This window comes from Streptosporangium sp. NPDC051022 (assembly GCF_040683035.1).
Classification (GTDB): domain Bacteria; phylum Actinomycetota; class Actinomycetes; order Streptosporangiales; family Streptosporangiaceae; genus Streptosporangium.
In genome coordinates, this window is record NZ_JBFBCF010000013.1 from 103,556 (window position 1) to 161,226 (window position 57,671).

40 protein-coding genes and 1 riboswitch (2 of these 41 running past the window's edge) are annotated in these 57,671 nt (G+C 71.3%); of the genes, 23 read left to right on the forward strand and 17 right to left on the reverse strand.

The window, feature by feature from the left end; all coding sequences use genetic code 11:
- The 6 genes from AB0N02_RS22030 to AB0N02_RS22055 all read right to left on the reverse strand — a co-directional run.
- Positions 1-6,075, reverse strand: the start of a protein-coding gene (locus tag AB0N02_RS22030) for an amino acid adenylation domain-containing protein (protein ID WP_363949444.1). It extends 7,290 nt beyond the left edge of the window; 6,075 of the gene's 13,365 nt are visible here — the first part of the coding sequence; the start codon lies at positions 6,073-6,075; its stop codon lies off the left edge, out of view.
- Between the two features lie 29 nt (positions 6,076-6,104).
- Positions 6,105-15,527: an amino acid adenylation domain-containing protein gene (locus AB0N02_RS22035; protein ID WP_363949447.1), complete on the reverse strand. Its 9,423-nt coding sequence runs from the start codon at positions 15,525-15,527 to the stop codon at positions 6,105-6,107.
- Between the two features lie 37 nt (positions 15,528-15,564).
- Positions 15,565-15,777, reverse strand: a complete 213-nt coding sequence (locus AB0N02_RS22040; protein ID WP_363949449.1) for an MbtH family protein — start codon at positions 15,775-15,777, stop codon at positions 15,565-15,567.
- A gap of 16 nt (positions 15,778-15,793) precedes the next feature.
- Positions 15,794-16,603 (reverse strand): alpha/beta fold hydrolase, encoded by an 810-nt coding sequence (locus tag AB0N02_RS22045; RefSeq protein WP_363949452.1) that lies wholly within the window; start codon positions 16,601-16,603, stop codon positions 15,794-15,796.
- A gap of 371 nt (positions 16,604-16,974) precedes the next feature.
- Positions 16,975-17,145, reverse strand: coding sequence for a hypothetical protein (locus AB0N02_RS22050; protein WP_363949455.1), 171 nt, complete (start codon positions 17,143-17,145; stop codon positions 16,975-16,977).
- Positions 17,146-17,316: 171 nt separating this feature from the next.
- Positions 17,317-17,661, reverse strand: coding sequence for a hypothetical protein (locus AB0N02_RS22055; RefSeq protein ID WP_363949458.1), 345 nt, complete (start codon positions 17,659-17,661; stop codon positions 17,317-17,319).
- 180 nt (positions 17,662-17,841) lie between these two features.
- Here AB0N02_RS22055 and AB0N02_RS22060 point away from each other — a divergent pair, with 180 nt between their 5' ends.
- A complete protein-coding gene (locus AB0N02_RS22060; RefSeq protein WP_363949461.1) occupies positions 17,842-18,816 on the forward strand; it encodes a LuxR C-terminal-related transcriptional regulator in 975 nt (324 codons plus the stop codon).
- On the opposite strand, the gene AB0N02_RS22065 is transcribed toward AB0N02_RS22060, so the two are convergent.
- Complete coding sequence (locus AB0N02_RS22065) at positions 18,813-20,084, reverse strand: MFS transporter (RefSeq protein WP_363949463.1); 1,272 nt, start codon at positions 20,082-20,084, stop codon at positions 18,813-18,815. The two genes, AB0N02_RS22060 and AB0N02_RS22065, sit on opposite strands and share 4 nt — an antisense overlap.
- A gap of 125 nt (positions 20,085-20,209) precedes the next feature.
- Between AB0N02_RS22065 and AB0N02_RS22070 the strand changes: the two genes are divergently transcribed.
- Positions 20,210-20,839, forward strand: coding sequence for a helix-turn-helix domain-containing protein (locus AB0N02_RS22070; RefSeq protein ID WP_363949466.1), 630 nt, complete (start codon positions 20,210-20,212; stop codon positions 20,837-20,839).
- 145 nt (positions 20,840-20,984) lie between these two features.
- Here AB0N02_RS22070 and AB0N02_RS22075 read toward each other — a convergent pair whose 3' ends face one another.
- Genes AB0N02_RS22075 through AB0N02_RS22085 form a run of 3 tightly spaced genes read right to left on the reverse strand, consistent with a single transcriptional unit; the run spans position 20,985 to position 24,353 of the window.
- Positions 20,985-21,830, reverse strand: a complete 846-nt coding sequence (locus tag AB0N02_RS22075) for an alpha/beta hydrolase (protein ID WP_363949468.1) — start codon at positions 21,828-21,830, stop codon at positions 20,985-20,987.
- Positions 21,830-22,762 (reverse strand): VOC family protein, encoded by a 933-nt coding sequence (locus AB0N02_RS22080; protein ID WP_363949470.1) that lies wholly within the window; start codon positions 22,760-22,762, stop codon positions 21,830-21,832. The genes AB0N02_RS22075 and AB0N02_RS22080 overlap by 1 nt, the downstream gene beginning before the upstream one ends.
- Before the next feature lie 46 nt (positions 22,763-22,808).
- A complete protein-coding gene (locus tag AB0N02_RS22085) occupies positions 22,809-24,353 on the reverse strand; it encodes a bifunctional 3-(3-hydroxy-phenyl)propionate/3-hydroxycinnamic acid hydroxylase (protein WP_363949472.1) in 1,545 nt (514 codons plus the stop codon).
- A 219-nt stretch (positions 24,354-24,572) separates the two neighbouring features.
- On the opposite strand from AB0N02_RS22085, the gene AB0N02_RS22090 reads away from it, so the two are divergent.
- Entirely contained in the window at positions 24,573-25,232 is a 660-nt protein-coding gene (locus tag AB0N02_RS22090; RefSeq protein ID WP_363949724.1) for a TetR/AcrR family transcriptional regulator, read from the forward strand.
- A 63-nt stretch (positions 25,233-25,295) separates the two neighbouring features.
- Here AB0N02_RS22090 and AB0N02_RS22095 read toward each other — a convergent pair whose 3' ends face one another.
- A complete protein-coding gene (locus tag AB0N02_RS22095) occupies positions 25,296-26,060 on the reverse strand; it encodes an IclR family transcriptional regulator (RefSeq protein WP_363949475.1) in 765 nt (254 codons plus the stop codon).
- A gap of 80 nt (positions 26,061-26,140) precedes the next feature.
- Between AB0N02_RS22095 and AB0N02_RS22100 the strand changes: the two genes are divergently transcribed.
- The 12 genes from AB0N02_RS22100 to AB0N02_RS22155 all read left to right on the forward strand — a co-directional run bounded on the left by AB0N02_RS22100 (position 26,141) and on the right by AB0N02_RS22155 (position 43,120).
- The gene (locus tag AB0N02_RS22100; protein WP_363949478.1) at positions 26,141-27,295 is read left to right on the forward strand and encodes a cupin domain-containing protein; all 1,155 of its coding nucleotides are present in this window, start codon (positions 26,141-26,143) and stop codon (positions 27,293-27,295) included.
- Positions 27,292-28,125, forward strand: a complete 834-nt coding sequence (locus AB0N02_RS22105; RefSeq protein ID WP_363949481.1) for a fumarylacetoacetate hydrolase family protein — start codon at positions 27,292-27,294, stop codon at positions 28,123-28,125. The genes AB0N02_RS22100 and AB0N02_RS22105 overlap by 4 nt, the downstream gene beginning before the upstream one ends.
- Complete coding sequence (locus AB0N02_RS22110; RefSeq protein WP_363949483.1) at positions 28,125-28,772, forward strand: maleylpyruvate isomerase family mycothiol-dependent enzyme; 648 nt, start codon at positions 28,125-28,127, stop codon at positions 28,770-28,772. The genes AB0N02_RS22105 and AB0N02_RS22110 overlap by 1 nt, the downstream gene beginning before the upstream one ends.
- Entirely contained in the window at positions 28,769-30,055 is a 1,287-nt protein-coding gene (locus tag AB0N02_RS22115) for an FAD-dependent monooxygenase (RefSeq protein WP_363949726.1), read from the forward strand. Before AB0N02_RS22110 ends, AB0N02_RS22115 begins: the two co-directional genes overlap by 4 nt.
- 225 nt (positions 30,056-30,280) lie before the next feature.
- On the forward strand, positions 30,281-31,939 hold the full coding sequence (locus AB0N02_RS22120; protein WP_363949486.1) for a M4 family metallopeptidase: 1,659 nt from the start codon (positions 30,281-30,283) through the stop codon (positions 31,937-31,939).
- Positions 31,940-32,178: 239 nt separating this feature from the next.
- Positions 32,179-33,564, forward strand: a complete 1,386-nt coding sequence (locus tag AB0N02_RS22125; protein WP_363949489.1) for a serine hydrolase domain-containing protein — start codon at positions 32,179-32,181, stop codon at positions 33,562-33,564.
- A 213-nt stretch (positions 33,565-33,777) separates the two neighbouring features.
- Positions 33,778-35,856: an ABC transporter ATP-binding protein gene (locus AB0N02_RS22130; RefSeq protein ID WP_363949492.1), complete on the forward strand. Its 2,079-nt coding sequence runs from the start codon at positions 33,778-33,780 to the stop codon at positions 35,854-35,856.
- A gap of 64 nt (positions 35,857-35,920) precedes the next feature.
- A complete protein-coding gene (locus tag AB0N02_RS22135) occupies positions 35,921-36,871 on the forward strand; it encodes an ABC transporter permease (protein WP_363949495.1) in 951 nt (316 codons plus the stop codon).
- Complete coding sequence (locus tag AB0N02_RS22140) at positions 36,868-37,791, forward strand: ABC transporter permease (RefSeq protein WP_363949497.1); 924 nt, start codon at positions 36,868-36,870, stop codon at positions 37,789-37,791. Before AB0N02_RS22135 ends, AB0N02_RS22140 begins: the two co-directional genes overlap by 4 nt.
- A gap of 57 nt (positions 37,792-37,848) precedes the next feature.
- Positions 37,849-39,711 carry an ABC transporter substrate-binding protein gene (locus AB0N02_RS22145; protein ID WP_363949499.1) on the forward strand — a complete coding sequence of 621 codons (1,863 nt, stop codon included), beginning with the start codon at positions 37,849-37,851 and terminating at the stop codon, positions 39,709-39,711.
- Between the two features lie 80 nt (positions 39,712-39,791).
- Entirely contained in the window at positions 39,792-41,042 is a 1,251-nt protein-coding gene (locus tag AB0N02_RS22150; protein ID WP_363949502.1) for an erythromycin esterase family protein, read from the forward strand.
- Entirely contained in the window at positions 41,039-43,120 is a 2,082-nt protein-coding gene (locus AB0N02_RS22155; RefSeq protein WP_363949505.1) for a prolyl oligopeptidase family serine peptidase, read from the forward strand. Before AB0N02_RS22150 ends, AB0N02_RS22155 begins: the two co-directional genes overlap by 4 nt.
- Here AB0N02_RS22155 and AB0N02_RS22160 read toward each other — a convergent pair.
- The 5 genes from AB0N02_RS22160 to AB0N02_RS22180 all read right to left on the reverse strand — a co-directional run bounded on the left by AB0N02_RS22160 (position 43,098) and on the right by AB0N02_RS22180 (position 49,098).
- A complete protein-coding gene (locus tag AB0N02_RS22160; protein ID WP_363949508.1) occupies positions 43,098-44,759 on the reverse strand; it encodes a helix-turn-helix domain-containing protein in 1,662 nt (553 codons plus the stop codon). The genes AB0N02_RS22155 and AB0N02_RS22160 overlap by 23 nt on opposite strands.
- A 93-nt stretch (positions 44,760-44,852) precedes the next feature.
- Positions 44,853-45,965, reverse strand: a complete 1,113-nt coding sequence (menC, locus tag AB0N02_RS22165; RefSeq protein WP_363949510.1) for an o-succinylbenzoate synthase — start codon at positions 45,963-45,965, stop codon at positions 44,853-44,855.
- Positions 45,962-46,849: a GNAT family N-acetyltransferase gene (locus tag AB0N02_RS22170; RefSeq protein ID WP_363949513.1), complete on the reverse strand. Its 888-nt coding sequence runs from the start codon at positions 46,847-46,849 to the stop codon at positions 45,962-45,964. The genes menC and AB0N02_RS22170 overlap by 4 nt, the downstream gene beginning before the upstream one ends.
- A 13-nt stretch (positions 46,850-46,862) precedes the next feature.
- Positions 46,863-48,110: a M20 family metallopeptidase gene (locus tag AB0N02_RS22175; RefSeq protein WP_363949516.1), complete on the reverse strand. Its 1,248-nt coding sequence runs from the start codon at positions 48,108-48,110 to the stop codon at positions 46,863-46,865.
- A 124-nt stretch (positions 48,111-48,234) separates the two neighbouring features.
- Entirely contained in the window at positions 48,235-49,098 is an 864-nt protein-coding gene (locus AB0N02_RS22180) for a TauD/TfdA family dioxygenase (RefSeq protein ID WP_363949519.1), read from the reverse strand.
- 343 nt (positions 49,099-49,441) lie between these two features.
- Here AB0N02_RS22180 and AB0N02_RS22185 point away from each other — a divergent pair, with 343 nt between their 5' ends.
- The 8 genes from AB0N02_RS22185 (at position 49,442) to AB0N02_RS22220 (ending at position 57,015) form a co-directional block, all read left to right on the forward strand.
- Entirely contained in the window at positions 49,442-50,071 is a 630-nt protein-coding gene (locus tag AB0N02_RS22185) for a GNAT family protein (RefSeq protein ID WP_363949521.1), read from the forward strand.
- Between the two features lie 102 nt (positions 50,072-50,173).
- Entirely contained in the window at positions 50,174-50,884 is a 711-nt protein-coding gene (locus AB0N02_RS22190; protein WP_363949523.1) for a sulfotransferase family protein, read from the forward strand.
- Complete coding sequence (locus AB0N02_RS22195) at positions 50,881-51,483, forward strand: DUF6875 domain-containing protein (RefSeq protein ID WP_363949525.1); 603 nt, start codon at positions 50,881-50,883, stop codon at positions 51,481-51,483. The genes AB0N02_RS22190 and AB0N02_RS22195 overlap by 4 nt, the downstream gene beginning before the upstream one ends.
- A 134-nt stretch (positions 51,484-51,617) precedes the next feature.
- Positions 51,618-51,799, forward strand: a riboswitch (cobalamin riboswitch).
- A 171-nt stretch (positions 51,800-51,970) separates the two neighbouring features.
- The gene (locus tag AB0N02_RS22200; RefSeq protein WP_363949528.1) at positions 51,971-53,188 is read left to right on the forward strand and encodes an ABC transporter substrate-binding protein; all 1,218 of its coding nucleotides are present in this window, start codon (positions 51,971-51,973) and stop codon (positions 53,186-53,188) included.
- On the forward strand, positions 53,185-54,279 hold the full coding sequence (locus tag AB0N02_RS22205; RefSeq protein WP_363949531.1) for an iron ABC transporter permease: 1,095 nt from the start codon (positions 53,185-53,187) through the stop codon (positions 54,277-54,279). The genes AB0N02_RS22200 and AB0N02_RS22205 overlap by 4 nt, the downstream gene beginning before the upstream one ends.
- 2 nt (positions 54,280-54,281) lie before the next feature.
- Positions 54,282-56,102 carry an ATP-binding cassette domain-containing protein gene (locus AB0N02_RS22210; protein WP_363949534.1) on the forward strand — a complete coding sequence of 607 codons (1,821 nt, stop codon included), beginning with the start codon at positions 54,282-54,284 and terminating at the stop codon, positions 56,100-56,102.
- On the forward strand, positions 56,102-56,650 hold the full coding sequence (locus AB0N02_RS22215) for a hypothetical protein (RefSeq protein WP_363949536.1): 549 nt from the start codon (positions 56,102-56,104) through the stop codon (positions 56,648-56,650). The genes AB0N02_RS22210 and AB0N02_RS22215 overlap by 1 nt, the downstream gene beginning before the upstream one ends.
- Positions 56,647-57,015 (forward strand): (2Fe-2S) ferredoxin domain-containing protein, encoded by a 369-nt coding sequence (locus AB0N02_RS22220; protein WP_363949538.1) that lies wholly within the window; start codon positions 56,647-56,649, stop codon positions 57,013-57,015. Before AB0N02_RS22215 ends, AB0N02_RS22220 begins: the two co-directional genes overlap by 4 nt.
- A gap of 199 nt (positions 57,016-57,214) precedes the next feature.
- Here AB0N02_RS22220 and AB0N02_RS22225 read toward each other — a convergent pair whose 3' ends face one another.
- Positions 57,215-57,671 carry the 3' portion of an enoyl-CoA hydratase gene (locus AB0N02_RS22225; protein WP_363949541.1) on the reverse strand. Its footprint extends 320 nt past the window's final position, so the window shows 457 of its 777 coding nt (coding positions 321-777); its start codon lies off the right edge, out of view; it ends in the stop codon at positions 57,215-57,217.

Genomic DNA, 57,671 nt, shown 5'->3' on the forward strand with positions numbered 1-57,671 from the left:
GATTTCGGCGAACAGGCCGCACAGAATCTCCTCGCGGGGGGTGCGCGGGCCGCGTCCGCTGGCGGTGCCGGTGGCCGTCTCGGGGGCGGGCAGTGCCCTGCGGTCGATCTTGCCGTTGACGGTGACCGGTAGCGCGTCGAGGACCATGACCGCGGCGGGCACCATGTAGGCCGGGAGCCGGTCGGCGACGTACTCGCGAATCTGGTCGGGGGTGGCCTCTCCGGTGACGTAGGCGACCAGGCGTTTGTCGCCGGGCCGGTCCTCACGGACCACCGCGACGACCTGCTGGACCGACGGGTGCCCGGCGACGACGGCTTCGATCTCGCCTGGTTCGATGCGGAAGCCGCGGATTTTGACCTGGTCGTCGGCGCGGCCGACGAACTCGATGTCGCCGGTGGTGTTCCAGCGGACCACGTCGCCGGTCCGGTACATCCGCTCGCCCGGCGCACCGAAGGGGCAGGCCACGAAGCGCTCAGCGGTCAGGCCCGGCCTGCCGACGTAGCCGCGGGCCAGACCCGCACCCGCGATGTAGAGCTCGCCCGCGGTGCCGGCGGGGACCGGCTGCAACCCCGCGTCCAGGACATAGGTCCGCATATTGTCCAGCGGGCGGCCGATGGGGATCGAGGCGGGGACGGCGTCGGCCGAGCGCATCGGGTGGTTGGTGGCGAAGGTCGTGGTCTCCGTGGGACCGTAGCCGTCCACGACCACCAGGCCGGGGCAGCTCCGGAGCACCTGGCGTGCGGCGGCGGGCGAGACCACGTCGCCGCCGGTCCACACCTCGCGGACGCTCGCGAAGGACTCCGGGGCCTCCTGCGCCACCAGGTTGAACAGACCGGCCGTCATCCACAGGGCACCGACCTGACCGCCGGAGAGCAGCCGGGCGAAGTCGGCGGTGCCCAGCCGTCCGGGGGGAGCGATGACGATCCGGCCGCCCGACAGCAGCGGCACCCACAGCTCGTAGGTCGAGGCGTCGAACGCGGTCGGCGAGTGCAGCAGCACGCTCCGGGCGATGATCCCGTCGAAGCAGCGGCTGTGGGCCAGGTCGATCACGTTCTGGTGGGTGATCGTGATGCCTTTGGGGGTGCCGGTGGAGCCGGAGGTGAACATGACGTAGGCGGTGTGGCCGGGCTGGGTGGTGTCGGGTGGGGGTGGGGTGAGCGGGTGGGTGGCGGGCAGGTCGGTGGCGGGGGGGATGGTCAGGGTGGGCAGAGGGGTGGTGCGGGTGAGTTGATGGTCGTGGTGGGTGGTGTCGGTGAGCAGGAGGGTGGCGTGGGCGTCGGTGAGGATGCGCTGGAGGTGCTCGGTGGGGTGCTGGTGGTCGAGGGGGAGGTAGGCTGCGCCGCTTTTGAGGATGGCGAGGATGGTGATGACGAGGGTGGGGGAGCGCTCCATGAGGAGGGCGATGGGGGTGTCGGGGGCGATGTGGGTGGTGGTGAGTTGCTGGGCCAGGCGGTTGGCGTGGGTGTCGAGGTCGGCGTAGCTGAGGTGGGTGTCGCCGCAGGTGATGGCGATGGCGTGGGGGGTGCGGATGGCCTGTGCGGTGAACAGGTGGTGGAGTGTTCCGGTGGTCGGTGGGGTGGTGGTGTCGTTCCAGCCGGTCAGCAACCGCTCCCGCTCCTGCGAGGCGAGAACGTCGATGTCGCCGATCGCGCACTCCGGATCGTCGGCCACCGCTCGTAGCACCCGGATCAGCCGCTCTGTCAGCGTGACCACGGTCTGGTGGTCGAACAGGTCGGTGGCGTATTCGAGGGTGCCGGTGAGGCCGGAGGTGGTTTCGGTGAAGGTGAAGGCTAGGTCGAACTTGGCGATGTCCAGGTCGAAGGGGTACTCGTGGCAGGGCAGGTCGGCGAAGTCGTCGGGGAGGGGGGTTTGGCTGTCGAGGGTGACGGCGGTCTGGAAGAGGGGGTGTCTGGCGGGGGTGCGGGTGGGGTTGAGGTGTTCGACGAGTCGTTCGAAGGGGATGTCCTGGTGGGTGTAGGCGTCGAGGTTGGTGGTGCGGATTCGGGTGAGGAGTTCGGTGAAGGTGGGGTTTCGTGATAAGTCGGTGCGTAGGACGAGGGTGTTGACGAAGAAGCCGATGAGGTTGTTGAGTGCTTCGTCGGTGCGTCCGGCGATGGGGGTGCCGAGGGGGATGTCGGTGCCGGCGCCGAGGCGGGTGTAGAGGGTGGCCACGGCGGCTTGGAGCAGCATGAAGAGGCTGACCTGGTGCTGGGTGGCGATCCGGGTGAGCTCGGCGTGCAGCTCGGTGTCCAGGGCGAAGCTCGCGATGCCGCCGCGGTGGCTGGGGGTGGCCGGTCGGGGCCGGTCGTAGGGCAGCGCCAGTTCCTCGGGCATTCCCTCCAGCGCGGTCTGCCAGTGGGCCAGCTGCCTGCTCAGCAGACTCTCCGGGTCCTCGGCGACACCGAGCAGATCGTGCTGCCAGAGTGCGTAGTCGGCGTATTGGATCGGCAGGGGCTGCCAGGTGGGTGCCTGTCCAGTCAGGCGTGTTTGGTATGCGGTGGCCAGGTCGTCGAAGAGGGGTTTGAGTGACCAGCCGTCTCCGGCGATGTGGTGCAGCAGCAGTACCAGTACGTGCTCGCCATCGGAACGGGACAGCAGCCAGGCCCGGAGCGGGACGTCCACCGCGATATCGAAGACGCCCAGCGCCAGCTCCTCCACGATCGCCCGCGCCTGCTCGTCGCTGTCGCAGGTCCGCACCTCCAGCGTCGGCAGGGCATCGTTCAGGACTTTCTGGTACGGCACGCCGTCCATGGAGGGGAAGATCGTCCGCAGTGATTCGTGTCTGGCCACCAGGTCGGCCAAGGCGGCTTCCAGTGCCCCGGTGTCGAGGGGGCCGTTCAGCCGGACGGCGAGGGGGGTGTTGTAGAGGGCGCTGGGGCCTTCCAGCTGTTCGATGAACCACAGGCGTTGCTGGGCGTGGGAGAGCGGTACCTGGCCGGGGCGGGTGGCCGGGAGCAGCGGGGGCCGTAGCGTGGTGGCTTGTTCGGTGGTCAGGTAGCGGTCCAGGCGGGCCACGTCGGGGTTTTGGAACAGTGCCCGGATGGGCAGTTCGACTCCCAGGACGGTGCGGATGCGGCTGACGAGTTTGGTGGCCAGCAGCGAGTGGCCGCCCAGCTCGAAGAAGCCGTCGTCGATGCCGACCCGCTCGACGCCGAGGATTTCGGCGAACAGGCCGCACAGGATCTCCTCGCGGGGGGTGCGCGGAGCGCGCCCATCGGTGGTCGTGCCGGACTCCGGTGCCGGTAGCGCGCGACGATCCACCTTTCCGTTGACGGTGATGGGCAGGGTGTCGAGCGTGATCACGGTGGGCACCATGTAGGCGGGCAGCCGGTCGGTGACGTGTGCGCGGATCTGGTCGGGGGTGGCGTCGCCGACGGTGTAGGCGACCAGGCGTTTGTCGCCGGGGCGGTCCTCGCGGACGATCACGATTGCCTGGCGGATGGCGGGGTGGTCGGTGACGGCGGCTTCGATCTCGCCTGGTTCGATGCGGAAGCCGCGGATTTTGACCTGGTCGTCGGCGCGGCCGACGAATTCGATGTCGCCGGTGGTGTTCCAGCGGACCACGTCGCCGGTCCGGTACATCCGCTCGCCCGGCTTGCCGAAGGGGCAGGCCACGAAGCGCTCGGCGGTCAGGGCGGGTCTGCCGACGTAGCCGCGGGCAAGTCCGGTGCCGGCGATGTAGAGCTCGCCCGCGGTGCCGGTGGGGACCGGCTGGAGTGAGGTGTCCAGGATGTAGACCTGGGTGTTGTTCATCGGGCGGCCGATGGGGGGGACGTTCTGGTAGTCGAAGGGGCGGCGGACGGGGTGGTCGGTGGCGAAGGTGGTGGTCTCGGTGGGGCCGTAGACGTGGACGAAGGTGAGGTCGGGGCAGTGGTCGACGGCTCGGCGCATGGCGGTGACCGATCCGGTTTCGCCGCCGCTCCATACTTCGTGCAGGCCGGCCAGGGGGCGGGAGTCGTGTTCGGCCAGCAGGTTGAACAGGGCGGTGGTGAAGAAGGCGGCGGTGGGGCGTTGCCGGATGAGCAGGGTGCTCATCGCGTCCAGGTCCAGTTCGCCGGGGGGTGCGATGAGTATCTGGCCGCCGGACAGCAGTGGTACCCATAGTTCGTAGGTGGAGGCGTCGAAGGCCAGGGGGGAGTGGACCAGTACCCGGCGGTGGGCCTGGGTGCGGAACTGTGTGTCGGCGGTCAGGGCCGTGATGTTGTGGTGGGTGACGGCCACGCCCTTGGGCACACCGGTGGAACCCGAAGTGAACATGACATACGCCAGCTGGTCATGATAAATGGGCATATTTCGCCCTGTAGGAGCAACATCCGGTTCACTCAGCAGGGCGGCGACCTCAAGCACGGTCATGTCATCCGGGAACGTCACCCGCTGGGCGGCCTTGTCACCCAGGACCAGCCGAGCCCCGCTCTGCCGCAGTATCACCTCGATGCGTGAGGCCGGATAGCGGGGATCCAGCGGCACGTACATGCCCCCCGCCTTCAGCACCCCCAGGACGGCGATCACCATGTCGAGGGAACGCTCCAGGAACAGCACCACCGGCGTCTCCCTGGTCACCCCCGCCACCGCCAGCCGTCGTGCCAGCCGGTCGGCGCGGGCGTCCAGCTCCGCGTAGGTCAGAACCTGCTCGCCCTGACGAAGCGCCGCCGCGTCCGGGGTGCGCGCCACCTGCTCGGCGAACAACTCGGGCAGACTCCCCCCGGGAACCGGCCCGGCGGTGTCGTTCCATTCGTCCAGGATCTCCGCCCGCTCCTCCGGAGCCAGGACGTCGATGGCGCCGATCGGCCGCCCTGGGTCATGGGCGACCGCCAGCAGCACTCGCAGGAGCCGTTCGGTCAGGGTGGTGGCGGTCTGGTGGTCGAACAGGTCGGTGGCGTATTCGAGGGTGCCGGTGAGGCCGGAGGTGGTTTCGGTGAAGGTGAAGGCCAGGTCGAACTTGGCGATGTCCAGGTCGAAGGGGTACTCGTGGCAGGGCAGGTCGGCGAAGTCGTCGGGGAGGGGGGTTTGGCTGTCGAGGGTGACGGCGGTCTGGAAGAGGGGGTGTCTGGCGGGGGTGCGGGTGGGGTTGAGGTGTTCGACGAGTCGTTCGAAGGGGATGTCCTGGTGGGTGTAGGCGTCGAGGTTGGTGGTGCGGACTCGGGTGAGGAGTTCGGTGAAGGTGGGGTTTTTCGATAGGTCGGTGCGTAGGACGAGGGTGTTGACGAAGAAGCCGATGAGGTTGTTGAGTGCTTCGTCGGTGCGTCCGGCGATGGGGGTGCCGAGGGGGATGTCGGTGCCGGCGCCGAGGCGGGTGTAGAGGGTGGCCACGGCGGCTTGGAGCAGCATGAAGAGGCTGACCTGGTGCCGGGTGGCGATCCGGGTGAGCTCGGCGTGCAGCTCGGTGTCCAGGGCGAAGCTCGCCACACCGCCGCGGTGGCTGGGGGTGGCCGGCCGGGGCCGGTCGTAGGGCAGCGCCAGTTCCTCGGGCATTCCCTCCAGCGCGACTTGCCAGTGGGCCAGCTGCCTGCTCAGCAGACTCTCCGGGTCCTCGGCGACACCGAGCAGATCGTGCTGCCACAGCACGTAGTCGGCGTACTGCACCGGCAGTGGCTCCTGGACGGGAGCCCGCCCGGCCAGCCGCGCCTCGTAGGCCGCCCGCAGGTCCTCGAAGAGCGGGCCGACCGACCAGCCGTCACTGACGATGTGGTGCAGCAGCAGTACCAGTACGTGCTCGTCATCGGACTGCGACAGCAGCCAGGCCCGCACCGGCAACTCGGCCGAGATGTCGAAGACGTACCCGACCGCCTGCTCCACCGCCGCCCGTGTCTCGGCGCCGTCCGCGCAGGAACGCACCTCCAGCACCGGACGAGCGTCCTCCGCCAGGATCTCCTGGTACGGCGCGCCGTTCGCGGAGGGGAAGGTCGTCCGCAGCGACTCGTGCCTGGCCACGACGTCGCCCAGGGCTGCCTCCAGTGCCCCGGCGTCGATCCGGCCGTCCAGCCGAAGCACGAGCGGCGTGTTGTACAGGGCGCTCGGGCCCTCCAACTGCTCGATGAACCACAGGCGCTGCTGCGCGTAGGAAAGAGGGATCATGGTCTTCCTCCGACTGGAATACGGGCTGCTCAGCGCCTGGGCCGCAGCGCGGGCCTGGCCGGGCCGGTCTGGGGCAGTTCGTTGACGACACCGACGACGGTGGGAGCGTTGAACAGGGAGCGGATCGGCAGCTCGGCGCCGAGGACGGTGCGGATGCGGCTGACGAGTTTGGTGGCCAGCAGGGAGTGGCCGCCCAGGTCGAAGAAGCTGTCGTCGATGCCGACCCGCTCGACGCCGAGGATTTCGGCGAACAGGCCGCACAGGACCTCTTCCTGGGGGGTGCGCGGGCCGCGTCCACCGGCCGTGCCGAAGTCCGGGGCGGGCAGCGCGCGGCGGTCCACCTTGCCGTTGACGGTGACCGGTAGCGCGTCGAGGACCATGACCGAGGCGGGCACCATGTAGGCCGGGAGCCGGTCGGCGACATGTGCGCGGACCTGGTCGGGGGTGGCCTCTCCGGTGACGTAGGCGACCAGGCGTTTGTCGCCGGGCCGGTCCTCGCGGACCACCACGATCGCCTGCCGTACCGAGGGGAGCTCACCGACCACGGCCTCGATCTCGGCGAGCTCCACCCGGAAACCGCGGATTTTGACCTGGTCGTCGGCGCGGCCGACGAACTCCAGCTCACCGGAGCTGTTCCAGCGGACCACGTCGCCGGTTCGGTACATTCGCTCGCCCGGTTCGCCGAAGGGGCAGGCCACGAAGCGTTCGGCGGTCAGGCCCGGCCTGCCGACGTAGCCGCGGGCCAGGCCCGTGCCCGCGATGTACAGCTCGCCCGCCACCCCGGCGGGGACCGGCTGCAACCCCGCGTCCAGAACGTAGGTGCGGGTGTTGTCCATCGGGCGGCCGATCGAGAGCCGTCCCGCCCCGGTTTCCAGCTGGGTCACGCAGAGAGTCGTCTCGGTCGGGCCGTACAGTATCCGGATCGTGATGCCGGGATTGGCCGCGCGCACCCGCTGCACCGCGTTCGGCGAGACCACGTCGCCGCCGGTCAGCACCTCCCGCACGCCCGCGAAGGCGTCGGGGTCCTCCTCGGCGACCACCCGGAACAGGCCGGCCGTGACGTGGACGTGGGTCAGCTCATGTCGTTTGACCAGGGAGCGGATCCCGGCCGCGTCCACGTTGCCGGGGGGCGCGATGACGATCCGGCCGCCCGACAGCAGCGGCACCCACAACTCGTAGGTCGAGGCGTCGAAGGCGTGCGGCGCGTGGAAGAGGATGCGCTGCGTGTACGGCTGGCGCCAGCATCGGTCCATCACCAGGTCGATCACGTTCTGGTGGGTGATCGTGATGCCTTTGGGGACGCCGGTGGAGCCGGAGGTGAACATGACGTAGGCGGTGTGGCCGGGCTGGGCCGTGTCCGGCGGAGGCGAAGTGGACGGGGCGTCGGCGGGCAGGGTGGTGACAGGGGGGATGGTCAGGGTGGGCAGGCCTGAGGTGCGGGTGAGTTGGTGGTCGTGGTGGGTGGTGTCGGTGAGCAGGAGGGTGGTGTGGGCGTCGGTGAGGATGCGCTGGAGGTGCTCGGTGGGGTGCTGGTGGTCGAGGGGGAGGTAGGCTGCGCCGCTTTTGAGGATGGCGAGGATGGTGATGACGAGGGTGGGGGAGCGCTCCATGAGGAGGGCGATGTGGGTGTCGGGGTCGATGTGGGTGGTGGTGAGTTGCTGGGCCAGGCGGTTGGCGTGGGTGTCGAGGTCGGCGTAGCTGAGGTGGGTGTCGCCGCAGGTGATGGCGATGGCGTGGGGGGTGCGGGCGGCCTGTGCGGTGAACAGGTGGTGGAGTGTGCCGGTGGTCGGTGGGGTGGTGGTGTCGTTCCAGCCGGTCAGCAACCGCTCCCGCTCCCAGGGAGCCAGGATCTCCAGGGCGGTGACGCGCCGGCCGGGATCCTCGGCCACCGCCCGCAGCACCCGGATCAGCCGCTCGGCCAGCGTGACCACGGTCTCGTGGTCGAACAGGTCGCGGGCATACTCGATCATGCCGGTGAGGCCCAGGGCCCCGCCGTCCTCCGCGTGCTCCTCGGCGAAGTTGAAGGCCAGGTCGAACTTGGCGACGTCCAGGTCGAAGGGGTACTCCCGGCAGTCCAGGCCGGCGAACCCGTCGGGGAGCGGTGTCTGGCTGTTCATCGCGATGAGGGTCTGGAAGAGGGGGTGCCTGGCCGGGACACGGGCGGGGTTGAGGTGTTCGACGAGTCGTTCGAAGGGGATGTCCTGGTGGGTGTAGGCGTCGAGGTTGGTGGTGCGGACTCGGGCGAGCAGCTCGGTGAAGGTGGGGTTTTGTGATAGGTCGGTGCGTAGGACGAGGGTGTTGACGAAGAAGCCGATGAGGTTGTTGAGTGCTTCGTCGGTGCGTCCGGCGATGGGGGTGCCGAGGGGGATGTCGGTGCCGGCGCCGAGGCGGGTGTAGAGGGTGGCCACGGCGGCTTGGAGCAGCATGAAAAGGCTGACCTGGTGCCGGGCGGCCAGCCGGGTGAGCTCGGCGTGCAGCCCGGCGTCCACCTCGAACGGGGCGTTCCCACCCCGATGACTCGCCCGGTCGGGCCGGGGCCGGTCGTAGGGCAGCGTCAGTTCCTCGGGCATCCCGTCGAGGGTGTGCTGCCAGTGGGTCAGTTGTTCGTCCATGAGGCCGCCGAGCAGGTCGCGTTGCCAGAGTGCGTAGTCGGCGTACTGGATCGGCAGGGGTTGCCAGGCGGGGGCTTGTCCGGTCAGGCGTGTTTGGTATGCGGTGGCCAGGTCGTCGAAGAGGGGTTTGAGTGACCAGCCGTCTCCGGCGATGTGGTGCAGCAGCAGTACCAGTACGTGCTCGCCATCGGAACGGGACAGCAGCCAGGCCCGGAGCGGGACGTCCACCGCGATGTCGAAGACGTGCTCCACGGAGATGCGCTCCACCGCCGCCCGAACTTCGGCGTCGTCGGCGCAGGCACGCACTTCCAACACAGGGCGGGCGCCCTCGACGATCCGCAGGTGCGGCAGCCCCCCGACCGAGGGGAAGATCGTCCGCAGTGATTCGTGTCTGGCCACCAGGTCGGCCAAGGCGGCTTCCAGTGCCCCGGTGTCGAGGGGGCCGTTCAGCCGGACGGCGAAGGGGGTGTTGTAGAGGGCGCTGGGACCTTCCAGCTGTTCGATGAACCACAGGCGTTGCTGGGCGTGGGAGAGCGGTACCTGATCGGGGCGGGTGGCCGGGAGCAGCGGGGGCCGTAGCGTGGTGGCTTGTTCGGTGGTCAGGTAGCGGTCCAGGCGGGCCACGTCGGGGTTTTGGAACAGTGCCCGGATGGGCAGTTCGACTCCCAGGACGGTGCGGATGCGGCTGACGAGTTTGGTGGCCAGCAGGGAGTGGCCGCCCAGCTCGAAGAAGCCGTCGTCGATGCCGACCCGCTCGACGTCGAGGATTTCGGCGAACAGGCCGCACAGAATCTCCTCGCGGGGGGTGCGCGGAGCGCGCCCATCGGTGGTCGTGCCGGACTCCGGTGCCGGTAGCGCGCGACGATCCACCTTCCCGTTGATGGTGATGGGCAGGGTGTCGAGTGCGATCACGGTGGGCACCATGTAGGCGGGCAGCCGGTCGGCGACGTGTGCGCGGATCTGGTCGGGGGTGGCCTCTCCGGTGACGTAGGCGACCAGGCGTTTGTCGCCGGGGCGGTCCTCGCGGACGATCACGATTGCCTGGCGGATGGCGGGGTGGTCGGTGACGGCGGCTTCGATCTCGCCTGGTTCGATGCGGAAGCCGCGGATTTTGACCTGGTCGTCGGCGCGGCCGACGAATTCGATGTCGCCGGTGGTGTTCCAGCGGACCACGTCGCCGGTGCGGTACATCCGCTCGCCCGGCTTGCCGAAGGGGCAGGCCACGAAGCGTTCGGCGGTCAGGGCGGCCCTGCCGACATAGCCGCGGGCCAGGCCCGCACCCGCGATGTAGAGCTCGCCCGCCACCCCGGTGGGGACCGGTTGCAACCCCGCGTCCAGAACGTAGGTGCGGGTGTTGTTCATCGGGCGGCCGATGGGGGGGACGTTCTGGTAGTCGAAGGGGCGGCGGACGGGGTGGTCGGTGGCGAAGGTGGTGGTCTCGGTGGGGCCGTAGACGTGGACGAAGGTGAGGTCGGGGCAGTGGTCGACGGCTCGGCGCATGGCGGTGACCGATCCGGTTTCGCCGCCGCTCCATACTTCGTGCAGGCCGGTCAGGGGGTGGGAGTCGTGTTCGGCCAGCAGGTTGAACAGGGCGGTGGTGAAGAAGGCGGCGGTGGGGCGTTGCTGGATGAGCAGGGTGCTCATCGCGTCCAGGTCCAGTTCGCCGGGGGGTGCGATGAGTATCTGGCCGCCGGACAGCAGTGGTACCCATAGTTCGTAGGTGGAGGCGTCGAAGGCCAGGGGGGAGTGGAGCAGTACCCGGCGGTGGGCTTGGGTACGGAACTGTGTGTCGGCGGTCAGGGCTGTGATGTTGTGGTGGGTGACGGCCACGCCCTTGGGCACACCGGTGGAACCCGAAGTGAACATCATGTAGGCGCGGTTGCCGGGCATGACGCGGACCGCGGGCCGCTCGGGGACCTGCTCGGTGTCGTGAACCCGTACGGTCCGCAGTCCGCCGGACCGGGTCAGCGGATGCTCCTGATGCGCCTCGTCCACCAGCAGCAGCCCGGTGCCGCTGTCGGCCAGCATCCGGCCGAGCCGCTCCAGCGGGTGCCGGTCGTCCAGCGGCACGTACAGGCCGCCGCCCTTGAGGATCGCGAGCAGCGCGGCCACCTGGTCGGCCGATCGGTCCATCAGCAGCGCTACCGGCGTCTCCAGGCCCATGCCCGCCGCGGCCAGCCGGTCGGCCAGCCGCTCGGCGCGGGCGTCCAGGTCCCGGTAGGTCAGGCTCTCCCCGCCGGAGAGCAGCGCCACCGCGTCCGGGGTGCGCGCCACCTGCTCGGCGAACAACTCGGGCAGACTCCCCCCGGGAACCGGCCCGGCGGTGTCGTTCCATTCGTCCAGGATCTCCGCCCGCTCCTCCGGAGCCAGGACGTCGGCGCGGCCGACCGGCGCGCCGGGATCGGCCAGCAGGTGGCCGAGCAGCCGCTCGAAGCGGCCGAGCAGGGTCCTGGCCGCCTCGTCGCTGAAGACCGCCGGCTGGTAGTCGAGCTGGAGGCCCAGCCGCTCGCCGGGGGCGACCGCCAGCAGCAGCGGGTAGTGGGCGCTGTCGGCATCCTCGATCAGCTCGACGTCCAGGACGTCCTCGACGCCCAGGGGGCCGCTGTCCGGATAGTTGCCGTAGACGACGACCGTGTCGAACAGGCTGCCCAGCCCCGCGCACCGCTGGATCTCGGCCAGGCCCAGGTGCTGGTGCTCCAGGAGCTCGGCCTGTTCGGCCCGCAGTCGCTCCAGCAGCGCCGCCCAGCTCTCGGCCGGGCGGATCCGGGCGCGGACGGGGACGGTGTTGATCAACAGGCCGACCATTCGCTCCACGCCGGGGATCTCGTGCGAGCGGCCGGAGACCGTCATGCCGAAGGCGACGTCGCTCTGGCCGGTCAGCCGGGTCAGCAGCACACCCCAGACCGCCTGGACCACGGTGTTGGCGGTCACGCTGTGCCGCCGGGCGAGCCGGGCGAGCCGCTCGGTGACCTCGGCGGGCAGCTCGGCCCGCAGCCGCCGGGGCAGCTCGGACGTGCTCTGGCCGGGGGCCACCAGGGTGGGCTCGTCGAAGCCGGCCAGCGCCCCGGTCCACGCCTGTTCGGCCGCCGCCCGGTCCTGCCCGTTCACCCAGGCCAGATAGTCCCGGTACGGCGCGCGGCGCGGCAGCGCGGAGTCGTCGCCGAAGCTCGCGTACAGGGCCCACAGCTCCTCCGCGAAGATCGGCATGGACCAGCCGTCGAGCAGGATGTGGTGGACGGAGACGACGAGCCGGTGGCGCTCCGGCGCGATGCGCAGCAGCAGCCAGCGCACCAGCGGCGGGCGGGACAGGTCGAACCGGCGTCGGCGCTCCTCCTCGACGATCCTCGTGGCGCGTGCCTCGAAGGCGACCACGTCGGACAGGTCCACCTCGGTGAAGGGCGCCCGCACGCCGTCCACGACGACCTGGAAGGTCGAGCCGTCCTCGCCCCGGTGGAAGCCTGCGCGCAGGTTGTGGTGGCGCTCCAGCAGCGCGGCGGCGGCGGCGCGCAGCCTGGGCACCTCCAGGGTCCCGGTCAGCTCGAAGCTGCAGACGGCGGTGTAGACGTCGGCGGCCTTCAGGTCGTACTCGGAGTGGAAGGCCATGCCCCGCTGCGTCGCGGAGGCGGGCCACACGTCGCTGACCCTGGCGGGCACGTGCGCGGCGACCAGGGCGTCGAGGCCGGCCTGGTCGATCTCGACCAGGGGGAAGTCGGAAGGCGTGTACACGTTCGCGGCGCCCTGCCGGACGTGGGCGACGATGCCGCGCAGCGCGGCGTACCAGGCTTCGGCCAGCTCGCCGACCTCCTGCTCGGTCAGCAGTTCGCCCGCCCACGTCCACTCGGCCAGCAACGCCGGGCCGTCCGGGGTGTCGAGGGTGAGGGCGTCCAGGCCGAGGGCGTGCGGCAGCGACATGCCGGGTTCGCCGCCCTCGCCCATCAGGTCGGTTCCGGCCAGCCAGTCCTCGCCGGTGACGTCGTTCATCGGGAAACGGCCCAGGTAGTTGAACTCGATCCTCGGCTCGGGGCGTTCGCCCAGGACTGCGGAGGTCTCGGGATTCAGGTACCTGAGCAGGCCGTAGCCGATGCCGTGGTCGGGGATGGCGCGCAGCTGCTCCTTGACCCGCTTGAGCGCGGAGCCGACTCCGGCGCGTCCCTGGACCACCTCCGGCCAGGTCACCGCGCCCGGGTCCAGGCGGACCGGGAAGACCGAGGTGAACCAGCCCGTGGTCCGCGACAGGTCGACCCCGTCAACGATCTCCTCGCGGCCGTGGCCCTCGACGGCCACGAGCACGGGCGTCCCCGAGCCGGGTACGCGGCGCGAGCGCCAGTGTCCCAGGGCGAGCGAGAAGGCGGTCAGCAGTACGTCGTTGACCTGCGCGTGGAAGGCGGCGGGAGCCTGGGTGAGCAGCGGCTCGGTGAACTCGGGCGGCAACGCCAGCCGCAGCGAGCCGGCGGTGGCGTAGGTGTCGCGGGCCGGGTCGAAGGGGCGTTCGCCCAGCGGCGTCTCCGGCGTCCGCAGGATCTCGGCCCAGAACGGCAGCTCGGCCACGCGGGCGGGGGACAGGGCCGCCTCCCCCAGCCGTCGCGCCCAGTGGCGGAAGGAGGTCGGCACCGGCTCCGGTTCCGCACCGCGCAACGCCGCGAGCAGGTCCGCCTGGAGCACCCTCCAGGACACTCCGTCGATGATCATGTGGTGGATGACGAGCAGGAGGCGCGTTCCGTACCAGACCGCCTGGATCATGACCCCGGCCTCGGGCCGCAGCCGCGCCCGCGCCGCCTCGGCCGCCGCGGCGAACCGCGCCTCGCCGGTCACGATCTCGATCACGCTGTCGGCGCGTACCGCGCCCGCGGGCCGGATCCGGAGGGTCCAGGGCCGTACGGCGAGCGGCGAGGTCCGCATCCGCAGCACGTCGTGCCGGTCCAGGACGGCCTGCAGGGCGGCGGTCAGCCGCTCGGGGGTGGTCCCCTCGGGAACCGACAGGCTCATCGACTGGTGGTAGCCGTCCAGCGGGCCTTCCTGCTCGGCCAGCCAGGCGATGACGGGGGTCGGCGCGACCTCGCCGAGGTTCGCGCCCGCCTCCTCCACCGCGGCGGGCCGCTCCTCGACGGTCCTGGCCAGCCGGGCCAGGGAGGCCACGCTGCCCGCCACGAAGACGTCGCGCGGGCTGATCCGCAGCCCGGCCCTGCGCGCCTCGGAGACCAGCTGGATCGCGGTGATCGAATCGCCGCCGAGCTCGAAGAAGGACTCCTCGACCCCGACCTGGGCCAGGCCCAGGACCCGCCGGTAGAGCTCGCAGAACGTCTGTTCCAGCTCGCCGGCCGGGGCGTGCCCGCCGGCCCGGCCGAAGACCGGAGCGGGCAGGGCCCTCCTGTCGACCTTCCCCGCCGCGTTGAGCGGCAGCGCCTCCAGCACGACGATCGCGGCGGGCACCATGTAGTGCGGCAGCCTGCTCGCGCAGTGCTCGCGCAGCTCGGCCGGGTCGGCCTGGCCGGTGACGTAGCCGGCGAGGTACCTGCGGCCGGGCTCGTCCTCCCTGGCCAGCACCGCGGCCTGCCGTACGGCGGGGTGGGCGGCCAGGGCCGCCTCGACCTCGCCCGGCTCGATGCGGAAGCCGCGGATCTTGATCTGGTCGTCGGCGCGGCCGACGAACTCCAGCTGCCCGTCGGGGCGTACCCGCACCAGGTCGCCGGTGCGGTACATCCGCTCGCCCGGCGCACCGAAGGGACAGGCCACGAAACGCTCGGCGGTCAGGCCCGGCCTGCCGACGTAGCCGCGGGCCAGGCCCGGGCCCGCGATGTACAGCTCGCCGTTCTCGGCCGGGCATAAGGCGGTGTCCAGGACGTAGAGCAGGGTGTCCCGGCAGGGCAGGCCGATCGGCGGCTCCTCCCGGCCGGTCAGGGGACCGCTCATGGTGGCGGTGACCGTGGTCTCGGTCGGCCCGTAGCCGTTGAAGAGGGCGTGGCTCCCGTTCCAGCGGGCGACCAGTTCGCGCGAGGTCGCCTCACCGCCGACGACGATCGTGCGCAGGGTGGGCAGCGGTACGTCGGGCAGGGTGGCCAGCATCGCCGGGGACAGGTCGGCGTGGGTGACCCCGTACTCGTTGATCAGGTGGGCCAGTTCCTCGCCCACCATCTGGCTCTGTTCGCGCGGCAGTACGAGCGTGGCGCCGCTGCCGAGGGTGTTGGCGATGTCCGAGACGGAGACGTCGAAGCTGAGGGACGCGCCCTGCAGCACGCGGCTGGTGCCGTCGATGCCGGTCAGGCCCGCGTGCGTGGCGACGAGGGCGGCGAGCCCGGCGTGGGTGACGGCCACGCCCTTGGGAGTGCCGGTGGAACCGGAGGTGTAGATGACGTAGGCGGTGTTGGCGGGGGAGAAGGGCCGCAGCGGGACCTCCCCGGTTTCGGCGCCCGCCGGGTCCGCGTCGGCCAGGAGGACGGGGATGCCGCTGTCGGGCAGACCGGAGGCCGCCTCGGCGGAGGTGAGGATCAGCTTCGCCCGGGAGTCGGCGAACATGTGCAGGAGGCGGTCCGCCGGAAGGGAGGGATCCGCCGGCAGCCAGGCCGCCCCGGACTTGGCGATCGCGTAGACGGCCGTGATCGCCATCGCGGATCGTGGCAACGCCAGGGCGACGACGTCCTCCGCGCCCACCCCCCGGCCGGCCAGCAGCCGGGCCAGTCGAGTGGCTCGAAGGTTCAGCTCGGCGTAGGTGAGCCGGACTCCTTCCGCCACCAGGGCGACGGCGTCCGGTGTCCTGGCCACCTGCGCTTCGATCAGCTCCGGCAGTGTCACCGGAGTCATCCGCCGCTTGCCCAGCGGGGGCACCCCACCAACCGCAGACATGCGGTTCCCTCCTTCGGCTTTCCCGTTTCCCTTGTCGTCAGTTGCTTTCCATGGCGGCGATCAGGCTCTTCGGGCGCATGTCGGTCCACGACCGCTCGATGAAGTCGAGGCAGTCCTGGCGGCCGGCCTCGCCGAATATCACGTCCCAGCCGGCCGGTACCGGGCTGAACGCCGGCCAGAGCGAGTGCTGGCCCTCTTCGTTGATGAGGACGAGATAGCGGGAGTCGGGGTCCTCGAACGGGTTGACCATGGCGGTTTTTCCTTTCTCACATGGCTAGGACGTAGAAGAGGTTGGACCGGGAAGGCGGTTTGACCGCCGGTGCCTCCAGGCGCGCGAAGAGGTCGCGGGTCAGTTCGGGGAGGTGGTCGGCGAGGTAGAAGTGCCCGCCGGGGAAGGCGCGCGTGGAGAACGCGTGACCGGTCGCCCTGGACCACGCGGCGACCGAGTCCGCTTCCACGCCGGGGTCGTCCGTTCCGTGGTAGACGTGGACCGGGCAGTCCAGCGCGGTCGTGGCCGGCTCGGTGTAGCGGTCGAGGAGGCGGTAGTCGGCCCGGATCGCCGGCATGATCAGTTCACGCAGCTCCGGGTCGTCGAAGACGCGCATGTCGGTTCCGCCGAGTTGCCTGATCCTTGCGATCAGGGCCTCGTCGCCGGCGTTTCCGAGTCCCAGCCGGGGCGCCAGCCAGGGCGCCGCGCAGCTGGAGGCGAAGAGCGCCTTCAGCGTGATCCCGTGCCGCGCCGCCAGCCGTACGGCCACCTCGTAGGCGACCAGCGATCCCAGGCTGTGGCCGAAGAAGGCCAGGGGAGCGTCGTCGAACCGCGCGGCGGCACGGGCGATGGATTCGGCCAGCTCCTCCATGTCCTCGGCGAACGGGTCGCAGAGCCGTTCCTCCCGTCCGGGATAGCGGACCGCGAGGAGTTCGACGCCTTCCGGGAGCACCGGCTTCCAGGTGCGGAAATACCCGGCGGAGCCGCCGGAGTGCGGGAAGCAGACCAGCCGGACGCTCGGCCTGGGGCACCGCTTTATCGCGTGGAACTGACGCTCCGTCGTCGCGGCTGGGTTCACCGGCGGCATGTCACGTCCTTTCGTCGCTGGATGGTTGCTTTACATGGGCGGATCTCATGGCGGGGAAAACCCGCGGCGGGTATCCGCGCCGGCCGGAGGCCGAGCCGGCGGAAAATAGTTCGGAGAGCCTTTTCCGTGCATACGGCGACAGAATCTTTGTCTGATGAAAGCGATTTACCTGCGCCGATTGTCACGAGGGCTGTCAACGAGTGACGGTGGTCACCGACCGTTACGGCGGGTCGGACGCGAGAGGAAATACCCGTCCGGCGGCATGAGGTCCGGGCCGGACCGGGTGGGTCGAGCGAGGCCGAGGCGGGTTCGGGCCGTTACGGCGGGCTGGGTTCCGTGCGGCGCGGCCGGATCGTGCCGGCCGCCCGTGCTCACTGCCAGCCGGTTCCGCTGCCGGCGACCACGTGGACGGAGTCGGCCGGCACGGTGGTGTGCGCGGTGGTGTGCGCGGTGCTCGCGGAGCCGACGGCGAGGGCCGCGAAGATCGAGGCGATCAGAACGGTGACGATGCGGGAGCGGAGGGCGAGGCCGGTGTCAAGCATGATGAGAGTCCTGTCGTGATCGAAGCCTCATGGCTCCGGACTGGGCGGTCGGGGCCTCGTCAGGCCGCCTTCCAGGTACTTCATCCCGGGGTGGTGAGACCTATCCTCACCGCCGTTTCACCTGCTCGGAAGGGTTTCCGGCTGGCCTGTCTATGCCTTGGCCGGAACCGTTCATCGCGGGGACCCTCCCGCCTCGCCCGTCGGGCCGTCCGGGTCGACGAGCAGTTCGTAGAAGGGTTCGATCAGCGGCACCTGCGCCGTGACCTGCTCCCATTCCCGCAGTTCGTCGTGAGTGGCCAGGGTCCGGCGCACGACGGCGGCCGCTCGCTCCTCGGCCTGCTCCAGCCCGTCGGCACCGATGACCACTCCGAGCACCGGGTACGGCTGGGCGTGCGGATGGACGGCGACGTGCTCGACCCGCTCGTCGGGGACGGCCGCGGCCAGGATACGGCCCGCGACATCCGCCGGCAGGCCGCTTCCGGCCGCCGACCTGACCTGCACGTGCACGAGGTACATCGATGTCAGCTTTCTCGTCGTCTTGAATTAGGAGATTGACTGCTTTGTGGAGAGGTATGTCATAAAAACTTAAAGTTTTTGGCGAATTGCACCTTGCTATCCCGGTTGAGGCTCTGCCACTATTCCGATCAGCGGCGATGTGCGATCCAAAAGGAAACGCGGGTGCTTACTTCCCTGGGTTTGAGTACGATCGCTGAGTCCGTCTACCGTGCGATGCTGGTCCGGCCGAACGACGGGGTCAGCGAACTCGCCGAACGGCTCTGCTGCGGAATCGGCGACGTCAGGGCCGCACTGGACGAGCTGAGCGAGCTCGCCCTGATCCGCCCGTCGCAGCAGCAGAACGGGCACCTGCACGCCGTCTCTCCCGACATCGGGATGGAGATCCTGCTCAGCAGGCAGCAGGCCGGTCTGATCGCGCAGCAGCAGCGCCTGGAGGAGTCCCGCGCCGCCGCCGCCCGGCTCATCGCGGACCATGCCAGCCTCCGGCCGGCGGCCGAGACCGCCGGGGTGGAGCAGCTCATCGGCATCGACAACATCCGCGACCGGATCGCGGTGCTCTGCCGTACCGTGCAGAGGGAGATCATGACCTTCGCCCCGGACGGCGCGCAGACGGCGGAGAACCTGGAGAGCGCCCGCCCGCAGGACGCGGCGGTGCTGGAACGGGGAGTGCGGCTGCGCATCGTCTACCTGGACAGCCTGCGCAACAACCAGCCCACCCTCGACTACGTCGACTGGATCGTCCAGCGCGGCGCAGAGGTGCGGACCGTGGCGACGCTGCCCAACCGGATGATCATCATGGACCGCAGCACCGTCGTCATCGCCGTCTCCAGCGACAACACCGCCGCCGGCGCGGTGATCCTGACCGGGGAGGGCACCGTGACCGCCCTGTGCGCGCTGTTCGAGAGCGTCTGGGCGAGCGCCAGGCCCCTGTCCAGCAGCACCGTCCCGCTCAACTCGCACGGCCTGTCGCCGCAGGAGCAGAGCGTGCTGGTCCTGCTGGCGCAGGGACACACCGACGAGGCCATCGCCAAGCGGCTGGGCGTCTCGCCCAGGACCTCCCGGCGGCTGGCCGCCACACTCATCGAAAGGCTCGGGGCCCGCAGCCGGTTCGAGGCCGGCGTGCGGGCGGTGCGCCAGGGCTGGCTTGAGCATTAAGCCTCCGCGTTCTGCGGTTGCGGCCACTGGGCGGTACGGATGACGCGCTTGCTCAGGGCGTACACCCCGGCGGTCAGGAAGATGCCGCTGACGGCCAGCACCGCCGGGACGGGGCCCGCGTACTCCAGCAGGAGCCCGGCGACGAACGGGCCGAAGGCCGCGCCGACCGTGAGCATGGTGATGGTGGCGGTGATGGTCCGGCCGCGCAGGGCGTCGTCGACCTGGCGGAAGATCAGGATGTCGATCAGCACCATGGCGGCGGGCAGCGGCAGCACCGCCAGCGCCAGCACCGCGCCGTACCACCAGAAGCCCAGCGTTACGGCCAGCGGTACGGCCAGCGCCGCGGTGAGCGCCCCGGCCCAGACGTAGAGCCCGATCAGCAGCATGCCGGGACGCAGGTGCCTGTGCAGCAGGCCGACCAGGGCGGCACCGGCCAGCCCGCCGACGGACACGATCGTGAAGGCGAAACCGACCTCGGCCTCGGAACCGCCGCCGTTCCTGATCAGGACGACCACCAGCAGGTCCAGCGCCGAGCCGCCGATGTTGAGCACGCTCAGGGCGATGATCGAGGCGCGCAGCACCGGGGAGCGCAGCAGGATCGCCAGCCCGCTCAGCATGCCTCCGCTGGGCTGCGCGCGCCGGGCCTCGCTCGCCTCGCGGTCGCGCGGTACGGCGAACGCGCAGAGCGCGGAGATCAGGTAGCCGGCCGCGATGCCGATGATGGGCAGGGTGCGGGCGCCGGCGTAGAGCATGCCGCCGAGCGCCGGGCCGATGATCGAGGCGCTGTGTGACCTGACCTCCTCCTGCGTCAGCGCGCTGGTCAGCTGGGCGGGCGGGACGACGCTGCGGGTGGCCAACACGCGGGCTCCGCTGGACAGCGGCTGCGTGGCGCCGGTGACCGCCGCGACGGCGAGGAGGTGGACGATGCCGAGGGAGTCGAAGGTCAGGGCGAGCAGGAGCGTGCCGAACGCGAGCGCCCGCACCAGCTCCGAGACGATGAGCAGGGTCTTGCGGTTGTAGCGGTCGAGTATCGCGCCGGCCGGGACGCCGGCCGCGAAGGCGGCCGCCGCGGTGACCAGTCCGTACAGGCCCGCGACCATCGCCGACCGGGTCACCGCCAGCACCAGCACCGGGATCGCCACCAGGGCCATGTTCACCGACATCGCCGCGCCGGCGCCGCCGATCCACAGGGCCTGGAAGCGCCGGTTGCGTCGTAACGGAAGGTCGACCGGCTCCGACTGGGCGCGGGGGGTCTCTGTCACAGTCATCGTCTTCGCCTCTGTTCTCGACGTTGTGATCATTCACATTGTGGCATGCATTCATGCTAACGTGAATGTTGTCGGATGCGCTACTGTTGCGCAATCAGTGAAGCTGACCGGCGATGGAGCCCGAGATGATGGAAACCAGCCTGTCCGAGAGCGCGGTCGTCGACGTCCGCCGGATCACCGATCTGGAAACCCTCCGCATGCTCGCGGACCCTCTGCGCCTGTCGATCCTGGCCGCCTTTCCCGGGGGGGAGAATGCCGATCCCCTCACGGTCAAGGAACTGGCCGAACGGCTCGGTGAGAACCAGACCAAGCTGTACCGGCACATCAAGCAGCTCGAAGAGGCCAACCTGATCTACGTGGCGCAGACCCGGGTGGTCTCCGGGATCATCGAGAAGCGCTACCGGCCGACATATCGCAAGCTCACCATCGAGAGCGACGTGTTCAACCTGGCCCAGGACTCCGAGGACTTCAGCGACGCCACGATGGCGATGCTCGAATCGGCCCGCGACCGGCTGCGCGCCGACCTGCGCTCCGGCCGGGTTCCGCTCGACCCGCCCACGTACGGCCCGGACCTCAGCCTCCAGATCAGCAGCGTCCGGGTGAGCATGACCCCCGAGCGGTACGTGCGGGTGCGCACCGCGATAACCGAGCTGATCGAGCGGGAGGCCTACAGCGACGAGGGACCCGGCGTCCTGCCCGTGGTCGTGCACGCCCTCCTCTACCCCACCCTGGACGAGCGCCCCCCGGCGAGCTGAGGCCGCGACGCGGCCCCGGTACGGACGCGAGGCGACGCCCCTCCGCTTCCGACGAGATCCCCGGGGTCCGGAGCGCGGCGAGGCGGGAATCTTCCTCCCCGCCGCGTCCGGTGACCGGTGACCGGACGGACCCTGATCCGATGGGTCAGTTGTTCGCGATGAAGTCGGCGACCAGCCGGTTGAACTCGTCGGCGTGCTCGATCATCGCCCAGTGCCCGCACCGGTTGAGCAGCACCAGCCGGCTGTCCGAGATGTTCGCCAGCAGGTACAGCGAGGTCTCGAACGAGACGACACGGTCATCGCGGCCGTGGATGAGCAGGGTCGGCACCTGGATCGCCGGCAGCGACTCCGGCTTGACCCACTTCGGCAGCGGCGCGCCTTTCGGCAGGCCGTCCACGTAGTTGCGCAGATGCTCCGGGCGGGCGAGCGCGGCGTCCGAACGCGCCTGGCACAGTTCGGGGGTGGCGAACCGGGCCTTGTCGTAGACCATGATCTCGACGAGCCTGCGCATGTTCTCCGGGCTCGCGTCGCGGTATGCCTCGATCAGCACCTTGAGGCCCTCCGACGGGCCGTCGCCGGCGCCGAAGAGCGTGGGCATCCGGCCGACCGGCGGCCCCATGGTGACCAGGTGCGAGATCCGGCCGGGGTGCTCGGTGGCCAGGCGCAGCGAGGTCTGACCGCCCATCGAGTTGCCGACGAACGCGGCCCTGTCGATGCCGAGGGCGTCCAGGAACTGGATCGCCGCCTCCACATGGTCGAGCCGGTCGACGGTCGCGGGGTCCGACTCGCCCCAGCCGGGCATGTCGACGGCGTACACGTGGAAGTGCTCGGCCAGTGCCTCGATGTTGCCGGCGAAGTTGCTCCACCCGGTCGCGCCCGGCCCGCTGCCGTGCAGCAGGACGACCGGGTGGCCGGAGCCCGCCTCGTAGTAGCGGAGCCTCCAGTCGGCGGTCTGTACGGTGCGGGCGATGTTCTTGGGATCGAGGGTCATCAGTGGGCCTCTCCGTTCGGGGTGGGTGCGGCGGCGAGCAGTTCGGCGACGACGCCCGGCGGGCGGTGGCCCCAGCTGTGCAGCCTGTCGAGCGTCTTCACCTCCCACGTCTCCTCGTCGATGATCAGGCCGCCCCAGCCGTACTCGACGCTGAAGCCCGAGGGCGTGAAGACGTAGAAGCTGAACATGTGGTCGTTCGGGTGCATGCCGAGCGTCATCTCGAACGGCTGCGCGGCGTCCATGCACCGGTCGTAGGCCGTGCCGACGTCACGGATGTCGGTCACCTCGACCATGAAGTGATGGGTCCGCTTCGGCGACGGCAGGTCGCCGAAGGCCACGGTGTGGTGGCGGCCGTTGCAGTGCAGGAAGATCAGGTCGGCGACCACGCCCGGGGCCATCTCCTCGACGATGATGTCGCTGACCTTGAAGCCGAGCAGGTCGACGTAGAAGCCCAGGTAGGTCTCCCGTGAGACGCCGTGCGCCAGGAGGACCTGGTGGCCCGCGCCGCCGGCGCCGGTCACGAACCCGCCGAGCAGCTTCGCGGACTCGAACGGCGTGCCGGCGTCGGCCAGGCCGGTGACCAGCTCGATCCGGTTGCCCATCGGGTCCGTGATGACGAAGATCCGCTCCACCTTGCGGGCGGCGGCGAGGGCGCCGTCACCCTCGGTGACCTCGACCCCGGCCGCACGCGCCTTCTCCACCAGCGCGTCGAGCGCGGCCGCGTCCGAGACCACGTAGCCTGTGGCCGTCAGGTCGTCGGCGGGGCCCTCGGTGACGATCCAGCGGTGGGCCTTTTCGTCGGTGCGCAGCGTGAACCCGCCCTCGGTCCTCTCTCCCAGCTGCATGCCCAGCAGCTCGACGGCGAAGTGCTCCCAGTCGGCGAGGCCGCTGACCTCGTAGACGACGTAACCGAGCTCCTTGACGTGAGACATCTCTCTTCTCCTTCTTCTCGGGTCGGTGGATCCGGCCGGACCGGTCTCAGGCGGGTACGGCGAGGCCGCTGACGTCGGCCGCGGCGACGAACTTGTCGGGGCGGAGCGCCACGGCGCGGACGCCGTACCTGCGCAGCCACGGCAGGAGGACCTCGTCGAGGTCGACCAGCTCGTCCGGGCCCCGCGTGTAGGCCGTCTTCGGCCGCACCGCGACGTAGCGCGCACCGAGCGCGTCCCAGCCCGCCTTCTCCTCCGCGGTCAGCAGGGTCGCGGGGTCGACGTCGTCGCCGAGCAGTACGAAGCCGTCGCCGAGAAGGTCGTCCAGGCGCGCCATCCGGCCGACGGTGTCGCCGGCGATCGGCTGCGGGACCATCCGGCCGACGATGCTGGCGTCGCCCAGCGGGCCTCTGATCCATCCGCCCTCGAGCACCGGCGGGGCGGTGAGCGGCGGTTCGAACGGGGTGACCGTGTCCTGGGGCACCGCGTTCATCGCGGCCTGCTCCTCCTCGGACAGCTCCTGCTTGATGACCCGCCCGAGCCCGACCGCGAGGCCGGTGTAGAAGGCGGCGTTCGGGCGCCGCTCCGCCTCGTAGGTGTCCAGCCAGCTCTCGGGCAGCTCGCCCTTGATCACGCGGGCGAGCTTCCAGCCCAGGTTGTGGGCGTCGCGCATTCCGCTCTGCATTCCGGCGCCCGCCCACGGCGGCATCAGGTGGGCCGCGTCGCCGGCCAGGAACACCCGGCCCCGGCGCCAGGTGTCGGCCATCCGGGTGTGGTGCCGGTAGAAGGCGTGCCGGTGGATCTCGACGTCGTCCTCCGTGACGCCGAGCGCCTCGAGCAGCGGCCACACCTCGGCGCTGGTCGGATAGTCCTCGGGGGACTCGTCGGGCTTGAGCGGGATCTCCCAGCGGTGGTTGCCCGCGGAGAGCGCGATGTCGACGACCGGGCGTTCCCTGTCGGACCAGAAGGTCAGGAAGTCACGGTCGGGCCACCACCGCTTGACGCGGCAGTCGACGACCACCCAGGTGACGTCGTTGGTGTCACCCAGCAGGCGGCAGCCCACCTCGTCCCTGGTCGAGCTGCTGCCGCCGTCGGCGCCGATCGCGTACTTGGCGCGGACGGTGCGGGTCTCGCCGGTCGCGGTGTCCGTCGAGGTGACGGTGACGCCGTCGGCGTCCTGGTCGATCCCGGTGACCTCGGCGCCGTAGTGGACGGTGATGCGGTCGCCGTACTCCTGCGCGGCCGCGCGCAGCTCGGCCTCCATCGTCGGCTGGTAGATGTTGTAGAAGCGCGGCTTGCGGCCCAGCGTCGAGGGCGGGTGCTCGATCCGCATGATCTCCGTGCCGTCGTAGGTCACCCAGCGCAGGGCCCGCTGAGGGTCGATCCTCTTCTCGACCCGCTCGTCGATGCCGAGGTCCTGGAAGATCCGCATCGTCCAGTCGTTGACGGTCACGGCCCGGGCCCGGGGGTAGATGTCCCTGTCCCGTTCGAGGGCGACGGCGGAGACGCCGTACCTGGCGAGGGTGAGCGCGGCGATCACGCCGGTGGGGCCGTATCCGACGATTGCGACGTCCGCGTCGTAGCTCTCGGTCATGCACTGACTCCGTTGTCCCGGCCGCACGTGCTCGGTGCGGCACTTTTGGACCGATCGGTCGGTCCAATGTGGAGGAGGGTAACAACGAGCTGCGGCGATGTGTCAAGGGCGGCATCGCGACCGGAGGGTACGGCGCCGCGGCCGAGCCGTGGGATAAGCCGTGGGATGAGCCGTGGGATGAGCCGCTGTCACCGGGTCCCTAGACTTCGGCGGGTGGACATGCCCGCGCCGAAGGCGCACACCGGGAACCGCCGCGGCCGCCGGTCGCGGCAGGAGATCCTTGACGCGACCGCCCGGGTGATGTCCGTGCGCGGCTACGCCGGCACGTCGATGTCGACGCTCGTCAAGGAGACGGGCCTGCCGAGGAGCGCCTTCTACCATCACTTCGAGTCCAAGGCGGGGCTGCTCTCGGCCGTCATGACCCAGGGGGCGCACGGCTTCTTCGACGCCATGCGCGAGGCCCACCGGAACCCGCCGGAGGGCGGCACCCCGCGCGAGCGTCTCGGGTGGTACCTGCGCAAGACCGGCGAGGTCTTCGAGCACCGGGAGGAGTTCCTGCGCCTGCTGCTGGTGCTGGTCATGAGCCGCGAGGCGGCCGAGGCGCCGGAGGCGCTGCAGACCGTGATCACGGTCCGGGACGAGGGCCGCGACCTCATGCGGCACATGATCCGCTCGTCGTTCGTCGGCGAGGGCGAGGAGGTCGCGAACGCGGTCGCGGACGCCCTCGCCCACTTCGGCATGGCCGGGTTCGACGGCGCGTTCGTCTCGCTCCAGTCGGAGGACGGCAAGCCGATCCCGGAGTTCATGGAGCAGCTCACCGACGCCATGGCGGCGATCGGCGAGGCGCTGATCGCCGGCGGACTCCGGCAGGAGGCGTGACGGCGGCGACCGCGTCCGGCGGTCACCCGGCCCCTGCGCGGCCTTCCCCGCCGAGCCGGCGCCTCAGAGGGCGCGCGTGATCGCGTCGGCCGCCGCCGTGATCGCGGCGGCGAGCGGCTTGAGCAGCTTCGGCGAGTAGCGGGCGCTGGGCATCGAGATCGACAGCGCCGCGACGGGCGCGCCGGTACGGTCCTTCACCGCGCACCCCATCGCGACCACGCCTCGCTCGGTGCGTTCGAGGTTGAGCACGACGCCGCTGAGCCGTACCGACCGGAGTTCGCGGCGAAGCCTCGTCAGGTCCGGCGGCTCCTCGGCGGGGTCGCCCCGGTCGTCGGGGGCGTACAGGGTCGCGAGCTCTTCGTCCGAGAGCGCCGCCAGCGCGATCAGGCCACCGGTGGCCTGGTGGGCCGGGAAGACCATGCCTTCGCGGCTGCCCACCCGCAGGGCCTGCGCGCACTCGACCGAGGCGATGAACCGGACGTTCCGGCCGGTGCGGATGCTGAGGTTCGCGGTCTCGTCGATCCGGTCGACCAGGGCCCGCATCGGCCCGAGGGCCGCGGCGCGGAGCGTGCCGACGTCGGACTGGGCGCGCTCCGCGAGGGCGAGGATGGGGCCCACCCGGTAGGTCCGGTCCTCGTCCTGCACCGCGAAGTCGCGGTAGACCAGCGCGGTCAGCAGCCGGTGGGCCGTGGAGCGGGCGACACCCAGCCGCTCGGCCGCCGCCGAGACCGTGATCGTCCCGTCGATCTGGAGGATCTGCGCGAGCCGGAGGGCATGGTCGACGCTGTTCGACGCGTAGGTCGGCGGGGTCTTCATCGGCTTCGCCATGACCTCGATCCTGACACAGCCTGTTCTGCTATGCAGAATCCTCTGTTCCCGATCCGCCACGTCGGCGGATAGTCGGAGTCATGTCCGATGTGCACGCCATCACGTCGCCGGTCACCGTCACCGCCGAGGACCGGCCCGACCAGCCTCCCGTCAGCCCCGCTCTCGAGGACCTCTACCGCGGCTTCGAGAAGGCGCTGCTCGTTCCGCTGTGGACCGAGATCGGCGACCTGATGCCGCCGCACCCGCGCTCCAACGCGCAACCGCACCGCTGGGAGTGGAGCCGGCTGCTCGAACTCGCCGGCCGCGCCGGGGACCTGGTCCCTGTCGGCCGCGGCGGCGAGCGCCGCGCGATCGCCCTGGCCAACCCCGGCCTGGGCGGCAGGCCCTACGCGACCCCGACCCTGTGGGCCGCGATCCAGTACCTGATGCCGGGCGAGGACGCGCCCGAGCACCGGCACACCCAGAACGCGTTCCGCTTCGTCGTCGAGGGCGAGGGCGTGTGGACCGTGGTCGAGCGCGACCCGGTGCCGATGCGCCGGGGCGACTTCCTGCCCCAGCCCGGTATGCACTGGCACGCCCACCACAACGCGGCGAGCACACCGATGGCCTGGATCGACGGGCTCGACATCCCGTTCCAGTACGGCGTCGAGGGGCAGTTCTTCGACTTCGGCCGGGACACCCTCAGCGAGGAGGAGCACGCCACCCCCGACCGCTCCCGCTCGGAGCGGCTGTGGGGACACCCCGGCCTGGCGCCGGTCTCACAGCTCGGCCACCGCGAGGCCACCCCTCTGCTGCGCTACCGCTGGGCCGACACCGACGCCGCGCTGACCGGCCAGCTCGCGCTGGAGCGGGAGGGGCACGCGGGCACGGTCGAGCCGGGACACGCCCTGGTCCGCTACACCGACCCGGCCACAGCCGGCGACGTGCTCCCGACGATCCGGGCGCAGTTCCACCGGATCACGGCGGGCACGGAGACCGCGCCGTACCGGGAGACCGGCTCGTCGGTCTACCAGGTCTTCGACGGGTCCGGCCGGGTCACCGTCGGCGACCGCTCCTGGACGGTGACCCGCGGCGACCTCTTCGTCGTCCCGTCCTGGCAGCCGCTGTCGATCCGCTCGGAGGCGTCGGCGTCCGACTCCGACTCGGGTGCGCTCGACCTCTTCCAGTTCGGCGACGCCCCGATCCTCACCAAGCTCAACCTGTTCCGCAGCCACACTGAGAGGGGCAGCCGATGAAGCTCGCCACCATCCGCCTGGGTGACCACCGCACCGCCGCCGTCCGCGTCGACGGCGACCGGCTCGTCGAGGTGGGCCCGCCCGACGTCGGCGCGCTGCTGGCCGCACCCGGCGGTCTCGCGGCCGCCGCGGCGGCCGAAGGCCCGCGGCACCCGCTCGCCGGAGCCGACCTCGCCCCGGTCGTGCCGCGGCCGGGCAAGGTCGTCTGCGTCGGGCTGAACTACCAGAACCACATCAAGGAGATGGGCCGCGACCTGCCGGAGTACCCGACCCTCTTCTCCAAGTACGCCGACACCCTCATCGGCGCCACCGACGACATCCGGCGCCCGGTGGAGACCGAGCAGTTCGACTGGGAGGCCGAACTCGCCGTCGTCGTCGGCCGGACGGTGCGCCGGGCGGACGAGGAGCAGGCGATCGCCGCGATCGCGGGGTTCACCGTGCTCAACGACATCACCTGCCGCGACTGGCAGTTCCGGACCCGGGAGTGGCTGCAGGGCAAGAACTGGGACTCGACCACCCCGATCGGCCCGTTCCTCGTCACCGCGGACGAGACCGGCCCGCGGCCCGCGCTCGACATCCGCTGCGAGGTCGACGGCCAGGTGATGCAGAGCGACAACACCGGCGATCTGCTCTTCGACCCGGTCCACCTGGTCCGCTACGTCTCGACGATGGTGCGGCTCAACCCGGGCGACGTGATCGCGACCGGCACCCCCGGCGGCGTCGGCCACGCCCGCAGGCCGCCGGTCTTCCTGAAGGGCGGCGAGCTGGTCGTGACCGAGATCGAGTCGCTCGGCCGGCTCGAGAACCGCGTCGTCCCCGAAGGCGCCTGATGACACGCGATCTCGCCACCACGCTCGCGTGGGCCGGCACCGGAACCCGGCTGTGCGCGTCGGCGATCGCCGGCCTCTCCGAGCAGGAGTACGGCGCCGCGTCGGCCCTGCCGGACTGGACGCGCAAGCACGTCGTGGCGCACCTGGCGGCGAACGCCGAGGCGCTCGGCAACCTGGTCCACTGGGCGCGCACCGGCGAGGAGACCCCGATGTACGCCTCCCCGCGGGAGCGCGCCGAGGGGATCGAGCGAGGCTCCCGGCTGGGCGCGGACGAGCTGACCCGGTGGTTCACGGAGTCGGCCGCGACCCTGGCCGCCGCGATGGCGGCGCTTTCCGATGAGGCGTGGCGGGCCGAGGTGGTGACCGCGCAGGGGCGCACCGTACCGGCGAGCGAGATCCCGTGGATGCGCAGCCGGGAGGTGATGGTGCACGCCGTGGACCTCGCCACCGGGCTCACCTTCGCCGACCTTCCCGACGGCTTCCTGCGGGCGCTGCGGCAGGACATCCGCGCCAGGCGGGGACGCGACGCGGTGCCCGAGGTCGAGGGATCCCCGGCCGAGGTGACCGCCTACCTGGCCGGACGCCCCGCGGCCGGGGTGACCGCCGCCGGCGGCGGCCTCCCACCGACCCTGCCTCCGTGGCTATGACGACAAGGACCGATCCCATGGGCATCCACCCCTCCGGCCGCGCCGACGCGATCGTCATCGGGGGCGGCATCGGCGGCCTGTCCGCCGCGCTCGCCCTGACCCGCCAGGGTCTGCGGGTCAGGGTGTACGAGCAGGCGTCGGTGTTCGGCGAGGTCGGCGCGGGCCTCCAGCTCGCGCCGAACTGCACCCGCATCCTGGACCGCTACGGACTGCTGGGGGAGGCGGCCGCCCTCGGCGTGCTGCCCGAGGCCATGGTCATGAAGGACGCCGTGGACGCCGTCGACCTGACCCGGCTGGATCTCCGCGACCTCGAGCGCCGCTACGGCTACCCCTACCTGGTGATCCACCGCAGCGACCTGCACGAGATCCTGCTCCGCGCCTGTGAGCGGGCGGGCGTCGAGCTCCTGACCGACGCCTGCTGCACGTCGTACGAGAACGTCGGCGGCGGTGCCCGGGTCGGCTTCGCCGACGGCCGCGCCGACGAGGCGGAGGTGGTGATCGCCGCGGACGGACTGCGCTCGGCCGCCCGCGAGCTGCTGGTCCGGGACGAGCCGGTGAGCTCGGCGTACGTCGCCTACCGCGGTGCCGTGCCGTTCGAGAAGGTCGTCGGCAACGGCGTCCACGACAAGGACGTCGTCGTGTACGTCGGTCCCCGCTGCCACTTCGTTCAGTATCCGCTGCGGAGCGGCGAGATGTTCAACCAGGTCGCCGTGTTCGAGTCGCCGAAGGCGCTGGCCGGCGAGGAGGACTGGGGAACCCCGGACGAGCTGGACGCGGCGTTCGCGGGGACCTGCGACCAGGTCCGCAAGGGGCTGCCGCTGATGTGGCGCGACCGCTGGTGGCGGATGTACGACCGTGACCCGATCATGACCTGGGTGACCGGCCGGATCGCGCTGCTCGGCGACGCGGCGCACCCGCCGCTGCAGTACATGGCGCAGGGCGCGATCATGGCGATCGAGGACGGCTGGGTGCTCGGGGAGCACGTCGCCGCCCAGCGCGCGCGGCGGACCGACGGCGGCTCGGGCGTCGACTGGGACGCGGCGCTCGCCGCCTACGAGGCGGTACGGCCCGAGCACTGCCGCCGGGTCGTCACCACCGCCCGGGCGTGGGGCGAGCTGTGGCACCTCGAAGGTGTCCGGAGACTGCAGCGCAACGCCCTCCTGCGCGGCCGCGACGTCCACGACTACTCGTTCGTCGACTGGATCTACGGTCCCACGGCGCTGACCCCCGAGGAGGAACCGGAGATGTTCCGCCCGATTCCCCTCGACACCGTGCCCCTGTGACCAGCGGCCGACGCCGGCTCAGCGGTGTCGATGACCGTCTATGACCGAATACGGCCTTCCGGCTGCTTTTCGGATTTCAAATATTTGTTTTTCGATGAAAAAGGCCATATAGCGAAGATATAGATATTCGTGGGGTTCTTTTCCTTCGCTGCCGGTGTCACGTTTGACCTAGCCCGGCCGGCTGCGGCTCCTGACCCGAAGGAGTCATCGAGAATGAACCCTCGTATGAAGTTGGGAGCCATCGCCGCCGTGGCGGTGGCCGCGATGGGGGCACCCGCGCTGACGAGCAGCGCGAACGCCGTCACCGCATCAGCCGCCCCAGGGGCGCAAGCAGCACCTCCCGGCGGGCAGACCGGCGCGGAGGCGAAGGCCGTACTCCCCGCCGGGCCGACCGGCGCGGAGACGCTTCCCGCCTTCGCTCCGCCCGGTCTCAAGGAGCGCGAACGCGCGATCGCCGGCGCGGACAGAGCCCTCCTGGCGCGGGCAGGGGAGCTCCGCAGGGGACCGGGGGAGGCGTTCGAGCGGCCCGAGGTGATCTCCGGGGTCCGAGGCCTGCTGTTCCTCACCTACCGGCGTACCTACCACGGGCTGCCGGTGTACGGCGGTGACGTGATCGTGGCCACCGACAGGACCGGCGGCGTGGTCCACTCCGTCGTCACCGGTCAGAAGGCGAGGCTGGACGTCGCCACCGAGGCGCGGGTCGGCGCGGACGCCGCCGCCTCCGCCGCCCGTGCCGAACTGCCCGTCGTACGGAGCGCCGGCACGCCCAGGCTCGTGGTCCACGCGGCGACCGAGCGTCCCCGCCTGGCCTGGGAGGTCACCGTCACCGGGGAGAGGGAACGGCTCCCCAGCGTGCTGAACGTCTTCGTCGACGCGCTCGACGGAACCGTCTTCGACACCTCCGAGCAGGTCAGGGAGGGCGCCGGCCACGGCTTTTACAACGGCCGGGTGACCATCGACACCCTTGCCCTGCCGGGCGGCGGCCACGCCATGACCGACCCGACCCGCCCGGGGCTGAGCTGCGGCACCTCCCGCGGTCCCCTCAGCAAGGCGACCGACACGTGGGGCGACGGGAACGGGACGAACCCGGAGACCGCCTGCGTCGACGTCGTGTACGCGGCCCAGAGACAGTGGGACATGCTCCGGGACTGGCTGGGGCGCGCCGGTGTCACCGGGACGGGACGCACCTTCCCCGCCCGCCTCGCCGACGAGCAGGGCCATCCCTACTGGAACGGCTCCGCGGTCATCGTCCGCCGCGACTCGCCCGGCGGTGGATACGTCACCCCGCTCGACGTGATCGCGCACGAGTACGCCCACGCCGTCTTCGCGTCCTCCGGCTCCGGCGGCGAGGGCAGCGGGAACGAGACGGGCGGCCTGAACGAGTCCACCGGCGACATCTACGGAGCCCTGACCGAGCACTACGCCGGCAACCCCAACGACCCGCCGGACTACACCTACGGTGAGGAGGTCAACCTGGCCGGCACCGGGCCGCTGCGTTACATGTACAACCCCGCACTCGCGGGCGACCCGAACTGCTTCAGCGCCACGGTCCCCAAGACCGAGGTGCACGCGGCGGCCGGCCCGCAGAACCACTGGTTCTACCTGCTCGCCGAGGGCACCAGCCCCGGCGGAGGCAAGCCGAACAGTCCCACCTGCGTGGGTTCCGTGACGCTGACCGGCATCGGGATACGCAAGGCCGGGGAGATCTTCCAGAGCGGGCTCAACCTCAAGACCCTTCCCTGGACGCACGCCAAGGCGCGGGCGGCGACCGTCAGGGCGGCCGGCATCCTCTATCCCGGCAGCTGCCTGGAGGTGAACGCGGTCAAGGCCGCGTGGAGAGCCGTCAACGTCCCCGCGCAGCCCGGCGAGCCGATCTGCGACTGAGGCGGATCTCCACCCCGTCCGCCCCGGCCTGTGCTCCGGATCCGCCCCGGCCTGCGGCTCCGGCCGGCCGGTCGCCTCGAAGCCGGGCGGCGCGTCCGGCATGAAGACCGTTCTGTTCCGGGCCCCCGAGGGGGTTGGCCGACCCCACGAACCGGCGCGCCGCCCACGGTGGGAGCGGACGAACACCGCCGCTCCCACCGGCCCTATGCTCGTCCGGAGCAGAGCCAGGAGGGGTGCCGGTGTCGAAGCTGGATGAGATCTGTGCGTGGCTGCGGCATCGGCTGCCGGACCTGCTCGCCGAGAACCGGGTGCCCGGCGCGGCGGTGGCGGTCTGCGCCGGCGACGAGATCGCCGACGTCGCGGCCGGGACGCTGAGTACGGCCACGGGCGTCGAGGCCACGGTCGACTCCCTCTTCCAGATCGGCTCGATCACCAAGGTGCTGACCGCGACGCTGGCCATGCAACTGGTCGACGAGGGGAAACTGGACCTCGACGCTCCGGTGCGGACCTATCTCCCCGCGTTCCGGATCGGCGACGAGCGGGCGGCCGAGCGGATCACCGTGCGGCAGCTGATGTGCCACGTCGCGGGTTTCGAGGGGGACGTCTTCACCGACACCGGCAAGGGCGACGACTGCATCGAGAGGTATCTGGGCGTCCTGCACCAGGTGCCGCAGCTGTTCGAGCCCGGCGAGATGTTCTCCTACAACAACGCCGGCTACTGCGTGCTGGGCCGGATCGTCGAGGTCGTACGGGGGAAGCCGTTCGACGACTGCATGCGGACGCACCTGTTCACGCCCCTGGGCCTGACCCACGCCGCGAACGATCCGTACGAGGCGATCATCCACCGCACGGCGGTGGGACACATCGAGCGGACGCCGGGGGCCCCGCCTGAGCCGACCCATGTCTGGGCGCTGGCGCGCTCGAACGCGCCGGCCGGGTCGATGCTGGCGATGCGCCCTCGCGATCTGCTGGTCTTCGCCCGCATGCACCTCGCCGGCGGCCTGGGCCCGGACGGCGGCTCCGTGCTGAGCCCGGCGAGCGTCAGGGCCATGCGGCGGCCACAGGTCACGCTGCCCGACAGCGAACAGGGCACGGCCTGGGGCCTGGGCTGGGAGCTCTTCGACCTCCCGGGCGGCACGGTCTTCGGCCACGACGGCAACACCATCGGCCAGTCGGCGTTCCTGCGCGCGGTGCCCGGGCGTGACGTGGCGGTGGCGATCGTCACCAACGGCGGTCTGCCGCGGCGGGTGTTCGCCGAGATCGGGGGCCGCGTGCTCCGCGAGCTCGGCGGTGTCGAGCCGCCCGGGCAGCCGGCACCCGATCCGGCCGCGCCCCCGCTGGACGCGTCCCGATACGTCGGCACCTACGAGTCGAGCACGTGTGAGACCACGGTGAGCCGGGACGAGGAGGGACGGCTGTGGCTGGAGCGCGTTCCCATCGGGATCACCGCCGAGCTGGACGAGGCGCCGTACCGGACGGAACTGGTGGCCTGGCGCGGTGACACGCTGCTCCCGGTCGAACCCGAGCGCGGCGTCCACGCGCCGCTCGCGTTCCTCGGTGACGACGGACAGGGACGCGCGCTGTACCTGCACACCGGCCGGGCCGACAGGCGGGTGTCGCCCTGAGCGACCCGCACCGGCCTTCTCCTCGATGACACGTACGGCGACCCGCCGGGCGCGGTGACCGCCGGGCGGGTTTCGCGCGCCTTCCACCACCCTCACCGTGGCGATCAGTTTGTGCGGACAGACGAATGCGGCCCTGAACATTCGATGAACGTGACGAACACCGGTGGGGGGATTGCGTCCCACTATCTTCGGGTGGATGTGGAAAGCGCTGCCGTGAGCACGGCCGACGGTTCCGAGGACACGCGCGGGCCCGCGGACGGCGATCGTGTGCTGACGGTTCGCGACCTGTCGGTCGAGATCCGGCGCGGCGAAAGGGTCGTCCGCCCCGTCTCGGGCGTCGACCTGGTGCTGAACCGCGGTGAGACCCTGGGGATCGTCGGCGAGACCGGATCCGGCAAGTCCATGACCGGCCTCGCGATCATGGGCATGCTGCCGGCCGGGGGCCGGGTGACCGGCGGATCGATCGACCTGGGCGGCGAGCAACTCGTCGGGCTTCCCGCGGCGCGGTACCGGGCCATTCGCGGCAACGACATCGCGATGGTCTTCCAGGACTCGATGACGGCGTTGAATCCGACTCGGCGGATCGGTGAACAGGTCGCCGAACCGGTGCGTCTGCACCGTGGCGCGTCGAAGCGGGCCGCGCGCGGGCGCGCCGAGGAGATGCTCGCCCTGGTCGGGCTGCCGCGGCCGGCCGAGCGGCTGGACGACTACCCGCACCAGCTCTCGGGCGGCATGCGGCAGCGCGTGATGATCGCGATGGCGCTGGTGTGCGAGCCACGGGTCGTCATCGCCGACGAGCCGACCACGGCGCTCGACGTCACGATCCAGGCGGAGATCCTCGACCTCCTCGACGACCTCAGGTCCCGGCTGGGCATGTCGATGATCCTCATCACGCACGACATGGGGGTGATCGCCCGGCACGCCGACCGTGTCGGGGTGATGTACGGCGGGCGCGTCGCCGAGACCGGGCCGACGCCCGTGCTCTTCAGCCGGACGCGGCACCGCTACACGCACGCGCTGCTGTCCTCGATCCCCTCGCTCACCCACGACCGGCGCGAGGAACTCTTCAGCATCCCGGGCGCGCCGCCGGACCTGACCGTGGCCCAGATCGGCTGTCCCTTCGCGCCGCGCTGTGACGCCGCGACGGACCGGTGCCGCGAGGAGCGGCCGGCACTGTCGGCGGAGGAGGACGGCCACGCCTACGCGTGCCTGCATCCGGCCTCCGGGCCGGCGGCCAGGGTCCGCGCGCGGTTCGCCACCCCGCCGGCGATCGTCCCCGAGCGGGGGGCGGCGCCCCGGTTGAGCGTCGTCGACCTGAGGCGCGAGTACCCGGCGGGCGGTGGGGGTCTCCTCGGCGGGCGCCGTACCGTGAAGGCGGTCTCCGGCGTGAGTTTCGAGGTGGCGGCCGGCGAGACGTTCGGGCTCGTCGGAGAGTCGGGCTGCGGCAAGTCCTCCCTGGGCAGGATGCTCGTGGCCCTGGACCGGCCCACCTCCGGAGAGGTGATCTTCGACGGCGAGCCGGTCACCCGGATGAGCGCGCGTGCGCTCGGGGCGCGCCGTACCCAGCTGCAGATGATGTTCCAGGACTCGAACGCCTCCCTCGACCCCCGGATGCGCATCGGCACGATCCTGCGTGAACCCCTGGCGATCCAGGGCGTCGGCAGCCGCGCCCAGCGGACCGCCCGTGCTCGCGAGCTGCTGCGGGACGTCGGCCTGCCCGCCGGCGTCATGGAACGCTACCCCCACGAGCTCTCCGGGGGACAGCGGCAGCGTGTGGGCCTGGCCCGCGCGCTCGCCCTGGACCCGAAGGTGCTGGTCGCCGACGAGCCGGTCAGCGCGCTGGACGTCTCCATCCGCTCCCAGGTACTCAACCTGATGCGCCGCATCCAGCTCGAGCGCGGGCTCAGCAGCGTGGTGATCTCACACGACCTCGCGGTCGTGCGGTACCTGGCCGACCGGGTCGGTGTCATGTACCTGGGCAAGCTGGTCGAGATCGGCACCACCGAGGAGGTGTACGGCGCCGCCGCGCACCCCTACACCGCGGGGCTGCTCGCGGCGGTCCCGGACGCGGACCCGGAGACACGGCGTCAGCGGGGTGACCTGAGGGTGCGAGGCGAGCTGCCGAGCCCCATCGAACCGCCCAGCGGCTGCCGGTTCCGCACCCGGTGCGCGCTGGCGACCGGCCTGTGCGCCGAGACGGAACCCCCCTTGAACCCGATCACCGACACACACCGGGTCGCCTGCCACCACCCGTTGCAGCCGAAGCGGCCCGTGGAGCCGACGACGCGATGACACATTCCCGGTACGCACCAGCAGGGACACGCCCGCAGACCACGCGGAGAGAGGATTCGCACAGATGACCTGGTACGTGGTCCGACGCCTGGCCGTCTCGTTCCTCGTTCTGCTCGGGATCTCCGCGGTGGTCTTCTTCCTCCTGCACCTCGTCTCGGACAGCCCGGGGCGCGTCGTCCTGGGACAGCGCGCCTCGCCCGAGGCGGTGGCGGCCTTCAACCAGGAACACGGGTTCGACCGCCCGGTCGTCGTGCAGTACGTCGGCTACCTCGGCCGGCTCGCGCACGGCGACCTGGGGAGGTCCTACAAGCTGAACGAGAACGTGGGGACCCTGCTGCGGCAGAACGCCGGCCGCAGCGCGATGCTCTCCCTGGCAGGCCTGGTCCTGGCGCTGCTGATCGCCGTCCCGCTCGGCATCCTGCAGGCGGTCAGACGCAACGGCTTCGTCGACCGGTTCGCCACGGCGGTGTCGTACGTGCTCTACGCGACACCGTCGTTCCTGCTCGGGCTGATACTGATCGCCGTCTTCAGCCAGACCCTGCCGCTCTTCCCGGCGGAGGCATCCCAGTCGCACTCCCCGTGGGTGGTCTTTACCGATCCGCGAGCCATGGCGCTTCCCGTCATCACGCTCGCCGTCACCAGCGTCGCGATCTTCGCCCAGTACCAGCGCTCCTCCGCCCTGGACCAACTCGGCCAGGACTACATCAGGGTCGCGAGAGCCAAGGGACTCCCGGAACGGCTGATCCTGACGCGTCACCTGCTGCGCAACGCCTGCCTGCCGCTGATCACACTGGTCGGCACGCTCGTCCCCACGCTCCTGGCGGGCAACCTGATCGTCGAGTCGCTCTTCAACTACCCCGGCCTGGGCCTGCTGTTCCTCAACAGCCTGCAACGCGAGGACTACCCGGTGCTCCTCGCCTACACCCTCATCGGCGGCGTCCTGACCGTGGCCGGCAACTTCGCCGCCGACCTCGTGGTCGCGGTCGCCGACCGCCGAATCGAGCTGAGAAAATGACCTCACGAGACGTGGACGCCATGACCACCACGACGGACGCCGGGGCACGGCCCGAGGCCGAGAGCGCGACGGCGAGGAACCCGTTCCCGGCGTGGCCGGTGCTGCGCTGGTCGCGGCAGAACCCGCTCGGTCTCATCGGCGGCCTGCTCCTGGTGCTCCTGGCCGGGTTCTGCTTCCTCGGCCCGCTGTTCCACCACACCAACCAGACCGACGTGGACCTGGTCAACGCGGCCCTGCCCCCCGGTCCGGGACACCCGCTCGGGACGGACACCAACGGGTTCGACGTGCTGGGACGGCTGATGGAGGGCGGCCAGGTGTCCCTGCAGATCGGGCTCCTCGCCGCGATCTTCGCGACCACGATCGGCACCGTCTACGGCGCCGTCGCCGGACTCGCCGGGGGAGTGGTCGACGGGTTCCTGATGCGGCTGGTCGACGTCATGCTGTCGGTGCCGTTCCTGTTCTTCGTCCTGATCCTGTCGGCCCGCTTCCACGCGAACGCCCTGTCGCTGAGTCTCGTCATCGGCGCTTTCTCCTGGCTCGTCTCCGCCCGGCTGGTCCGCGGTGAGGTTCTGACGCTGCGGGTACGGGAGTTCGTGCTGGCCGCACGGGTGATGGGCGCGTCCCGCCGGAGACTCATCCTCACCCATCTGATCCCGAACGCGCTCGGCGTGATCATCGTCAACATCACCTTCCAGGTCGCCGACGCGGTCCTCGTCGTCGCCGCCCTGGGATTCCTGGGCTTCGGCCTGACCTACCCCACCGCGGACTGGGGCAGCCAGCTCGCCAGCGGTGTCACCTACATCTCCGCCGACTACTGGTGGCTGATCTATCCCGTCGGCGTCTGCATCGTCCTGACGGTGCTGGCGCTCAACCTGCTCGCGGACGCCCTCCGCGACGCGGTCGGGCGACGGGCCGACTGACCGTCCCCGCGTTCTCACCCCTCCGCGCATCTCCACCCCACATGTAGGGAGCCATCAATGACGCACGTGCCCGGTAAGCAGCGAGGACGCCTCTCCGTGGCTCTCGCCGCCGCGCTCGCGGTGCTCGCCACAGCGTGCACCGGCGGCGGGGGCGCGACGAAGGACGTCGCCGCCGGCTACAGCGCCCAGCCGAAACAGTCGGGCAACCCCAAGGACGGCGGGACGGCCACGGTCGCGCTGACCCCGGGACTCAGCCCCAACTACATCTACCCCTACCCGCCGGCGTCCGCCAACGGGACCGTCATCGCCCGCGGACTGATGTGGCGTTCCCTCTACCGGCCCAGCGGAGAGGGCGACCAGATCGTGGACGCCGAGCTGAGCCTGGCCGAGGCCCCCGCCTACAGCCCCGACCGCAAGACCGTGACCGTCAAGATGAAGGACTACAAGTGGTCCAACGGCACCCCGGTCACGGCCGGTGACGTCGTCTTCTCCCTCGCCCTGCTCAAGGCCGCACTCGCGGAGAGCCCGGCCAACTGGAGCTTCTACACCCCGGGCCAGTTCCCCGACGGGGTCACGGCGGAGGCCACCGCGCCGGACACGCTCACCCTCGGGCTGAAGACCGCGTACAACCCGTCGTACCTGCTGTCCATGCTGACGCTGCTGTACGTGATGCCCTCCACGGAGTGGAACATCGCCCGCACCGGGGGACCGCACCTGGACTACACGAAGCCGAAGAACGCGACGGCGATCTACAAGTACCTCACGAAGGAGTCGGAGTCCCAGTCCACCTTCGCCGGCAACCCGCTCTGGCAGGTGGTCAACGGCCCGTACCGCCTCAAGAGCTTCGACCCGACGACCGGTTCGTTCTCCCTGGCGCCCAACGAGTCCTACAGCGGCCCGGGTGAGTCGCGGCTCGACCAGATCGACTTCAAGGCCTTCACCTCCGCCGCCGCGGTGCTCAACCAGTTCAAGGCCGGCACCCTGACCGTCGGCACGCTGGACTCCAGCTTCATCACCCAGATCGACGCGCTGAAGGCGAAGGGATACAACGTCTACGGCGCCCCCGCGCCCGCCCGGTTCGACTCGTTGACCATCAACTTCAAGAACACCGTCGACAACTTCGACAAGGTCATCTCGCAGGCGTACGTCCGGCAGGCCCTGCAGCGCCTGATCGACCAGCCGGGCTACATCGCCGGCCGGGGCATCTACAACGGCGCCGGTTCCCCGAACTACAGCACGGCGGGCGACGGCTCCCCCTACCCGCCCGGGTTCGGCGGCAACCCGCCCTACCCGCACGACCCCGCCGCCGCCGAGAAGCTGCTCACCGACAACGGCTGGAAGGTGGTGCCGGGCGGCGCCACCACCTGCGTGCGCCCCGGCACCGGGGCGGGCGAGTGCGGCGCCGGCATTCCGCAGGGGCAGAGGATCGGCTTCACCCTGGCCTCCGCGAACACCCCGGCGTACGTCGGCGCCCGCGACATCGCGTTCGCCTCGGCGGCCAAGAAGCTCGGCATCGAGGTCAGGATCGTGACCAAGGCGCTCAACTACATGTACGCCAACTACGGGAACACCTTCGCGCCCGCCACCAAGAACGAGTGGGCGATGCAGGACTACGGGCCGCTGTACCTCGCGGCCGGGTACCCGAGCAGCAACACGGTGTTCAACGCGGAAGGCAGCTTCAACCTGGGCAGCTACCAGAACGCCGAGGTGGACAAGCTGATCGAGGCCTCGACGTTCGGAGCCGACCCGAAGGCCCTGTCGGCCGAGGTGACCCGCCTCGCCGAGGACCTGCCCGTGCTCTTCTTCCCGACACCCCACACCCTGGTCGTGTGGAAGGACACCCTGTCCGGTCCGCAGTCGTCGTTCAAGGCCCTGATCAGCTTCCTGTACACCCCGGAGCTTTGGTACTTCCACGACTAGTTCGACCGCCGGTCGGCCCGCGGCCCGCACGGCCGCCGAGCCGGCCGGCGTCCAGGAGGACACATGCCCAGCGAGCGCCCATGATCCCCGGCGCGGACACCTTCGCCCGGCCGCTCCGCCACATCGACCCGGAGGCCGCCGACCTCGACGATCTCGAAACGGTGCGCGACCTGGTCGGCGACGCGCGGGTGGTGGCCATCGGCGAGGGAGCGCACAACATCACCGAGTTCTACGAGCTCAGGGACCGGCTGTTCCGGATCCTCGTCCGGGAGCTCGGGTTCACGGGTTTCGCGATGGAGTCCGGCTTCGCCGAGGGACTGGCCGTCAACGAGTGGATCCACGGGGGAGCGGGACAGGTCGAGGCGGTCGCCCGCGACGGCATCACCTACCGGTTCGGCGAGTGCGAGCCGATGCGGCGGCAGCTGCGCTGGATGCGCCGGTGGAACTCCGAGAACCCGGCGAAGGTCGGCTTCTACGGAATGGACCTTCCCGGCTCGTCCACGTCACCCGGGCCGGCGGTACGCGCCTGCCTCGACCGGATGCCGGGACTCCCCGGTGACGAGGAGCTCCTTCGCCTGAGCGACCTGGGAGGCCGGACGGAGGCGGCGGTCCGCTACGAGGCGATGCCCGCCGCCGACCGTGCCCGGCTGATCGAGGGGCTCCGCGGGCTGGGGGAGCGCGCGCTCCTGCTCGACGACGAGATCGTGCACCGGTGCGCGGCCTCGCTCCACGCGTTCGTCGAGGAGCTGGACGCGCCCCCGGCTGGGCCGTACCCGCGGGAGGTGTTCATGGCGGAGACCGTGGACTGGATCCTCGGGCGGGAACGGCGCATCGTCGTGAGCGCCCACAACGCGCACGTCCGGCGTTCGCCGTTCCTGGGCCGGCCGATGATGGGCGGCCTGCTCGCCCCCCGGCTGGGAGCCGGCCTCGTCGTCATCGGGATGACCTACGGCTCGGGCCCGGAGGTCCGGTTCACGCAGCGTTCCCCGCGCCCGTTCGACTGTGACGTCTCCCTCGGAACGCGGACCCCGCCGCCGAACTGCATCGAGTCGCGGCTGGACCGCATCGGCCCGCCCGTGGTCGTCGCCGACCTCCACCGCGCGCCGGCCGAGTTCCTCGACGGTGTCGACGGCACGCTCGCCGGTGGCGGTCTCGACCCCGTCGACGACTTCCCGGCGGCCTACGACGCGTTCGTCCACGTCCGCCGGGCCACCCGGATCCCCGGCGCGTTCGAGCGGCTCCGCGCGGAGTTCGAGGCGGCCGCCGAGCCGGAGGAAGACGAGCCGGAGGAAGAACAGCCCGCACCCCCTGAAGAGCCGGAGTCACCGTGACCGTTCCCTACCCGCCCGCCCGCACCGTCGAGGCCTTCGAGGACGTCGCGGGCGTCCGTGTGCCGGACCCGTACCGCTGGCTGGAGGAGGAAACCCCCGAGGTGCACCGATGGCAGCGGCGACAGGCCGAACTCGCCGCCGCCGTCATCTACGACGGGCAGGACCCGGAGGCCGTCCGGGACCTGATCCGGGCATACGACAGCGCCCGTCCGGCCCTGCCGAGATACGCGGCCGGCCGCTGGTTCCGCGCCGTGACCCCGCCGGACGGCGCGGCGCCCACGGTGGTCGTCGCCGACCGGCCGTTCGGCGCCGGACGAGCGGTGATCGACCTGGCCGAGTTCGGCGGCGAGGAGAACCCGGCGTTCCTGTCCTGGCTGGCGCCGGCGCCGGACGGCCGCGTCCTGGCCCTGGGCGTCTGCACCGACGGCAGCGAGCACAACACCATCCGGCTCATCGAGGTGGCCTCGGGACGGGTGCTCGACGGCGCGCCGGAGCAGATCCTGCACAGCGCGTGGGCCGGAGGTGTCTCGTGGCTGCCCGACAGCGGCGGCTTCTACTTCTTCGCCCTTACCGGCTCACCGCAGGAGTTCCGGCAGGCGGTCTTCCTGCACCGGCTCGGCACCGCGCCCGGGAACACCACCGTGGAACCGATCCCGGTCGGAGAGGGCTCCCGGGAGTACACACTCGTCCAGATGTCACCGGACGGCCGGTGGGCCGTCGCCGCCCACCGAGTGGGCAGTCCGATCCCCGTCGCGGTGCGCGACCTGTCCGAGCCCGGGACGGCGTGGCGTCCCTTCGTCACCGACTGCCCCGGCACGATCGCCGGTCACATCGTCGGCGACCACTACATCGCCGTGACCGATGTCGCGGCCCCTCGCGGACGGGTGATCGCCATCCCGCTCGACGCGGCCGACCCCGGCGACCCGGCGGGATGGACCGAGCTCGTCCCGGAGGGCGACACGGTGCTGCGGTCCCTGCTCCCGGTCGGTGAGCACCTGTACCTCAGCGAGTTCGACCAGACGTTCGCCAGGGTCCGGATCATCGATCGCTCGGGCGCCGCCGCCGGCGAGGTCCCCCTCCCCGGCCGCGGGGCGCTCGCCGCCCCCTTCTTCGCGCTGACCGCCCTGGCCGCCGGTGCTCCCGCCGACGACTTCGTCTTCGCCTTCTCCACGCCGACCAGCTCCTGGGGCGTCTACCGGCACCGCCCCGGCGAGACGGAGCTCGAAACGCTGTCGGCCCCGGCGATCACCCTCGACGCCGAGCTGGAAGCGGGACTGGCCCTCGCACCCGACGGCGTCGCGGTCCCGTACCACGTGGTGCGCCCGGCAGGGAGCGACCCGGCATGTGCGGCACCGGCACTGATCTCCGCGTACGGCGCGGCGAACGTGCCACTCCTGCCCCAGTACCAGCCCGACATGGCCGCCTTCGTCGCCGCCGGAGGCGTCCTCGTCCAGGCGTACCTGCGCGGGGGCGGCGAGTTCGGCCGGGACTGGTACCGGGCCGCGCATCGGGAGAGGCGACACGTTCGCGACACCGACCTCGTCGCGGTCGCCGAACACCTCATCGCCACGGGCCTCACGACCGCCGACCGGCTCGCGGTGACCGGCGGGTCCGACGGCGGCCTCATGTGCGGGGTCGCCGTCACCACGCGGCCGGATCTGTGGCGCGCCGTACTGCCCCGGGAGCCCCTGCTGGACCTCGTCGGCGGCACCCGCGACCCCTACCTCGACTTCGTCATCCGCAAGGCCTGGGCGGACCCGGACGATCCGGCGGAGGTCCGCAGGCTCCTCGGGCTGTCGCCGTACCAGCTGGTCGGCCCCGGGGTCTTCCCGGCGGTCTACATCCAGGCCGGGGCGACCGATCCACGGTGCCGGCCCTGGCACGCGCGCAAGTTCGCCGCACGGATGCAGGCCGCCCAGGAGGGAGAGGCGCCGATCCTGCTGCACGTCTTCGACAACGCCGGCCACGGCGCGGCGACCCCCCACGACGTCGCGGTCGCGCAGGACACCGAATGGCTGGCGTTCCTGATCGGGACACTCGGCCTGCGGGGACGTCTCAGTCGTCCGGGGCCGACCTGATGGACATCAGGCGCAGCTGCAGCATGGCCGACAGGCGCGCGTTCGGGTCCTTGAGGTCGATGCGGCCGACCTCGGCCGCGCGGCGCAGCCGGTAGCGGAACGTGTTGGGGTGGACGTACATCGCGGCGGAGGCCACCGCGACGTCGCCGAAGGCGTCGAGCCAGGCGCGCAGCGTCTCGACCAGGCTGCTCTGGTTCTCCTCGTCGTAGGCGACGACGCGCGCGACGGAGCCGCTGGGGAGGTCCCCGCGCGGGACGAGATCGGCGAGTTCGAGCAGCAGCGCCTCGACGTGGACGTCGTCCAGGAGGGCCACCTGCTGCCCGGCGGCTCCGGAGCGCAGGACGCGCAGTGCCCGTTCGGCCCCCGAGCGTGATCGGGCGAGTGCCGAACTGTCCGTGGCGAGCTGTCCCACCCCGACCAGCGGGCGCAGGCGGGAACCGACCCGGGCCAGGAACTCGGTGGCGATCCAGACCGCACGTTCCTCGGCGTCCTGCCGGTTCTGCGGAAGGGGGAGGATGCCGTAGGTGACGTCGCCGATCAGCGCCGCGGCGGCGCGCGGGTGTACGGCGGACAGGTGCATGGCGAACGCGTCGGCGAGCCGCTTGCGTTCGGCGGCGAGCAGCGCCGGCAGGGGATGCCCGGTCGTCGAACCGACGACGGTGAGCGCGAGGACGACCGAGGGCTCGTCCTTCAGGCCGAGGCGGCGAACCGCCTCCAGCGATCCCGGCCCGCTTTCGAGGGCGGTGCTCAGCAGCTCCACCCGCAGCCGCCGCTCCCTGTCCGTGTCGGCGCGCTGCCACACCATGTGCATCGCGACGAGCTTGGACGCCTCGTAGAGCGCCTGGCTGCGTTCCTCGCTCAGGGGCTCGGAAACGATCACCCAGATCGTGCCGAGGATCTCGTCCCCGGCGCGCACCGCGATCGCCGCGCGGGGCAGGGGCGGCTGCAACATGTCGTCCGTCTCGGGCAGGGGCGCCACGAAGACGGGCCTGTCGCTGCGGTAGATCGCCTGGAACACCCCGCGCTCCTCCAGGATGCGGGTGTAATGCTCCGGGACCTGCCGGCCGAGGATCGTCTGCACCCGCGACGGGTCCGTCTCCTCCTGCCGGCTGGAGAAGGCCAGCAGACGCGAGTTGCGGTCCTCGATGGTGACGGGGGCGTCGAGCAGCGCGGCGATGGCGTTGGCGACCGCGAAGAGGTCACCGGACCGGATCCGGCCGAACGTGTGGGCATCGGTGTCGTCCAGGCCGCTCTCGGCGGTCAACGTCCGGAGCATCCCCGTCAGGTGCGTCCACGACGCGCCGCGGGCGAACGAGAGAACCACCACGCCCGATTCGCGTGCCGCCGTGACGAGCCGTTCGTCGGGTACGACAGGCGCACGGACCACCAGCCCGGCGGCGTCGTGCCGCCCGAGCCGGGTCACGACCCGCGCGATGTCGGCGGGGTCGTGCAGGCCGACGCCCATCACCAGCGCGCCGCCCGGCAGCTCCGGCTCGTCGAGCGGGTCGTAGATGACGACGCCGCCGATGTCGCGGGCGAGCTCGACGTCGCCGCAGACCACGTCAAGCAGAGTGGTACCGAGTTCCTCCAGGACGCGCCCGAGGCCGGCTCGCGGGAGATTGGTCGCAGGGACAAGCACGCGCCTGAAGTTAGCGCAGCGCGGGCGCATCGCCCTTCGTCCCATGTGACGAAATGACGCCGTCCCGTTCGTCGAACGGGACGGCCTCGTCTCTCATTGGGGAGGAACGGGCACCCATTTCGTCGCGACCGTGACGGCCTCCAGGACGTCCGGGATCGGGGTGACACCGAGCCCGGGGCCGGTCGGCACGGCGAGGTGTCCGTCCTCAAGGCGGAACGGCGGCGTGATGTCGGTCCGGTAGTAGCGGTCGGACGCCGAGGTGTCGCCGGGCAGGAGGAACCCGGGCAGCGCGGCGAGCGCGACGTTGGCGGCGCGGCCCACTCCCGTCTCGAGCATGCCGCCGCACCAGACCGGGACACCGTGCGCCGCGCAGACGTCGTGGATCCGCCTGGCCTCGAGGTAACCGCCCACGCGACCCGGCTTGATGTTCACCACCTGGCAGGCTCCGAGCGCGATCGCGTCGGCGGCGGCGCGGGCGGAGACGATCGATTCGTCGAGGCAGATCGGTGTGGCGATCCGCGTGGCGAGCTCCGCGTGCCCGATGAGGTCGTCCTCGGCCAGGGGCTGCTCCATCAGGAGCAGGTCGAACGGGTCGAGCCGGGCCAGGTGCCGGGCGTCGCCACGCCGGTAGGCGGTGTTGGCGTCGACCTGCAGCGCGATGTCGCCGAACCGTTCGCGTACGGCGCGGACCGGCTCGACGTCCCAGCCGGGCTCGATCTTCAGCTTGATCCGCAGGTAGCCCGCGTCCAGGTACGCGGCGACCGCGTCGAGCAGCGCGGGGATCGACTCCATGATCCCTACGGACACCCCGCACGGCACGGTGTCGCGGACGGCGCCGAGGGCGTGGCCGAGGGCGACGCCGCGGGCGCGAAGATCCGCGTCCAGAACCGCCGTCTCCAGCGCGGCCTTGGCCATGCGATGACCCTTGAACGCGGCCAGGGCCGGGGCGACCTTGTGCGCGTCCAGGTCCGTCACCCCGGCCAGCGCCGGGACCAGGAAACGGCTCAGGACGTCGGCCGAAGCGTGCGTGTACTCCGAGGAGTACAGGGGCGCCGTCCCCGCGCCGCATTCGCCCCACCCCTCGGCGTCGTCGGTGACGACGCGCAGCAGGAGGGCCTCCCGTACGGTCTCCGTGCCGAACGACGTCCGGAAGGGTGACACGAGCGGCACCTCGATGGTGCGGATCTCGACCCCGATGACCTTCACTTCGTCTCCTCCTTGTCCACGATGTACCAGCCCGCGCGGTCGAAGCCGCGCACCCGCGCGCCCTCGGCGAGCAGCTCGCCGAGAACGTCCCGTACCGCCCTGCGCCACTCCGCGGCGCAGGCCGGGTCGCTCTTCCGCAGGGTCTCGATGTCGGCGGGGACGCCGACGAGCACGGTGCGCGCGCCGGCGCGTCCGGGGACCGGCCCGCCCGCGGCGGAGACGCCCAACGCCACGGCCGCGCCCCCCACGCGGGCGGCCTCCGCGGCGGCGGGCCTGGGCCGCCCTTCACAGGCCGCCTCGGCGTCGGGCGACTCCAGCCGCCACCGGACCATGATCCGGTCGGTGTCGTCGCTGCGGTTGATGTCGTCGTCCATCGGGCCGTAGAAGTTCGGCAGGTACTCGTCCGGATCGGCGGCCAGCTTGGCGATGTTGAAGTACGCGTTGCGGCGTATCAAGGGGTCGTAGGTCCAGCAGATCTCGCCGGCACCGCGCGACATCGCCCAGGCACGCTGGTGCAGCTTCAGCGCGAAACCGACGTTGCGTCCCTGCACGCGCGCCGACACCCCGGCGATGTGGCTGTACAGCGCCTCTCGCGCCGGTGGGGAGAAGAAGCCGAAGCAGGCGCCCACCAGCTCGCCCTCATCGAAGGCGCCGCTCACGTAGCCGCCCACCTTCGACATCGCGCGCAGCAGGTCGGCCGTCACCGGAGGGTTGTTCTCGCCGGTGCGCCAGATGCGCTCGTACAGGCGGCGGACGGCCTCGAGCTCGCCGATGCCGTCCAGGAGGCGGATGTCGATGCCCGCGGTGTGCGCGGCGGCCTCGGCCACGGCGCACGCCGCGTCGACGGCCCGGGACTCGCGACGGTCGCGGATGAGATCGGTCACGCCGGCCATGGTTTCAGCCGATCCCGTCCCGTAGATGGTCCGGCAGTATGGGACGACGGGGCCCGTTTCGTCCGGACGGACAACCCTCCGCCGCCAGCAGTTCGGCGACCAGCGCGGTGAGCAGCCGCGTCCGCTTCGGCAGCTCCGCCGTGAACAGGTGCTCGTCATCGGCGTGCGCGCCGCCGCCGACCGCCCCCAGCCCGTCGAGGGTGGGGGTGCCGACACCCGCGGTGAGGTTCCCGTCGGAGGCGCCGCCGACGGCGACCGAGGTGAGCGGACCGGCCCCGAGGCCGTCCGCGAGCCGGCACGCCCGCTCGAACAGGTCCTTCGACGCCGTGGCCGTGAGCGGCGGCCGGTTCGGGCCGCCCCTGACCTCCACGACGGCGCCGGACGGCTCCGGCCGCAGGCCTCGCATCGCGGTGTGGACACGGTGCTGCTCGGCGGCGTTCCATACCCGGACGTCGACCTCGAAGCGCGCCGACCCGGGAACGGTGTTCGCCGCGGTGCCCCCTTCCAGGCGGGTGGGCGTGACGGTCGTGCCCAGCTCGGGATCGCCCAGCTTCACCACGGCCATGATCTGGCGGGCCAGCTCGACCGTCGCGTTCACGCCGCGCTCCGGCTCCAGACCGGCGTGCGCGGCCCGTCCCCGCACCAGCACCTCGTAGCGCGACACGCCCTTGCGTTCGGTCTTCAGGGCTCCGCCGGGCCCGGCGGCCTCCAGGACCAGCGCGGCCGAACACCGTCGTGCCTCGTTCTCGATGAGCTCCCGTGACGAGGGCGATCCCGGCTCCTCGTCGCCGGTGACGAGGAGGGTCACGCCGTCCAGGTCGTCCAGTGCCGCCAGCGCGTGGAAGGCCATCACCAGCCCCGCCTTCATGTCGAAGCATCCCGGTCCGCGCAGCACCCCGTCGCGGACCTCGAACGGGTGCCGCTCCAGCGAGCCGATCGGCCACACCGTGTCGTGGTGACCGATCAGCAGCACCCGCGGCTCGCGGCCGAAGCGCCAGCGGACATGGGTACGGCCGTCGACGACGATGCGTTCGGCCTCGGCTCCCAGGTGCCGGGCACCGACCTCGGCGACCGTCTCCGCGCTGCGGGCGACCGCGGCCAGGTCGTCGGACGGGGACTCGCAGCGCACGAGCCGTTCGATGTCGGTGATCATGTCGGTGATCATCGCGGCCTCGCGCGCCTGTTCGCGGGGCGCGGGCGCCGCGGCGGCCCGTCGCGGTTCGCCGTTCGCCGCGGCGCGGTGTTCTGTCACGGTGGGTACCTCCGATCGGCGTACCGCTCAAGCATCGTGAACCGCACCGCGAGCGAAGCTGTCCTTTCGGCCAACGTCGGCGCGCGAGGTTGGGACGCGGCGACGAAGCCGGGCCTCGGCCCGGTCAGCGGTTCTGGTCGGCCAGGACGGTTACGCGCTGCAGGTGGCGGGAGACCGCCGGCGAGTACGGCTCACGCGTGTGAAGCAGGGCGTGGTTGTCGGCGATCACCAGGTCACCGACCTGCCAGCGGTGCCGGTACAGGCGCCGGGCGTCGTACAGGGCCCGGCGGATGCCCTCCATGACGTCCGCGGGGTCGTGCCCGTCGGGAACCCGGTCCAGGTGCGTGGACCTGACGCGTGTGGCGCCCTCGGTGCGGGGGACGGGCTCGCGGAAGCGCAGCGTGAGAAAGCCGTGCTGCGGATGTGCCGTGACCAGGGGCACCTCGACCGAGTGCACCACCTCACCCTGCTCGTGGACCTCCCGGCTCTCGTAGCGGAAGGTGAGGCTCCGCCACAGGGCCCGGGTGGCCGGATCGGCGTCGGCCAGCACTCCGGCGGTGTCGCAGAACAGGGTCGCCCCCGGTTCGTGAGCCGGAGGCGCCTGCAGGCACTGGAAGATCTCCAGTGCGGGTGTGGGGTCGTGGACGCCGTCCCAGTGCATCGGCATGAAGCCCGAATCGTCGAAGATCTTGCGGGGGTTGGGCCGCGTCCGGATGTCGAGCACGGTCTTACCGGGTGGCGAGCCCCAGCGCTGCGGGGTGCCCAGAGCGCCCGCGAACCCCTCCAGCTCGGTTTCGGTGACCGGCCCGCACCATCCGCGTACGACGATCAGGCGATGATCGCGGATCAGGCTCCGCACCGAATCGGCGGGCAGCCGGTGCAGCCCGGTGCCGGCGTCGTGGGCACGTGCGATCAGTTCGACGCCGAACGGCCGCAGGGGAATGTGCGCCCAGGCCGGGTGGAGGGTCGAGGCTTCGGAGAAGGTCATGGTGTGCACCTGTCTTGTCTGCGGCCGTGGCTTCGGGCGGCGCTTCACGCCGGACGCGGAAAACGTCGACGTCACACTTCGATATCAGATAGTTACTCATGGTAGCGTTGCGGTGTCATGCCGGGCTCGCACCACGCACGGCGCGGCCAGGAGCGGACAGGTTCGAGAACACCCAGGCCGGTCGAGACAGAGCGTGTCATCGGCCCGTCTCGGTCATCCCGTCTCGGCCGCGACGTCCTGGCGCCGGGAGGGGAGGCGCGTGCGCCTCCAGCGGGTCGGCCGATCGGGCACGCATGGCCACGTCGGCGGCGCCCGGCGTCCGGCGACGAGCAATTGAGGAAACGTGCGTAACTGGCCACTCTTCGACCTGTCTGTCACATCGCCCCGCCTGGAGCTCCGCAGCCCGTCGCTGACGGAGCTCGACGAACTCGCCGACGTGGCGGCCCGCGGTGTGCACGACGAGGGGGACATGCCGTTCATCGTGCCGTGGTCGGCCGCCGAGCCCTCTCAGCGGGCCAGGAGCACCGTCCGGGAGTGCTTCCGCTCATGGGCCGAGTTCACCCCGAGCCGGTGGACGCTCAGCTTCGCGGTGATCCATGAGGGGCAGGTGATCGGCCTGCAGGCGCTCAAGGCCGTCGACTTCCCCGTCACCCGCGAGGTCAAGACCTCCACCTGGCTGGGGCGCGGCTTTCAGGGCCGGGGCCTGGGAACCGAACTGCGTGCCGTGGTGCACCACCTGGCCTTCGCCGGACTGCGCGCCGAACACATGACGACGGTCGCGTTCGCGGACAACCACGCCTCGATCGCGGTCTACGGAAAGTTCGACTACCTGCAGGACGGGATCAACGTGGTCGACCGCCAGGGCGAGGCGGCGGTCGGGCGCCGCTTCCGCCTGCCCCGGGCCCGCTGGGCGCCGCGGGACGACATCAAGATCCACAACCTGGAGCGGTGTCTCCCGCTCTTCGGTCTCTGACCCTCGTTTCCGTTCGTTTCCGCAGGTTCCGCACGCGCCTGCCCGACTCACCGCGATGACCGCTGTTCAGCCAGAGATGCCAACCGTACGTGAGGATGTGTGATGGTAGAGATCATCGGAGCCGGCCTTGGCCGTACCGGCACCTATTCACTGCAGGCCGCCTTGACCCGGCTCGGATACGGCCCCTGCCATCACATGTCGTCGCTGGGTGAGGATCCGCGCCTGCTGGCGGAGTGGACGGCCGTCGCCCGCGGCCAGGCCCCCGACTGGCGCCGGTTGCTCACCGGCTTCCGGTCGGCGGTGGACTGGCCCGCGGCGGCCTTCTGGCGGCAGCTGCTGGAGACCTATCCGGAGGCCAAGGTGGTGCTCACCGTTCGCGACCCGCGAAGCTGGTATGCCAGCGCCCACAGGACGATCTACCGTTACACCGCTCTCCAGCCCGGCCTCGGCGGCGCTCTGACCTGGCTGGAGGACAGACTCTCGGTCTCCATCCGGCGCCGCAGGGAAATCTGCCGCCGGCTGATCTGGGACGGCGTCTTCGACGGCCGATTCCAGGATCCCCGGTACGCGATGGAGATCTTCCAGCGGCACAACGAGGAGGTCCGCGCGTGGGTCCCCGGGCACCGGCTCCTGGTCTTCGAGGTGTCGCAGGGCTGGCGGCCGCTTTGCGACTTCCTCGGCGCCGACGTCCCGGACGAACCGTTTCCGCATCTCAACGACGCGGCCGAATTCCGGCGTCTGGCGGCGCTGCGGCAGTGGCGGACGCTCACACTGCGCAAGACGGTCGCGGTCGGGGGAGCGGCCATCCGATGATCGGCCAGGCGGCCGCGGGATGGGAATGGATCAACGACTTCCTCACTCTCCCGCATCCAGAGATAGGGCGGAGCGGGCCGGTCTGCCCGTTCGTCATGCCCGCGATCAAGAACGGCACCCTGCACTTCAGCACCCGCCGGATCGGCCCTCCCGGCGACGCGGGCCACCTGACCGCGCTCATCGAGAACCTGGTCGACGAGTTCTCCGTCATGGCCTGGGCCCAGCCCAACAGGACACTGCACGCGATGGTCGCGGTCATCGCCGGCCTGCCGCCGGAGCGGGTGAGCGCGCTGGACGAAGCGCACGCCATGGTCAAGCGCCGGATGGTGCGGCGTGGACTGATGCTCGGTCAGTTCCATCCGGACTGTGCCGAGACGGCGGCCAGGAACCCCTCCTTCGCCGTGGCGCGTTCCCCTGTCCCCATGCTGGCCCTGCGCAACATGGCCTTCCACGACCTGCTCTTCCTGCATCAGGACCGGGAGTGGTTCGCGGCCTACGCCGACAGGTACGGCCGGCGCTACGAGACCGGCCAGGCTCGCGACGCGTTCCTGACCACCCTCTACGAACAGGCCTGTCAGCGCTGGCGGACACCCCTGTGACCCCGGAAGCCGGAAGACGCCCCGGGCCGGGAGCCGCCGGACCGGATCCGCCTGCCGGACAGGACGTGTCGTGCGGCAGAACCCGGTGACGTCGTTCACAGATCCGGGTTTCGCCCGCCTATGAAACATTCCGGGGCTTGTGAGATGATGCGGCCGCAGGCGACGGCGGAACGAGGAAACCGGTGTGAATCCGGTGCGGTCCCGCCACTGTGATCGGCGAGCGAATCCCGAACAGGCCACTGCCCGTGCGCGGGTGGGAAGGCCGGGACGAGCTTCGACCCGAGAGCCAGGAGACTCACGCGGTCGCCTCCTCACAGGAATTGGGGCGGATCTCCCCAAGAGAGGAACGGTGGTCGCCATGCCGCTCATCCGGCGTGACGTCTTTTCCGCTGCCCGCGGTACGGGCCTCTTGTGGTGATCCGGCTCCTCACCCGCCGCGGGCGCTGTCGAGGAACAGCGGTCGCGGCCCGTCCCCGGGAGACCACAGATGGGCCTCATCCGCCCGATCGGCGGCGCGCTGTTCGCCGTCCTGCTCACCGTCACCGTCACCGCCTGCGGCACCGGCGATCCGAGTACCCCCCAGGCGTCCTCACCGTCCTCGGCGGCCGCCGACGGCCGCTGCGTCACCTCCTATGACGCGGGCACGGACTACTTCCCGGTCAAGCAGACCCTGAAGCACGCGACGAACGTCACCCTCACCTACGCCGGGAACTACCAGGTGATCACGGTCAAGCAGCCCGCGCCGGGCGCCAAGCCGGAGACGTATGTCCTGGTGCGCTGTGGTACACCTGCCCCGCAGCTGACGGGGGCGCTGGCCGGGGCGGTGACGGTGCAGACCCCGATCCGGACCCTGTACTCCGCCTCGACCACCCACCTGCCCCTCATCACCTCGCTCGGCGTGCTGGACCGGCTCAAAGCGGTCTCCTCGGCCGGATACATCACCTCACCGGAGGTGCTGGCACAGGTGAAGGCCGGGGCGATCACCGAGTACGCCGCCGGAGGGGAGGTGGACACAGAGAAGGTCATCGCGGCCAGGCCGGACGCGCTGATGACCGGCGGCACCGAGGACAAGTCCTACGGCCCGCTGCGCCAGGCCGGGGTCGCGGTGGTCGCCAACGCCGAGTGGCTGGAGTCCACCGCGCTGGGCAGGGCCGAGTGGATCAAGGTGATGGCCGCGCTGACCGGCACCGAGGCCAAGGCCGCCGAGGTTTTCGGCAAGGTCGAGGCCGACTACGCGGCTCTGGCGGCCAAGGTCAAGGCGGCCACCCCGGTCACGGCGCTGCCGGGGCAGATGTACCAGGGGCAGTGGTCGATGCCGAACGGCGGCAGCTACGTCGCAGGACTGATCAAGAACGCGGGCGGCACCTATCCGTGGGAGCAGACGTCCGGCCCCGGCAGCACGACGCTGGACCTGGAGGCCGTCCTGTCCAAGGCCAAGGACGCCAAGGTCTGGCTGGCCACCGTCAACGACTGGAAGTCCCTGGCCGACGTGGAGAAGTCCGACGCCCGCTACGCCAAGTTCGGCGCCTTCGAGACCGGGAACGTCTGGTCGGCCAACAAGGCGCTGGGACCCGGCGGCGGCAACGACTTCTATGAGCGCGGCGTCGCACGTCCCGACCTGGTCCTGGCCGACCTGGTCGCGATCCTGCACCCCGACCTGGAACCGGGTCACGAGTTCACCTTCTACCAGAAGATGATCAAGTGACGGCTCCGGCCGTCACCGGAAGCGTCCTGGCTCGTCCGGCGGCGGTGGTGAACCGCCGCCGGACGGCCGTACTGTCGGGTGTGGCGATCGCCGTGCCGCTCGCGTTCGCGCTGGCGGTCATGCTCGGCTCGACCTCCATCCCGGTGGAGCAGGCGCTGCGCGCGCTGGTGCGCGACGGCGCGGCCGATCCGGGAGTCCAGGAGATCGTCTGGACGGTACGGCTGCCGCGCGCGATCACCGCCGCCCTGGCCGGGGCGGCGCTGTCGGCCTCGGGGGTGCAGCTTCAGACGCTGTTCCGCAACCCGCTGGCCGAGCCGTACATCCTGGGGGTGAGCTCGGGCGCGAGCCTGGGCGTGGCTCTGATCATCATCGGCTGGGGCGGGGCGGCGGGCGCGTTCACCGCCGGTGTGGCCGGGCTCGGCCGCGCCGGGGTCGTCGTGGCCGCCTCGGCGGGCGCGGCGGCGGTGCTGGCTCTGGTGCTCGTGCTGTCGCGGCGGGTCAGGTCGGTGGTGACCCTGCTGATCATCGGGGTGATGGTGGGCTCGGCCGCAGTCTCGGTGATCACGCTGCTGCTGGTCTACACCGACCCGCAGCGGGCCCAGCAGTTCATCATGTGGGGCCTGGGCAGCTTCGCCGGAACCACCTGGGCGGATCTGGCGGTGTTCGCCCCGGTGTGCCTGGCCGCGCTGGCCGGGGCGCTGGCCGGAGTCAAGTCGCTCAACGCGCTGCTGCTGGGGGAGAACTACGCTCACACGATGGGGGTGAAAGTCCGGACGGTGCGCACTCTCACGCTGCTGATCTCCTCGGTGCTGGCCGGGGCGGTCACCGCCTACTGCGGGCCGATCGCCTTCCTCGGTCTGGCCGTGCCACACGTGGCCCGGCTGCTGCTGGGCACCGCCGACCACCGCGTCCTGATGCCCGGCGTCATGCTGCTCGGCGCCGCGACGGCGCTGGTGTGCTGCGTGGCCACCCAGGCTCCGGGCAGCGGCGTCGTGCTGCCGCTGAACGCCGTGACCACCATCCTGGGCGCCCCCGTTGTGATCGCCGTACTGCTGCGCAGCCGTACGGCCCGGACCGGACCGGCGGTGTGACCATGACCGAACAGCCACCGCGGGGCCTGCACCTGCGTCACCTGCACGCCGGATACCCGGAACGGCGCGGGCAGGCCGGACGGCGGGTGCTCACCGACCTGAACGCCTCGGCCGTTCCCGGCGAACTGACCGTGCTGATCGGCCCGAACGGTACGGGGAAGTCCACCCTGCTGCGCACCATGGCCGGACTCCAGCCCGCCCTGGCCGGTGAGGCGCTCATCGACGGAACCGCCGTCGAGGCCGTCCCCTCCGCCGAGCTGGCCCGGCACCTGGCCGTCGTGCTCACCGAACGCGACCTGCCGCCCCTGCTGAGCGCCCGCGAACTGGCCGGGCTCGGCCGCCACCCGCACACCGGATTCACCGGGCGCCTGTCGGCCGCCGACCACGAGATCGTCGGCTGGGCGCTGGAGGCGGTCAACGCCGGACATCTGGCCGAGCGGACGGTGACCGAACTGTCCGACGGCGAACGCCAGCGGGTCCTCGTCGCCCGCGCGCTGGCCCAGGAACCGGCGGCGATCCTGCTGGACGAGCCGACCGCCTTCCTCGACGTCACCTCCCGGGTCGCCCTCATGGGGCTGCTGCGCCGCCTGGCCCACGACCGGAACCTGGTCATCGTGGTCTCCACGCACGACCTGGAGCTGGCGTTGCGGATCGCCGACCGGATGTGGCTGATCGACCCCGCGGGCGGCCTGCACACCGGAACCCCCGAGGAGCTGACCCTGCGCGAGGTCATCGGCGCGGCCTTCGACGGGGACGAGCTGTCCTTCGACGCCGCCTCCGGCATGTTCGCCCTCCGCGGCGGCCCCGGCGGCGCCGTCCGGGTCCTGGCCGACGGCCCGCACGCCGCGCTGCTGGAACGGGCCCTGGCCCGGGAGGGCTGGCGTACGGCGGGCGCCGAATCCGCCGAGCTCGCCGTCGAACACACCGGTGACGGCTACGAAGCGGCCTACGACGGCCATACCCACTGGTTCGCCACCCTGCCGGAGCTGGCGGCCTGGACCCGCCAGGCGACGGCCCGGCTCACCGCCGCCGCGCCGGGACTGCTGCCCGCCGCCCCGCGGACGGTCTGTGATGCGATGGCCGACGTGTCCGAGATCAGCGGCTACTTCCAGCTCGACGCCGGCACCGGTGCCGACCGGGCCGAGGCCGGATGGCGGCCGCTCACCGACCTGTTCGCCCACCCCGAACCCCTGCGGGAGCGGATCGCCGACGTCGCCGGACGCCTGGACACCGATGAGACGCGGGTGGCGGCCTCCATCCTGTTCCAGGGACTGGCGGCCCGCCTGTGGTCACCGGTCATCGGAGCCGCGGTGGCCCACGACCTGCTCGTCGACCTGGCCCCGGCCCGGGTGCACTGGCGACCGGCGCCCAGCGGCCCGCTGCCGCTGCGCGCGGCACACCTGACCGGCTGGCACGTCCTGGACCCCGCCCGGGTCGCCGAACCGCTGTACCGCAACGTGGTGGCGGAGCTGCTGGAGCCGCTGGCGGGGGCCGTGGGGGAGATCGTGAAGATCGCCCCCGGCCTGCTGTGGGGCAACGCCGCCTCCGCCCTGGCCGGCGCCGTACGCGCCGTCGCCAGGGAACGCCCCGGCCTCGCCGGGCGAGCCGTCGCGCTCGGGCGCGAACTGCTGGCGACAGGAGTGCTGCGGGACACCGGCGAACTGGCCGAGCCCGCCCCAGGGCAGCCGTTCTTCGTCCGGCGCAGCTGCTGCCTGTACTACCGGCTGCCCGGCGGCGGCAAGTGCGGCGACTGCGCCCTGATCACCCCCGAGACCCGCCGCGAGCAATGGGCGTCGGCCCTGCGGCAGACCGAAGGAGCCTGATGAGCCACACCGTCGTCGAGGAACCCGGAACCGGCACCCTGCACGTGTGGGCGCTGCCCACCGACGAGCAGACCCTGCTGGCCCTGGTCACCGACATCTTCACCGAACACTGGCGGCACATCTGGTTCGGCGTCATCGTCCAGGGCGCCGCCTGGGAGGTCGCCGCCCCGAACGCGCCCGAGACGATCAGCCTCCACGACGGGTACGTCACCGTCGACTTCGGCCGCTGGCACTTCCACCTGTGCATCGGCGAGCACACCGCGAGCGGCCCCGAACTCGGGCGGATCCGGCGCTGCGCCCGCGCCGAGATGTACCGCTCCATCGGCGCCGACGGCAGCCCCGTCTCCTGGGGCGTGCGCATGTTCAACGGGCGCGGCGACCAGCTCATGACCGTGCTGCTGCCCAACCCCTTCCTCAGCGACACCCAGCAGCTCCTCGACCCGCCCGACTACGACCGCCTCGCCGCCTGGGACGAGCTGCGCGCCACCTACCTCGGCCTGGAGCCCGACCCGCTGGACCGCACCGGAAAGGGATTCAGGCACGCATGAGCAGGATCACCGTCTGCCGGGACTGCTGCTGCGGCAGTGTCCGCAAGGTGCCCGGCCTCGACCACGACGAACAGGTCCGCCGCCTGTCCGAGATCACCGACGTCCACGTCAGCGACTGCCTGGACGTGTGCGAGCAGGCCAACGTCGTCGTCGTACGGCCCTCGCCCGCCGGACGCGCCGCGGGCGGACGACCCGTGTGGCTCGGCCTGGTCAACCACTCCGACGCGGCCGAGGACATCGCCGGATGGATCCGGGACGGCGGCCCCGGCCTCGCGCCGATGCCCGACATCCTCACCCTGCACGCCTTCACCCCACCGGGCCGCATCGGAGCGGGCGAGGACCGCTCCGTACCGGAGCGGCCCTGAGGACGGCGGGCGCCTCGCCGGGGCGGGGGCGGCCGCCGGAGAGAACGGCCGATGCGCCGGAGAGGAACCGGGCCGTCCATCCGGAGCGCGTGTGCGGCCGACGACCGCCGCACGCGCGCTCCCCGGCCCCCGCTCCCCGGCCCCCGCTCCCCGGCCCCCGCTCCCCGGCCCCCGCTCCCCGGGGGAAGGGGAACGGGCGTCAGCGGTTGACGAAGACAGGGGCGCGTTTCTCCGTGAACGCGGCCATCCCCTCCTTCTGGTCGGCGGTGGCGAAGGTGGCGTGGAAGACACGCCGCTCGAAGCGGACCCCTTCGGCCAGCGTGGTCTCGAAGGCCCGGTTCACACTCTCCTTGATCATCATTGTGGTGGGCGTGGACATGCCCGCGATGGTCTCGGCGGTGGCCAGGGCGTCGGACAGCAGGTCGGTGGCGGGCACGATCCGGGAGACCAGCCCGGCCCGTTCGGCCTCCGCGGCGTCCATGGTGCGCCCGGTCAGGCACATCTCCATGGCCTTGGCCTTGCCGACGGCGCGGGTCAGCCGCTGGGAGCCGCCGATGCCGGGAACGACGCCGAGTTTGACCTCGGGCTGGCCGAAGACCGCGGTGTCAGCGGCGATCAGCACGTCGCAGAGCATGGCCAGCTCGCAGCCGCCGCCG

Coding starts and splice junctions, on each gene's coding strand:
- AB0N02_RS22035 (WP_363949447.1), bottom strand. CDS start 15,527: ATGTCTGCGGTTGGTGGGGTGCCCCCGCTGGGCAAGCGGCGGATGACT.
- AB0N02_RS22040 (WP_363949449.1), bottom strand. CDS start 15,777: ATGGTCAACCCGTTCGAGGACCCCGACTCCCGCTATCTCGTCCTCATC.
- AB0N02_RS22045 (WP_363949452.1), bottom strand. CDS start 16,603: ATGCCGCCGGTGAACCCAGCCGCGACGACGGAGCGTCAGTTCCACGCG.
- AB0N02_RS22050 (WP_363949455.1), bottom strand. CDS start 17,145: ATGCTTGACACCGGCCTCGCCCTCCGCTCCCGCATCGTCACCGTTCTG.
- AB0N02_RS22055 (WP_363949458.1), bottom strand. CDS start 17,661: ATGTACCTCGTGCACGTGCAGGTCAGGTCGGCGGCCGGAAGCGGCCTG.
- AB0N02_RS22065 (WP_363949463.1), bottom strand. CDS start 20,084: ATGACTGTGACAGAGACCCCCCGCGCCCAGTCGGAGCCGGTCGACCTT.
- AB0N02_RS22070 (WP_363949466.1), top strand. CDS start 20,210: ATGATGGAAACCAGCCTGTCCGAGAGCGCGGTCGTCGACGTCCGCCGG.
- AB0N02_RS22075 (WP_363949468.1), bottom strand. CDS start 21,830: ATGACCCTCGATCCCAAGAACATCGCCCGCACCGTACAGACCGCCGAC.
- AB0N02_RS22080 (WP_363949470.1), bottom strand. CDS start 22,762: ATGTCTCACGTCAAGGAGCTCGGTTACGTCGTCTACGAGGTCAGCGGC.
- AB0N02_RS22085 (WP_363949472.1), bottom strand. CDS start 24,353: ATGACCGAGAGCTACGACGCGGACGTCGCAATCGTCGGATACGGCCCC.
- AB0N02_RS22090 (WP_363949724.1), top strand. CDS start 24,573: ATGCCCGCGCCGAAGGCGCACACCGGGAACCGCCGCGGCCGCCGGTCG.
- AB0N02_RS22095 (WP_363949475.1), bottom strand. CDS start 26,060: ATGGCGAAGCCGATGAAGACCCCGCCGACCTACGCGTCGAACAGCGTC.
- AB0N02_RS22100 (WP_363949478.1), top strand. CDS start 26,141: ATGTCCGATGTGCACGCCATCACGTCGCCGGTCACCGTCACCGCCGAG.
- AB0N02_RS22105 (WP_363949481.1), top strand. CDS start 27,292: ATGAAGCTCGCCACCATCCGCCTGGGTGACCACCGCACCGCCGCCGTC.
- AB0N02_RS22110 (WP_363949483.1), top strand. CDS start 28,125: ATGACACGCGATCTCGCCACCACGCTCGCGTGGGCCGGCACCGGAACC.
- AB0N02_RS22115 (WP_363949726.1), top strand. CDS start 28,769: ATGACGACAAGGACCGATCCCATGGGCATCCACCCCTCCGGCCGCGCC.
- AB0N02_RS22120 (WP_363949486.1), top strand. CDS start 30,281: ATGAAGTTGGGAGCCATCGCCGCCGTGGCGGTGGCCGCGATGGGGGCA.
- AB0N02_RS22135 (WP_363949495.1), top strand. CDS start 35,921: ATGACCTGGTACGTGGTCCGACGCCTGGCCGTCTCGTTCCTCGTTCTG.
- AB0N02_RS22140 (WP_363949497.1), top strand. CDS start 36,868: ATGACCTCACGAGACGTGGACGCCATGACCACCACGACGGACGCCGGG.
- AB0N02_RS22145 (WP_363949499.1), top strand. CDS start 37,849: ATGACGCACGTGCCCGGTAAGCAGCGAGGACGCCTCTCCGTGGCTCTC.
- AB0N02_RS22150 (WP_363949502.1), top strand. CDS start 39,792: ATGATCCCCGGCGCGGACACCTTCGCCCGGCCGCTCCGCCACATCGAC.
- AB0N02_RS22180 (WP_363949519.1), bottom strand. CDS start 49,098: ATGACCTTCTCCGAAGCCTCGACCCTCCACCCGGCCTGGGCGCACATT.
- AB0N02_RS22190 (WP_363949523.1), top strand. CDS start 50,174: ATGGTAGAGATCATCGGAGCCGGCCTTGGCCGTACCGGCACCTATTCA.
- AB0N02_RS22195 (WP_363949525.1), top strand. CDS start 50,881: ATGATCGGCCAGGCGGCCGCGGGATGGGAATGGATCAACGACTTCCTC.
- AB0N02_RS22200 (WP_363949528.1), top strand. CDS start 51,971: ATGGGCCTCATCCGCCCGATCGGCGGCGCGCTGTTCGCCGTCCTGCTC.
- AB0N02_RS22210 (WP_363949534.1), top strand. CDS start 54,282: ATGACCGAACAGCCACCGCGGGGCCTGCACCTGCGTCACCTGCACGCC.
- AB0N02_RS22215 (WP_363949536.1), top strand. CDS start 56,102: ATGAGCCACACCGTCGTCGAGGAACCCGGAACCGGCACCCTGCACGTG.
- AB0N02_RS22220 (WP_363949538.1), top strand. CDS start 56,647: ATGAGCAGGATCACCGTCTGCCGGGACTGCTGCTGCGGCAGTGTCCGC.